48 protein-coding genes, 2 tRNA genes and 1 pseudogene (2 of these 51 cut by a window edge) are annotated in these 57,671 nt (G+C 61.2%); 38 read left to right on the forward strand and 13 right to left on the reverse strand.

Annotated features, from left to right (window positions below):
* From cpdA to YA0848_RS09400, 6 genes are all read left to right on the forward strand, one after another.
* Nucleotides 1–317, forward strand: partial view of a 3',5'-cyclic-AMP phosphodiesterase gene (cpdA, locus tag YA0848_RS09375; protein ID WP_034095582.1) — the 3' end only. 499 nt of this gene lie to the left of the window's left edge; 317 of the gene's 816 nt are visible here — the last part of the coding sequence; its start codon lies off the left edge, out of view; the stop codon is at nt 315–317.
* Between the two features lie 121 nt (nt 318–438).
* On the forward strand, nt 439–1,047 hold the full coding sequence (locus YA0848_RS09380; RefSeq protein ID WP_034095583.1) for a YqiA/YcfP family alpha/beta fold hydrolase: 609 nt from the start codon (nt 439–441) through the stop codon (nt 1,045–1,047).
* Nucleotides 1,048–1,101: 54 nt separating this feature from the next.
* Complete coding sequence (gene parE, locus YA0848_RS09385) at nt 1,102–3,006, forward strand: DNA topoisomerase IV subunit B (RefSeq protein WP_034095584.1); 1,905 nt, start codon at nt 1,102–1,104, stop codon at nt 3,004–3,006.
* A complete protein-coding gene (locus YA0848_RS09390; protein ID WP_169902931.1) occupies nt 3,006–4,001 on the forward strand; it encodes an esterase-like activity of phytase family protein in 996 nt (331 codons plus the stop codon). The genes parE and YA0848_RS09390 overlap by 1 nt, the downstream gene beginning before the upstream one ends.
* 73 nt (nt 4,002–4,074) lie before the next feature.
* Complete coding sequence (gene parC, locus YA0848_RS09395; RefSeq protein ID WP_169902928.1) at nt 4,075–6,339, forward strand: DNA topoisomerase IV subunit A; 2,265 nt, start codon at nt 4,075–4,077, stop codon at nt 6,337–6,339.
* Nucleotides 6,340–6,516: 177 nt separating this feature from the next.
* Nucleotides 6,517–7,227 carry a PqiC family protein gene (locus YA0848_RS09400; protein WP_080758669.1) on the forward strand — a complete coding sequence of 237 codons (711 nt, stop codon included), beginning with the start codon at nt 6,517–6,519 and terminating at the stop codon, nt 7,225–7,227.
* Nucleotides 7,228–7,420: 193 nt separating this feature from the next.
* On the opposite strand, the gene YA0848_RS09405 is transcribed toward YA0848_RS09400, so the two are convergent.
* Complete coding sequence (locus YA0848_RS09405; protein WP_169902925.1) at nt 7,421–8,953, reverse strand: AhpA/YtjB family protein; 1,533 nt, start codon at nt 8,951–8,953, stop codon at nt 7,421–7,423.
* A 133-nt stretch (nt 8,954–9,086) separates the two neighbouring features.
* On the opposite strand from YA0848_RS09405, the gene serB reads away from it, so the two are divergent.
* Nucleotides 9,087–10,301 carry a phosphoserine phosphatase SerB gene (gene serB / locus YA0848_RS09410; protein WP_034095589.1) on the forward strand — a complete coding sequence of 405 codons (1,215 nt, stop codon included), beginning with the start codon at nt 9,087–9,089 and terminating at the stop codon, nt 10,299–10,301.
* Between the two features lie 121 nt (nt 10,302–10,422).
* Here the strand turns inward: serB and asd are convergent, their stop codons facing one another.
* From asd to YA0848_RS09425, 3 genes are read right to left on the reverse strand one after another with little or no spacing between them, the layout of a single operon-like run.
* The gene (asd, locus tag YA0848_RS09415; RefSeq protein WP_034095590.1) at nt 10,423–11,283 is read right to left on the reverse strand and encodes an archaetidylserine decarboxylase; all 861 of its coding nucleotides are present in this window, start codon (nt 11,281–11,283) and stop codon (nt 10,423–10,425) included.
* 15 nt (nt 11,284–11,298) lie between these two features.
* Nucleotides 11,299–12,117: a rhodanese-like domain-containing protein gene (locus YA0848_RS09420; RefSeq protein ID WP_169902924.1), complete on the reverse strand. Its 819-nt coding sequence runs from the start codon at nt 12,115–12,117 to the stop codon at nt 11,299–11,301.
* A 57-nt stretch (nt 12,118–12,174) separates the two neighbouring features.
* Nucleotides 12,175–13,710, reverse strand: coding sequence for an HDOD domain-containing protein (locus tag YA0848_RS09425; protein WP_034136647.1), 1,536 nt, complete (start codon nt 13,708–13,710; stop codon nt 12,175–12,177).
* 167 nt (nt 13,711–13,877) lie between these two features.
* Between YA0848_RS09425 and motA the strand changes: the two genes are divergently transcribed.
* Nucleotides 13,878–14,729 carry a flagellar motor stator protein MotA gene (gene motA / locus YA0848_RS09430; RefSeq protein WP_034095593.1) on the forward strand — a complete coding sequence of 284 codons (852 nt, stop codon included), beginning with the start codon at nt 13,878–13,880 and terminating at the stop codon, nt 14,727–14,729.
* 3 nt (nt 14,730–14,732) lie between these two features.
* Nucleotides 14,733–15,749 carry a flagellar motor protein MotB gene (motB, locus tag YA0848_RS09435; protein ID WP_169902922.1) on the forward strand — a complete coding sequence of 339 codons (1,017 nt, stop codon included), beginning with the start codon at nt 14,733–14,735 and terminating at the stop codon, nt 15,747–15,749.
* A 66-nt stretch (nt 15,750–15,815) separates the two neighbouring features.
* Here the strand turns inward: motB and rsgA are convergent, their stop codons facing one another.
* A complete protein-coding gene (gene rsgA / locus YA0848_RS09440; protein ID WP_169902920.1) occupies nt 15,816–16,847 on the reverse strand; it encodes a small ribosomal subunit biogenesis GTPase RsgA in 1,032 nt (343 codons plus the stop codon).
* A 109-nt stretch (nt 16,848–16,956) separates the two neighbouring features.
* Here rsgA and orn point away from each other — a divergent pair, with 109 nt between their 5' ends.
* Nucleotides 16,957–17,499, forward strand: coding sequence for an oligoribonuclease (gene orn / locus YA0848_RS09445; RefSeq protein WP_034095596.1), 543 nt, complete (start codon nt 16,957–16,959; stop codon nt 17,497–17,499).
* A 175-nt stretch (nt 17,500–17,674) separates the two neighbouring features.
* Complete coding sequence (locus tag YA0848_RS09450) at nt 17,675–18,289, forward strand: trimeric intracellular cation channel family protein (protein WP_034111516.1); 615 nt, start codon at nt 17,675–17,677, stop codon at nt 18,287–18,289.
* Here the strand turns inward: YA0848_RS09450 and queG are convergent.
* The gene (gene queG, locus YA0848_RS09455) at nt 18,268–19,350 is read right to left on the reverse strand and encodes a tRNA epoxyqueuosine(34) reductase QueG (RefSeq protein WP_034111518.1); all 1,083 of its coding nucleotides are present in this window, start codon (nt 19,348–19,350) and stop codon (nt 18,268–18,270) included. The genes YA0848_RS09450 and queG overlap by 22 nt on opposite strands.
* 63 nt (nt 19,351–19,413) lie before the next feature.
* On the opposite strand from queG, the gene YA0848_RS09460 reads away from it, so the two are divergent.
* From YA0848_RS09460 to YA0848_RS36645, 13 genes and pseudogenes are all read left to right on the forward strand, one after another.
* Entirely contained in the window at nt 19,414–20,274 is an 861-nt protein-coding gene (locus YA0848_RS09460) for an NAD(P)H-hydrate dehydratase (protein WP_169902916.1), read from the forward strand.
* Nucleotides 20,262–20,732, forward strand: coding sequence for a tRNA (adenosine(37)-N6)-threonylcarbamoyltransferase complex ATPase subunit type 1 TsaE (gene tsaE, locus YA0848_RS09465; protein WP_034095600.1), 471 nt, complete (start codon nt 20,262–20,264; stop codon nt 20,730–20,732). The genes YA0848_RS09460 and tsaE overlap by 13 nt, the downstream gene beginning before the upstream one ends.
* A gap of 15 nt (nt 20,733–20,747) precedes the next feature.
* On the forward strand, nt 20,748–22,169 hold the full coding sequence (locus YA0848_RS09470; protein WP_034095601.1) for an N-acetylmuramoyl-L-alanine amidase: 1,422 nt from the start codon (nt 20,748–20,750) through the stop codon (nt 22,167–22,169).
* Nucleotides 22,169–24,082 (forward strand): DNA mismatch repair endonuclease MutL, encoded by a 1,914-nt coding sequence (gene mutL / locus YA0848_RS09475; protein ID WP_169902914.1) that lies wholly within the window; start codon nt 22,169–22,171, stop codon nt 24,080–24,082. Before YA0848_RS09470 ends, mutL begins: the two co-directional genes overlap by 1 nt.
* Nucleotides 24,082–25,053 carry a tRNA (adenosine(37)-N6)-dimethylallyltransferase MiaA gene (miaA, locus tag YA0848_RS09480; protein ID WP_034095603.1) on the forward strand — a complete coding sequence of 324 codons (972 nt, stop codon included), beginning with the start codon at nt 24,082–24,084 and terminating at the stop codon, nt 25,051–25,053. Before mutL ends, miaA begins: the two co-directional genes overlap by 1 nt.
* 92 nt (nt 25,054–25,145) lie before the next feature.
* Nucleotides 25,146–25,406, forward strand: coding sequence for an RNA chaperone Hfq (hfq, locus tag YA0848_RS09485; protein ID WP_034095604.1), 261 nt, complete (start codon nt 25,146–25,148; stop codon nt 25,404–25,406).
* 12 nt (nt 25,407–25,418) lie between these two features.
* Nucleotides 25,419–26,720: a ribosome rescue GTPase HflX gene (gene hflX / locus YA0848_RS09490; RefSeq protein ID WP_034095605.1), complete on the forward strand. Its 1,302-nt coding sequence runs from the start codon at nt 25,419–25,421 to the stop codon at nt 26,718–26,720.
* Nucleotides 26,721–26,816: 96 nt separating this feature from the next.
* Entirely contained in the window at nt 26,817–27,992 is a 1,176-nt protein-coding gene (gene hflK / locus YA0848_RS09495) for an FtsH protease activity modulator HflK (RefSeq protein WP_169902912.1), read from the forward strand.
* Nucleotides 27,992–28,858: a protease modulator HflC gene (gene hflC / locus YA0848_RS09500; RefSeq protein ID WP_034095607.1), complete on the forward strand. Its 867-nt coding sequence runs from the start codon at nt 27,992–27,994 to the stop codon at nt 28,856–28,858. Before hflK ends, hflC begins: the two co-directional genes overlap by 1 nt.
* Before the next feature lie 292 nt (nt 28,859–29,150).
* On the forward strand, nt 29,151–30,338 hold the full coding sequence (locus YA0848_RS09505; RefSeq protein WP_034095608.1) for an ATP phosphoribosyltransferase regulatory subunit: 1,188 nt from the start codon (nt 29,151–29,153) through the stop codon (nt 30,336–30,338).
* 54 nt (nt 30,339–30,392) lie between these two features.
* Nucleotides 30,393–31,682, forward strand: a complete 1,290-nt coding sequence (locus YA0848_RS09510; protein WP_034095609.1) for an adenylosuccinate synthase — start codon at nt 30,393–30,395, stop codon at nt 31,680–31,682.
* 1,115 nt (nt 31,683–32,797) lie between these two features.
* Nucleotides 32,798–32,851, forward strand: a pseudogene (locus tag YA0848_RS36640) (hypothetical protein); the annotation flags it as partial.
* Nucleotides 32,852–33,052: 201 nt separating this feature from the next.
* Nucleotides 33,053–33,757, forward strand: coding sequence for a methyl-accepting chemotaxis protein (locus YA0848_RS36645; protein ID WP_371918512.1), 705 nt, complete (start codon nt 33,053–33,055; stop codon nt 33,755–33,757).
* Between the two features lie 50 nt (nt 33,758–33,807).
* On the opposite strand, the gene YA0848_RS09520 is transcribed toward YA0848_RS36645, so the two are convergent.
* The 4 genes from YA0848_RS09520 to YA0848_RS09535 form a co-directional block, all read right to left on the reverse strand.
* Entirely contained in the window at nt 33,808–35,367 is a 1,560-nt protein-coding gene (locus YA0848_RS09520) for an ABC transporter permease (RefSeq protein ID WP_034111523.1), read from the reverse strand.
* Nucleotides 35,367–36,392 (reverse strand): extracellular solute-binding protein, encoded by a 1,026-nt coding sequence (locus YA0848_RS09525; RefSeq protein ID WP_034111524.1) that lies wholly within the window; start codon nt 36,390–36,392, stop codon nt 35,367–35,369. Before YA0848_RS09525 ends, YA0848_RS09520 begins: the two co-directional genes overlap by 1 nt.
* 144 nt (nt 36,393–36,536) lie before the next feature.
* A tRNA-Leu gene (locus YA0848_RS09530) sits at nt 36,537–36,623 on the reverse strand.
* A 176-nt stretch (nt 36,624–36,799) separates the two neighbouring features.
* Nucleotides 36,800–36,886, reverse strand: a tRNA-Leu gene (locus YA0848_RS09535).
* Between the two features lie 224 nt (nt 36,887–37,110).
* On the opposite strand from YA0848_RS09535, the gene rnr reads away from it, so the two are divergent.
* The 13 genes from rnr to YA0848_RS09600 all read left to right on the forward strand — a co-directional run bounded on the left by rnr (nt 37,111) and on the right by YA0848_RS09600 (nt 55,216).
* Nucleotides 37,111–39,738 carry a ribonuclease R gene (gene rnr / locus YA0848_RS09540; RefSeq protein WP_034095613.1) on the forward strand — a complete coding sequence of 876 codons (2,628 nt, stop codon included), beginning with the start codon at nt 37,111–37,113 and terminating at the stop codon, nt 39,736–39,738.
* A complete protein-coding gene (gene rlmB / locus YA0848_RS09545) occupies nt 39,735–40,499 on the forward strand; it encodes a 23S rRNA (guanosine(2251)-2'-O)-methyltransferase RlmB (protein ID WP_034095614.1) in 765 nt (254 codons plus the stop codon). The genes rnr and rlmB overlap by 4 nt, the downstream gene beginning before the upstream one ends.
* 193 nt (nt 40,500–40,692) lie before the next feature.
* Nucleotides 40,693–41,115 (forward strand): 30S ribosomal protein S6, encoded by a 423-nt coding sequence (gene rpsF / locus YA0848_RS09550; RefSeq protein ID WP_003236224.1) that lies wholly within the window; start codon nt 40,693–40,695, stop codon nt 41,113–41,115.
* 28 nt (nt 41,116–41,143) lie between these two features.
* Nucleotides 41,144–41,374 (forward strand): 30S ribosomal protein S18, encoded by a 231-nt coding sequence (gene rpsR / locus YA0848_RS09555; RefSeq protein ID WP_002551829.1) that lies wholly within the window; start codon nt 41,144–41,146, stop codon nt 41,372–41,374.
* A 36-nt stretch (nt 41,375–41,410) separates the two neighbouring features.
* Complete coding sequence (locus tag YA0848_RS09560; RefSeq protein WP_034095615.1) at nt 41,411–42,304, forward strand: hypothetical protein; 894 nt, start codon at nt 41,411–41,413, stop codon at nt 42,302–42,304.
* 18 nt (nt 42,305–42,322) lie between these two features.
* Entirely contained in the window at nt 42,323–42,769 is a 447-nt protein-coding gene (gene rplI, locus YA0848_RS09565; RefSeq protein ID WP_003171376.1) for a 50S ribosomal protein L9, read from the forward strand.
* Nucleotides 42,770–42,880: 111 nt separating this feature from the next.
* The gene (gene dnaB, locus YA0848_RS09570) at nt 42,881–44,278 is read left to right on the forward strand and encodes a replicative DNA helicase (RefSeq protein ID WP_034095616.1); all 1,398 of its coding nucleotides are present in this window, start codon (nt 42,881–42,883) and stop codon (nt 44,276–44,278) included.
* Nucleotides 44,279–44,375: 97 nt separating this feature from the next.
* Nucleotides 44,376–46,679 (forward strand): YgiQ family radical SAM protein, encoded by a 2,304-nt coding sequence (locus YA0848_RS09575; RefSeq protein ID WP_034111528.1) that lies wholly within the window; start codon nt 44,376–44,378, stop codon nt 46,677–46,679.
* A 208-nt stretch (nt 46,680–46,887) separates the two neighbouring features.
* Nucleotides 46,888–47,820, forward strand: coding sequence for a hypothetical protein (locus YA0848_RS09580; RefSeq protein WP_034095618.1), 933 nt, complete (start codon nt 46,888–46,890; stop codon nt 47,818–47,820).
* The gene (locus YA0848_RS09585) at nt 47,817–48,266 is read left to right on the forward strand and encodes a hypothetical protein (protein ID WP_034111530.1); all 450 of its coding nucleotides are present in this window, start codon (nt 47,817–47,819) and stop codon (nt 48,264–48,266) included. The genes YA0848_RS09580 and YA0848_RS09585 overlap by 4 nt, the downstream gene beginning before the upstream one ends.
* Nucleotides 48,267–48,454: 188 nt before the next feature.
* Nucleotides 48,455–51,745 carry a transglutaminase family protein gene (locus YA0848_RS09590; RefSeq protein ID WP_169902910.1) on the forward strand — a complete coding sequence of 1,097 codons (3,291 nt, stop codon included), beginning with the start codon at nt 48,455–48,457 and terminating at the stop codon, nt 51,743–51,745.
* Between the two features lie 94 nt (nt 51,746–51,839).
* The gene (locus YA0848_RS09595) at nt 51,840–54,326 is read left to right on the forward strand and encodes a circularly permuted type 2 ATP-grasp protein (RefSeq protein ID WP_034095621.1); all 2,487 of its coding nucleotides are present in this window, start codon (nt 51,840–51,842) and stop codon (nt 54,324–54,326) included.
* Complete coding sequence (locus tag YA0848_RS09600) at nt 54,326–55,216, forward strand: transglutaminase family protein (protein ID WP_169902906.1); 891 nt, start codon at nt 54,326–54,328, stop codon at nt 55,214–55,216. The genes YA0848_RS09595 and YA0848_RS09600 overlap by 1 nt, the downstream gene beginning before the upstream one ends.
* Before the next feature lie 46 nt (nt 55,217–55,262).
* Here the strand turns inward: YA0848_RS09600 and YA0848_RS09605 are convergent, their stop codons facing one another.
* A complete protein-coding gene (locus tag YA0848_RS09605; RefSeq protein ID WP_034095623.1) occupies nt 55,263–55,445 on the reverse strand; it encodes a hypothetical protein in 183 nt (60 codons plus the stop codon).
* 332 nt (nt 55,446–55,777) lie between these two features.
* On the opposite strand from YA0848_RS09605, the gene azu reads away from it, so the two are divergent.
* Nucleotides 55,778–56,224, forward strand: coding sequence for an azurin (gene azu / locus YA0848_RS09610; protein WP_034111536.1), 447 nt, complete (start codon nt 55,778–55,780; stop codon nt 56,222–56,224).
* 106 nt (nt 56,225–56,330) lie between these two features.
* Here azu and nadE read toward each other — a convergent pair whose 3' ends face one another.
* Nucleotides 56,331–57,158 carry an ammonia-dependent NAD(+) synthetase gene (gene nadE, locus YA0848_RS09615; RefSeq protein ID WP_034095625.1) on the reverse strand — a complete coding sequence of 276 codons (828 nt, stop codon included), beginning with the start codon at nt 57,156–57,158 and terminating at the stop codon, nt 56,331–56,333.
* Between the two features lie 3 nt (nt 57,159–57,161).
* Nucleotides 57,162–57,671 carry the end of a nicotinate phosphoribosyltransferase gene (pncB, locus tag YA0848_RS09620; protein ID WP_034095626.1) on the reverse strand. Its footprint extends 705 nt past the window's final position, so 510 of the gene's 1,215 nt are visible here — the last part of the coding sequence; its start codon lies beyond the right edge, outside the window; the stop codon is at nt 57,162–57,164.

Consider the following 57,671-nt stretch of genomic DNA (forward strand, 5'->3'; position numbering starts at 1 on the left):
GCTGCGCATGGATGGAGCCCATCGGCTTGCGCAACCCCGAGGCCCTGTTTGCCGTGCTGGACCGCTTTCCCCAGGTAAAGGCCGTGCTCTGGGGCCACGTGCACCAGGAGATCGACCGCGAGCGCAATGGCGTGCGCCTGCTGGCGTCGCCGTCCACCTGCATCCAGTTCGCGCCGGGCAGCGAGGATTTCAAGGTCAGCGAGCAGGCACCGGGCTATCGCTGGTTGCGTATGCATGCCGATGGGCGGTTGGAGACCGGGGTGGAGCGGCTTAAAGATTTCGCCTTTACCATCGATTACGGCAGCAACGGCTATTAAAGACCGTAAACACTCCTCATAACGGTGGGAGATAGCTTGCCCCCAGTTGGATCATCGGCTGCTCACGCCACCCCGATCCCTGTAAACTGCGCCTTTTTCGCGTAAGCATGGAGAGCCCGGCATGTCGGCTTCGATCCTGTATATCCACGGCTTCAACAGCGCGCCGGCGTCCAACAAGGCCAGCCAGTTGATGGGTGTGATGGACGCTCTGGGCCTGGCCGATCAGTTGCGCGTGCCGGCCCTGCATCACCATCCACGTCAGGCAATTCCTCAATTGGAACAAGCCATTGCCCAGTTGGGGCGGCCGCTGCTGGTCGGCAGCTCCCTCGGCGGCTACTATGCAACCCATCTTGCCGAGCGCCATGGCCTAAAGGCGCTGCTGGTCAACCCGGCGGTCAGCCCCCATCGGATGTTCGACGGTTACCTGGGCATCCAGAAGAACCTCTACACCGATGAAACCTGGGAACTGACCCAGGACCATGTGACGGCGCTGGCCGAGCTGGAAGTGCCGGCTCCCCAGGATGCTGCGCGTTATCAAGTGTGGTTGCAGACCGGCGATGAAACACTGGATTATCGCCTCGCCCAGCAGTATTACCGGGCCTGTGCCTTACGCATCCAGGCCGGTGGCGATCATGGTTACCAAGGGTTTGCCCGGCAACTGCCGGCGCTGCTCAGTTTTGCCGGCATTGGCGCAGATCAGTATCAATCCTTCGATTTCTCGGCACTGTAATTGCCTTGCAAACCGCAGGTTACTTTTTAATCGAACGACTCACGATGAGACCCCATGGCCACTCCCAGCGCTAGCTCTTATAACGCCGACGCCATCGAAGTCCTCTCGGGCCTCGACCCGGTGCGCAAACGCCCCGGCATGTACACCGACACCAGTCGGCCGAACCACCTTGCCCAGGAAGTCATCGACAACAGCGTCGACGAAGCCTTGGCCGGGCACGCCAAGTCGGTGCACGTCATTCTTCATGCAGACCATTCCCTGGAAGTGTCCGACGATGGTCGCGGCATGCCCGTGGACATCCACCCAGAAGAAGGCGTACCGGGCGTCGAGCTGATCCTTACCAAGCTGCACGCCGGCGGCAAGTTCTCCAACAAGAACTATCAGTTTTCCGGCGGCTTGCACGGCGTGGGGATTTCCGTGGTCAACGCCTTGTCCACCCTGGTGCGGGTCAAGGTCAAGCGCGATGGCAACGAGTACCAGATGACCTTCGCCGATGGCTACAAAGCCACCGACCTGGAAGTGATCGGCACCGTCGGCAAGCGCAACACCGGCACCAGCGTGTACTTCGCGCCGGACCCGAAATACTTCGATTCGCCGAAATTCTCCATCAGCCGCCTCAAGCACGTGCTCAAGGCCAAGGCCGTGTTGTGCCCGGGGCTGCTGGTCACCTTTGAAGACAAGGGCACCGGCGAGAAGGTCGAGTGGCATTACGAAGACGGCCTGCGTTCCTATTTGGAAGACTCGGTCAGCGACTTCGAACGCCTGCCCAACGAGCCGTTCTGCGGCAGCCTGGCGGGTAACAAGGAAGCCGTCGACTGGGCTCTGCTGTGGTTGCCCGAAGGCGGCGACAGCGTGCAGGAAAGTTACGTCAACCTGATCCCGACCGCCCAGGGCGGTACTCACGTCAACGGTCTGCGTCAGGGCTTGCTGGATGCCATGCGCGAATTCTGCGAATACCGCAGCCTGCTGCCGCGCGGCGTGAAGCTGGCGCCGGAAGACGTGTGGGAGCGCATCGCGTTCGTGCTCTCGATGAAGATGCAGGAGCCGCAGTTCTCCGGGCAAACCAAGGAACGCCTGTCGTCCCGTGAAGCGGCGGCGTTTGTCTCCGGGGTGGTCAAGGATGCCTTCAGCCTGTGGCTCAACGAGCATCCGGAACTAGGCCTTGCCCTGGCCGAGCTGGCGATCAACAACGCCGGGCGTCGCCTCAAGGCCAGCAAGAAAGTCGAGCGCAAGCGCATCACCCAAGGCCCAGCGCTGCCGGGCAAACTGGCCGATTGCGCAGGGCAGGATCCGATGCGCTCGGAACTGTTCCTGGTCGAAGGTGATTCCGCCGGCGGCTCCGCCAAACAAGCGCGGGACAAGGAATACCAGGCGATCCTGCCGTTGCGCGGCAAGATCCTTAACACCTGGGAAGTCGATGGCAGCGAAGTCCTGGCCAGCCAAGAAGTGCACAACATTGCCGTGGCGATCGGTGTCGACCCCGGCGCGGCCGACATGAGCCAGTTGCGCTATGGCAAGATCTGCATTCTCGCCGACGCCGACTCCGACGGCCTGCACATCGCCACCTTGCTCTGCGCGCTGTTCGTGCAGCACTTCCGTCCGCTGGTGGATGCCGGCCACGTCTACGTCGCCATGCCGCCGTTGTACCGGATCGACCTGGGCAAGGAGATCTTCTACGCCCTGGACGAAGCCGAGCGCGATGGCATCCTCGACCGTCTGGTAGCCGAAAAGAAACGCGGCAAGCCCCAGGTCACCCGATTCAAGGGCCTGGGCGAGATGAACCCACCGCAACTGCGTGAAACCACCATGGACCCGAACACCCGGCGCCTGGTGCAGTTGACCCTGGACGATTTCGCCGCCACCAGTGAAATGATGGACATGCTACTGGCGAAGAAGCGCGCCGGGGACCGCAAATCCTGGCTGGAATCCAAGGGCAACCTGGCCGAGGTTCTGGGCTGATGCGCACAGGCTTCGCCCTGGCGATCCTGATGTTGAGCGGGCTGGCAGCGACCACCGTCGCCGCCGCGCCCGTGGTGGAACTCAAACTCGTGTCCGAACACCCGGTGGACGGCATGCGCGGCGGCAACCTGTCGGGGCTGGCGCAGTGCGGTAACGAACTGTGGACGGTGTCCGATCGTGATGACGATCAGATCTATCGCCTGGATACCAGTGCGCCCACCTGGCAGGCCGAAGCGGTAAAGATCGAGGTGCCGCCGGTGCCGGACTCCGGCTTGCCCTGGGGGCTGCGCTCGCGTACCAAGGCTGCTTCGTTCATTCGCGGCGGTGACCTGGATTTTGAAGGCATCAGCTGTGATGGCATGGGTAATCAGTACATTGTCAGCGAAGCCCATGCCGCGGTGCTGAAGGTGCCGGTGAGCGGCGCGCCGGAATGGCTGAAAATCGCCCCCGGCATGGTGCGAGAGGCCCGCGCCAGCGGCATGTTGCTGCACTTCAATGCGTTGTTTGAAGGATTGGTGATCAACCCGGAAGGCAACCAGCTCTGGCTGGCGGCCGAGCGCGAGCGGCGCGGGCTGATCTCCATCAAGCGTGCGCAAAGCCTCTGGGATTGCGATGGCCCGTGCGTACTGCTGAGCGAGGCCGGCCAGGAAGTGCAGCCGGCCAAGTTCACCGATGCCAAGGCGGTGTCCAAGGATTTTGCCGACCTGGCGCTGTACAACGGCAAATTGTTTACCCTGGAGCGTAATGCGTTCCAGATTTGCCGGCGCGATGCGGTCACGGCCAAGGTCGAGCTGTGCTGGTCGTTCGCCGACGAAACCCTGACCCCCGAACGCCGCTACGCCCAGCCCTATGGCTTGGCCGAGGCGCTGGTCATTGACGACAGCGGGGCCTGGCTGGGCATCGACAACAATTTCGGCCCCCGGGCCGATGGTGAAAAACGCCCCATGGTCTATCGTTTCGCCGCCCCGGCCGGCGGCTGGAGCGCCCAGCCATGAATCGGCCCCTTTTTGAATCGAATCAGCGCAGCGGCAGTTCCGCTGCGCCTTACCCACTATTGATGAGGCCCGCATGAGTGACATCCTTGCAGACAGTTTAGATGGCGTAGAACGCCGGTCGCTGGCTGACTTCACCGAAAATGCCTACCTCAACTACTCCATGTACGTGATCATGGACCGTGCCTTGCCGCATATCGGCGACGGCCTGAAGCCTGTGCAACGGCGCATCATCTACGCCATGAGTGAGTTGGGCCTGGATGCCGACTCCAAGCACAAGAAGTCGGCGCGTACCGTCGGTGACGTGCTCGGTAAATTCCACCCCCACGGCGACTCGGCTTGCTACGAAGCCATGGTGCTGATGGCGCAGCCGTTCAGCTATCGCTACACACTGGTAGACGGCCAGGGTAACTGGGGTGCGCCGGACGATCCCAAGTCCTTTGCCGCCATGCGTTACACCGAAGCCCGTCTGTCGCGTTACTCCGAGGTGCTGCTCAGCGAGCTGGGCCAGGGCACGGCGGATTGGGGGCCGAACTTCGACGGCACCCTCGACGAACCCCTGGTGTTGCCGGCACGTTTGCCGAATATCCTGCTCAATGGCACCACCGGTATCGCGGTGGGCATGGCCACTGACGTGCCTCCGCACAACCTGCGCGAAGTAGCCACCGCCTGCGTGCGCCTGCTGGATGAGCCGAAGGCCACCGTGGAGCAGCTCTGCGAGCATATCCAGGGGCCGGACTACCCGACCGAAGCGGAAATCATCACGCCGCGCGCCGATTTGCAGAAGATGTACGAAACCGGCAAGGGCTCGGTGCGTATGCGCGCCGTGTACCACGTCGAGGATGGCGACATTATCGTCACCGCGCTGCCGCACCAGGTGTCCGGCGCCAAGGTGCTGGAGCAGATCGCCGCGCTGATGCAGGCCAAACCGTCGAAACTGCCGCAGGTCGCCGACTTGCGTGACGAGTCCGACCATGAAAACCCGTGCCGCATCGTGATTATCCCGACCAATAGCCGGGTCGATCATGAAGTGCTGATGCAGCACTTGTTTGCCAGCACCGATCTGGAGTCCAGCTACCGCGTCAACGTCAACATCATTGGTCTGGACGGCAAGCCGCAGTTGAAGAACCTGCGCAACCTGTTGGTGGAGTGGCTGGAGTTCCGGATACAAACTGTTCGGCGCCGCCTGCAGTTCCGTCTGGACAAGGTCGAGCGCCGTCTGCATCTGTTGGACGGTTTGTTGATCGCTTACCTCAACCTGGATGAAGTGATTCATATCATCCGCACCGCCGAGCATCCGAAGGCCGAGCTGATCGCTCGTTTCGACCTGAGCGAGATTCAGGCGGACTACATCCTGGACACCCGCCTGCGTCAGTTGGCGCGTCTGGAAGAGATGAAGTTGCGTGATGAGCAGGATGCCTTGCTCAAGGAACAAGCCAAACTGCAAGCCCTGCTGGGTAGCGAAGCCAAGCTGAAAAAGCTGGTGCGTAGCGAACTGATCAAAGACGCCGAAACTTACGGCGATGACCGCCGCTCGCCTATCGTCGAGCGCGCCGAAGCGAAAGCTCTGACAGAAACCGAGCTACTGCCCAACGAGAAAATTACCGTCGTTCTGTCGGAAAAGGGTTGGGTTCGCTCCGCCAAAGGGCATGATATTGACGCCACTGGCCTGTCGTACAAGGCCGGTGACGGGTTCAAGACCGCAGCCGCTGGGCGTTCCAACCAGTTTGCGGTGTTTATCGACTCCACCGGGCGCAGTTACTCGGTGCCGGCCCATACCTTGCCGTCGGCACGGGGGCAGGGCGAGCCGCTGACCGGGCGTCTGACACCGCCACCGGGGGCAAATTTCGAGTGTGTGCTGCTACCGGACGATGACGCGCTGTACGTGATTGCGTCCGATGCGGGATATGGCTTCGTGGTCAAGGGGGAAGACCTGCAAGCCAAGAACAAGGCGGGCAAGGCGCTGTTGAGTCTGCCCAACAACGCCAAAGTGATCCTGCCGCGGCCGGTGCAGGACCGTGAGAACAACTGGCTGGCGTCGGTCACTACCGAAGGGCGTCTGCTGGTGTTCAAGATCAGCGACCTGCCGCAGTTGGGCAAAGGTAAAGGCAACAAGATTATTGGAATCCCCGGGGAGCGGGTGGCCAGTCGCGAAGAGTACGTGACCGACATCGCCGTGATTCCGGAAGGTGCAACCCTGGTGCTCCAGGCAGGTAAGCGCACCTTGTCGCTGCGCCCTGACGACCTTGAGCACTACAAGGGCGAGCGTGGCCGCCGGGGTAATAAATTGCCTCGTGGCTTCCAGCGGGTGGATGCTTTGTTGGTTGAAACGCCCGTTTAAGGCGTTTTAGAGCCCTCGATCTACGATTTAACCCGTAGATCGACGCTTTGGCGCTGGAGTCATGGCGCATATTCACGGATGATATGGCCTCTTCAGCGCCGGCGTGGCCGAGCGTGTACAGGTTATTTTTTAGTATTACATTGTGGTTCGCCTTGTGGCAGCCACCTGGATGGGATGATGACTGCTCCACGCCTTCCTTTTATTTTTATGCTCGCTGGCCTTTTGGGGCTGGCGGGTTGCAGCACACATCAACCGGTGTCGCTGTACCAGCTGGACAGCGGAAGTCCGGCTCAGCCAGCTCAAACCGCCGGCATGGCGGTATTGCTGGGGCCGGTAATCGTCGCCGACTACCTGCAACGCGAGACCCTGCTGCAACGTCAGAACGACGGCAGCCTGCAAGGTTCCACCGATGGCCGTTGGGCGGGCAGTTTATCGTCCGACATCAACCAGCTGATGCTGCGCCAGGTGGCCGGTCAGTTGGACAGCCAACGTGTGGTCCTCGCCCCCGCGCCTGCCGGCTTTACGCCGGACGTGCAGGTGCTGCTGACAATCACTCGGTTGGACTCGGGCACTTCGCAACCGGCAATTCTCGATGCGCAGTGGCGCTTGATCGACCGCCGTGGTCAGGTGCGTGACAACCGCATCGTGCACTTGCAGGAACAGCACACCGGCAGCACCGCGTCCCAGGTCCAGGCCCAGGGCGTGCTCTTGCAGCACTTGGCGCAGCAACTGTCTGTGGCGCTCAAGCCATTGGCCAACCAGCCCCCGATTGCCGCCGAGGCCCCGCGCAAACAAGCGCCGGCCCAGGCCAAGCCGGTTGCTCCGGAAAAGCCCAAGATGCCGATGGCCACGCCGATTCGTACCGATATGGAAGTGTTCAGGTTTTGATCTGAATGCCACACAAACAAAAGGCCCGCTGATTCAGCGGGCCTTTTGTTTGTGTGCGATTTACTTGAAGTATTTAGGGATCCAAATGTGGGAGGGGGCTTGCCTCCGATAGCAGTGGGTCAGTCAGACCAGCTGTCACTGACACATCGCCATCGGGGGCAAGCCCCCTCCCACACTGATTTTGCGGTTTGCTTTAAGGCTTTGTGCGGGTCTCGTGCATCCGCGCTAACTGACGCTCCAGCATCGACGGATACGGCTCCATCAAACGTTCCACACAGCTTGCGCCTTCGGGGCTGGCAATCGGGCGGATACGGGCGCGCTGGCGAATCAGCGGGTCTTCGCTGATCTTGCGCTCCACCAGCAGCAGGTTACGGCTGTGTTGGGACAAGGCCAGCGCGTCCTGGGCGATTTCGGTGAGCAGCAGGTCGATCTGGCTCATGCCGAACAGATCGTCGCCCACTGTCAGGCCCAGTTGCAGTTGCAGGGTGATGCCACTGTCCGCCACTTCGATCTGCAGGGCATGGCCCAAGGCGCGCAGCAGCTCGCCGCAGCAGATGGCGTTGGTCAGGTAGTCTTCACCGCTGTCTTCGCTGTGGAACAGCATCAAGGTGCTGCCATCGTTGAGGGTGTGCAGTTCGCTCTGGTACAGCGAAGCGGCCTGGTCGAGGCAGTCGCGGTAGCGCTCCAGCAATTCCGTCAGGCGTGCGCGGGGCAAGCGACGCAGTTGGTCCTGGGCGCCGAGTTGTACGGCCAGTACCGCGCTGTGCTGAGGCTCGGCGTTTTTCGCCGGCACCGCTTTGGGCACGACGGCCGGGCTGCTGGCCGCGGTATCGCGCAGATCAGCGAACGGGTCTTCGTCGTCCAACTCATCCTCTTCGGCGATAAGTGCCCTGCGTGTCGCCGGCTTGAGACCCGCCACCGGCGGCTTTTCGTCGAAGCCCGGATCGCGCAGGTCGCGTACTTCGAATTCGGGTTCGTCGTCGTAATCGGTGTCGTCGAATTCGGGTTCCGGTTCAACTTCGCGAACCACCGGCTCCGGGGCGAAGCTGGCGTGGAGTTGGCGGGCAAGGTCGCCGATTTCATCCTGGCGGTCGGTGGCCGGAGTGTGTTCGTCGATATTCCGCAGCCAGATGCGCAGTTGCATCAGCGGTGTCGAGATATGCCGACCCAGGCGCAGGCTCAAGGCCAGGGCCAGGGCCAGCAGAATCGCGCTCAGGATGCCCATGCTTTGCAGGCTGATGGTCATCGGCTGTTGGAATTGCTGCATATCCAGGCTGATGCGCAACTGGCCGGCTTTCACATCTTGAAAGGTGATATTGCTTTGATACAGGCCTTCGGCCTCACCCAACAAGCCGTTCTTCGGGCGCTGGCCGGCTTCGGCCATGATCCGGTTGTCGACGCTGTAGATGGCGGCGTGAGCCACCAGCGGGTTCTTGGTGAGGTTATTGAGCAGCACGTTGAGACTGAGGATGTCGTTGGACACCAGCAGCTCGGTCGCCGAGGTGGCGGTCTGGGTGGTCAAGCTTTCGCCCAGGGCGTCGGCTTGCTCGTGCATGGCCTGTTTGAACTGCAAACCCATTACGCAGGCGTAGATCACCAGGGCCAGGGCGACCAGGATCACGTTATGGCTGGCGATGCGTAATGCGATCGGTACACGGCGGTGGCGCAGTGCCCGGAAGATCAGCAGGAAGAAGTTGTCGGTTTTTACTGGCGTGGGCCGGTTCACTTGAGCTCGGCTCTTGGTCCGTGAAGTTGACGCGCAGTATAGCGACAGGCCCATGACCGGCAAAGCGCTGGCTGTGCCCGATGGTCACTGAAAGTGGGTAGAATGCGGTTTTTTTCCAGCCTGGGGGTGCGCCTTGCGCGAAATTGTCCTGATTAACATCACTGGGGAAGACCGCCCGGGTCTTACCGCTGCCATTACCGGTGTGCTGGCCCAGGGTGGTGTGAACATTCTCGACATCGGCCAGGCCGTGATCCACGACACCCTGTCGTTCGGCATCCTGGTGGAAATTCCCAGCAACGAGCAGTCATCGTCCGTGCTCAAGGACATCCTGTTTACCGCGTACAAGCTGGATCAACAGGTACGTTTCACTCCGGTATCCGAAGCGGACTACCAGCATTGGGTGGCCGGCCAGGGCAAGAAACGCCATATCGTCACGTTGTTGACCCGCAAGGTCACCGCTGAACAACTGCAGCGCGTCAGCTCCATCACCGCGCAATACGGCTTGAATATCGACCACATCGACCGTCTGTCGGGGCGCATGCCATTGGACACGCCGGCCGACCAGGGCAAAGGCTGCATCGAGTTTTCCGTGCGTGGCGAGCCGGCTGACCCGCAGGCCCTGCGCGCGGAATTCCTCAGCGTCGCTCAGGAGTTGAATGTCGATATCGCCTTCCAGGAAGATTCGCTGTTCCGCCGCAACCGCCGCCTGGCGGTGTTCGATATGGACTCCACCTTGATCGAAGCCGAAGTCATCGACGAACTGGCCAAGGCTGCCGGTGTGGGCGATCAAGTCAGCGCCATCACTGAGCGTGCCATGGCCGGCGAGCTGGACTTCCGCGCCAGCTTCAAGGAGCGCTTGGCACTGCTCAAAGGCCTGGATGTGAGCGTGCTGGATTCCATTGGCGCTTCCCTGCGCCTGACCGAAGGCGCCGAAACCCTGTTCGCCGAACTCAAGCGCCTGGGTTACAAAACCGCGATCTTGTCCGGCGGCTTTACCTACTTCGCCAAGCAATTACAGGCCAAACTGGGCATCGATTACGTATTCGCCAACGAGTTGGAAGTGGTCGACGGCAAAGTGACCGGCGTGGCGGTCGAGCCGATTGTCGACGCGCAACGCAAGGCCGACCTGCTCAAGGAGCTGGCGCACAAGGAAGGGTTGCGTCTGGAGCAGACCATCGCGGTAGGCGACGGTGCCAACGATTTGCCGATGCTGGCGATTGCCGGGTTGGGCGTGGCGTTCCGGGCCAAGCCGCTGGTTAAACAGTCGGCCAAGCAGGCCATTTCGACCCTGGGGTTGGACGGTGTGCTGTATCTGCTGGGCTTTCGCGACCGCGACGGTCAGCTCTGACGGTCAGAAATGTAGGAGGGGGCTTGCCCCCGATAGCGGTAGATCAGTCACTTTGATGTTGACTGATACTCAGCTATCGGGGGCGAGCCCCCTCTCACATTAGATCTCTGCAAATATTGGATCAGGCTTTCGGCAGGCCGATCCCTTGACCCATCTGCACCGGCGAACCGGCCAGCAGCGCTTCTGACCACTGCACTTGATCCGGCCCGAACAGCACGATCGCGGTGGAACCCAACTTGAAACGTCCCAGCTCCGCACCTTTTTCCAGGTGGATCGGCGCGCGGGCGGCTTCGTCATAGCGGAAGGTTTTCAGCTCGCGCTTGGGGGGCGTAACCAGGCCGGCCCACACGGTTTCAATCGACGCCACGATCATTGCGCCCACCAGCACCACAGCCATCGGGCCGCGTTCGGTGTCGAACAGGCAGACCACTCGCTCGTTACGCGCAAACAGCTCCGGCACGTTTTCGGCGGTGGTCTGGTTGACCGAGAAAATCCGCCCCGGCACATAGACCATCTCGCGCAGCGTGCCGGCCAGCGGCATGTGCACGCGGTGATAGTCCTTCGGCGACAGGTAAATAGTGGCGAAATCGCCGCCCATGAAAGGCGCCGCCATGGCAGCATCGCCGCCCAGCAATTCCAATACGCTGAAGCTATGGCCTTTGGCCTGGAACACACGGCCATGCTCGATCGGGCCCAGTTGGCTGACTGCGCCGTCGGCGGGGCTCAGCACGGCGCCGGGAGTGGGGTCGAGTGGGCGCGCGCCGTCTTTCAAGGCACGGGTGAAGAACGCATTGAAGTGCTCATAAGCGGTCACGTCCTCCACCAGTGCCTGGGACATATCCACTTGATAGCGCTTGGCGAACCATGTGGTGAAGGCATTTTTGAACCAGCGCACGCGGCACTCGGCCACGCAACCGGCCAGACGCGACAGCAAATGGTGCGGCAGCAAGTACTGGCTGAGGATAAACAACTGCTTTTTCATAACTGTCCTTAAACCTTAAGTCTTTTCAACGGGCGTGTCGGGGTGATTGCCCCATTCGCCCCAGGAACCGGCATAACCTTTGACTCGCGGATAACCGAGCGCCTTGGCCACCAGGTAGGTGAAGCCAGAGCGATGGTGAGTCTGGCAATGGGTGATGATTTCTTTGTCGGGCGTCAGGCCCAGTTTTTCAAGAATCTGTGGCATGTCGCGGCGGATGCGCAGGTTGCGCGCCTTATCCATGCCGTCAGTCCATTCGAAGTTGACCGCGCCGGGGATGTGCCCGCCCTTGGCCGCGAGCACCTTCTCGCCGGAATACTCCAGCGGGCCGCGCGCGTCCCAGATGCCCAGGTCGGCGGCGCCAAGACGGCTTTGCAGGTATTCGCGGGTGGCGGTCGGGCCATCATGCAGCGTGAGGCTGACCGGGCCGCCGGCCGACGGGGGGACGTCGGTGGAGACGGGCTGGCCGTCTGCCAACCATGCCAGCAGGCCGCCGTCGAGATAGTGGTATTTCTGATGGCCGATCACGTCGAGCAACCAGATAAAACGCCCGGCCCAGCCGCCGCCTTCGTCGTCGTAGACCACGTAGGTCGCATCCGGCGTGTGGCCGAGTTCGCCAAACAGCTTTTCTAGGTCGGCCTTGTTCGGCAGCAGGCCCGGAGCCGGCGGTTGGCCCAGTTGGGTGCGTTTGGGGTCAACGAAGTGCGCGCCGGGGACATGCCCTTCGGCGTAGCGGGCGGCGCTGGTGAGGTCCACCACGATCAGGTGTTCGGCACCCAGGCGACTTTGCAGGTCGGCGGATTCGATCACCAGCGGCAAGCCAGAGAAGTCAGGCATGTGAGGTCTCCTGGGCGTAAAAGTTGGCGATAAAGGACGGCGATTGTAGCGCAAGCATCAGGCGCCGCGGTTGGTAAAGCAGTGCAGGGCCTTTTCGATGCATTGAGCGGTTTTGCCGAACGCCTGCACGGTGGTTTCCGAGAACGGACCGCCGCCCTGGTCGGCCACCATCAGCATCACGACTTTGCCGTTGCAGCTCAGGGAGCGCAGCAGCAAGTGTTCGCCATTGAACAGGCGGCGCAGGATCGGCGGCAGCAGCGCGGAGAACTGCGCGTGGTTGTCCGGTGTGAAGCGCACCTGGGCGGATTTCTCCAGCAGACGCTGGAGCATTGTGCTGTGGACCACATCCAGGCTCAGGTTGGCGGCATCCTTGGGTAGGCCGTCAACCTGATGCACGCGCAGGGTGCTTTGGGCGCGGTCGGTCATCAGCAGCATCACCCGTTGCATGCCGCTGGCGACCAGCGCCTCTTTGGCGCAGGTGGTCAGGTGCATGGCGTTGGCAAAGCGGCTCGGCTCCATCAGCAGTTCGGTGCAGCGGCTGCGCCACACGGCCAGCGCCTCGGCGGTGGGCGGCGGGGCGGGCAGTAAACCACGGTGGATCTTCTGCACATGCCACGGCCAGATCAACGACAGCGCCGGGTGCCAAAGGTCGGGCATCAGCGTGGTGCGGGCGCTGGTCACTGCCTGTTGATGGACTTGCTGCTGCACTTCGGCCAAGGGTTGTTGCAGGTACAAAGCGGTGAGGAATTGCCAACGCTGCGTGTGCGGGCAGGTCCAGGATTCTTGGGCGGACATCGCTAGGCCATTGGCCAGCAGTACGGTGTTGGCCGGCTGGTTCAGCCAGCGGCGCAAATGGGGGGCGGCGTCCAGCAATTGCTGTTGGTGCAGCGGGTCTTCGTCACGGGCGATACGCAGCGCCTTGACCAACATGCGTTGCTCATTCAGCAGCAGGGTATAACCCTGGGATACCCACATTGGCAGGTGCCAGGCTTCGGTCAGGCCGATGCACAAGTCCAGCAGGCGTACGCCGAATAACTGCTGTTCAACCACGCGCGCCGACTCACCCTTGTGGATAACCCGCAGCTCCCATTCTTCCAGCAGCTTGGGATAAACCACCGCCATCGGCCACAGCGGCGATAAAAACAGCAGGCTGCCCCAATGAATGTCTTGCCACAGTCGCGCCAATCGGCTGCCAAACAGACCGTTGGCTTGCTGCGAGGCGTGCTGACTGACCAACAATAGCTGGCGCAACGCCACGGGAATGTCTTGGTCGGGCACCGACGGCAAGCGTGCCAGCAGTTCCTCGGCGCGCTTGAGGCCCAGGCGGTTGAGTGCCACTTCGAGGTTTTCCGCCGGTTCGGCTAGGCTGCCATGGGTATGGCTGTTGGCCTCGCGCATCACGCTGAGCACCAGCGCCGGGCTGTTTTGCATCAGCTCGGCAATATCTCGCAACGAACTGCGGTTGTCGCGGATGGCTTTGCACACACGGTCGTGGCTGGTCTGTGGAACGGGCAGGCGCACCTCGTCCAGACGCTTGATCCAGTCGGGGAGGGAAGCAGGTTTTGCAGTTGGGTCGATTTTTTGTTTGGCCATGGTAGGGGCGCGATCATCACTTGCGGTCAACACGCCCAGAGCGGGCCGAACTGGCTTTTCGCCTTAACGGGCTATAGTCTGGCGCAGTTTTGCCGATAAGTAGAACAAGAGTTTTTCAGTTCCCCCAAATATGTCCATGAACCTGACGGCGCAAGTACTCATCTCCTATGGCTAAAATTATCGGCATCATCGTCGTCCTCGCGAGCGTGCTCGGCGGTTACGTCCTTTCCCACGGTAAGATCGCCGCGCTGATCCAACCTTTCGAAGTGATGATCATCGGCGGGGCGGCATTTGGTGCATTCCTGCAAGCCAACCCTGGGTACATGACCATGCACGTGGTCAAGAAGTCCCTGAGCATGTTCGGCTCGCGCTTCTCCCACACGTTCTATCTGGAAGTGCTGGGCCTGGTCTACGAGATCCTCAACAAGAGCCGCCGCGAGGGCATGATGGCCATTGAGGCCGACATCGAAGACGCCGCCGCCAGCCCGATTTTCGCCAAGTACCCGGCCGTGCTCAAAGACGAGCGCATGACCGCCTATATCTGTGATTACCTGCGCATCATGTCCTCCGGCAACATGGCCCCCCATGAGCTGGAAGGGTTGTTCGATATGGAACTGTTCAGCCTCAAAGAAGAACTGGAGCACCCGTCTCACGCGGTGACCGGCATCGCCGACGGCATGCCCGGCTTCGGTATCGTGGCGGCGGTACTCGGTATCGTGGTGACCATGGCCTCGCTGGGCGAGGGTGATCAGGCGGCCATCGGTATGCACGTAGGTGCGGCCTTGGTGGGTACCTTCTTCGGTATTCTCGCGGCTTACGGTTTCTTCGGTCCGCTGGCGACTTCCCTGGCCCACGACGCCAAGGAAGAGATCAACCTGTACGAATCGATCAAGGCCAGCCTGGTGGCGTCCGCTTCCGGCATGCCGCCTTCGCTGGCGGTGGAGTTCGGTCGCAAGGTGCTGTACCCCAAGCATCGCCCAAGCTTCGCCGAGCTGGAACAAGCGGTTCGCGGTCGCTAAGCCATGGAAAACAACCAGCCGATAATCATCAAGCGCGTCAAGCGCTTCGCTGCGGGGCACCATGGTGGTGCCTGGAAAATCGCCTTCGCCGACTTTGCGACGGCGATGATGGCGTTCTTTCTGGTGCTGTGGCTGATGTCTACCGCCACGCCTGAGCAGAAGATCGCCATCGCCGGCTACTTCAAAGACCCCATCGGTTTCTCGGAAAGCGGCACGCCCTTTGTGATCGACCTGGGCGGCTCGCCTCAACTGGCGCCTGAACGCACCATCAACCCGGAAGTGAAGACCGAGGCGCCTCAGGAGAAAATCCCGATTGAGCGCGATACGGTCGAGGCTATGGCCGAGCAGGTTGAACAGGAGCGTCTTGAGCTGTTACTGCAAGAGCTGCAGAACAAGGTTGAGGAAAATCCACAGCTGCTGAAGTTCAAGGACCAGATTTCGTTCGAAATCACGCCGGACGGCTTGCGCATCCAGATCACCGACGCCGCCAACCGGCCGATGTTCGATTCAGGCAGTGCGCGTTTGAAGCCGTACTTCGAAGACATCCTGCTGGCCATGGCCGATACCATCAAAGCGGTGCCGAACAAGATCAGCATCAGCGGCCATACCGACGCTAAGCCTTATGCGGGCCAGGGCGACTTCGGCAACTGGGAGCTTTCTGCCAACCGCGCCAACGCGGCCCGTCGTGCCCTGGTGGCCGGCAGCTACCCAGACGCGCAAGTGGCGCGAGTGGTGGGTTTTGCCTCTTCGCAACTGTTTGATGCGAAGGACCCGTTCAACCCGATCAACCGGCGCATTGACATCGTTGTGCTGACCAAAAAGGCTCAGCGTGCGATCGAAGGCGATCAACCCCCGCCGATGCCGGCTCCAGGCGCTGGCGCGCCAGGTGACGTACCGTCTGACCCGAACGCTATCCCGCCAGGGCAGGAGCCGTTGCCGGCCCATGAACTGCGGCAGAAATTGAATCTGTTCGATGACGGTGGGGTGAAAGACCCGACGGTGCCCAAAGCGGGCTCTTAAGCTGTATATGCAAAGGCCGCGATCATCGCGGCCTTTTCACATCTTCCTCGCAGGGCAAGGAACCGGTCAGTAACTGCTCTCAGGCAAGCTCGCAATGATCGACCGATAGCTGTTCATCCGCTGCTGTTGCACGCGGCCATCTTCCAGGGCCTTGAGCAGGGCACAGCCCGGTTCGCGGTCGTGCTTGCAGTCACGGAAGCGGCAGGTGCCGATCAGATCGTTGAATTCGATAAAGCCGGCTTCCACATCGCGGCGGCTGACGTGGCCGAGGCCGAATTCGCGGATACCTGGGGAGTCGATCAGCTCACCGCCGCCGGGGAAGTGAAACAGTCTCGCGGTGGTGGTGGTGTGGGTGCCCTGGCCGGACAGCTCCGACAGCGGCCCTACTCGGGTGTCGACTTCCGGCAGCAGGCTGTTGACCAGCGACGACTTGCCGACGCCGGACTGGCCTACGAACACGCTGATGCGCCCGTCCAACTGTTGTTGCAGTTGTTCCATGCCATTGCCGTGATGGGCCGAGACTTCCAGCACCGGGTAGCCTAGGGTGCGGTAGACCGCCAACAACGCATTGAGCGCCGGAGCATTCTGTTCGTCGATCAGGTCGAATTTGTTCAACAGCAGCAGTGGGCGAATGCCAGCGTGCTCGGCGGCCACCAGGTAGCGGTCGATCAGGTTGGCATGGGGCTCGGGCAGCGGCGCGAAAACAATCACGATCATGTCGACGTTGGCCGCCACCGGCTTGAGCTGGCCGCGACTGTCGGGGCGGCGCAGTTCAGTGCTGCGGGGCAACTGGGCGACGATCACGCCGATCCCCTGGTTGCCAGCACGCCAGACCACGCGGTCGCCGGTGACCAGCGCCGGCAGGTTGGCGCGCAAGTGACAACGGAACACCTGACCGGCGAGTTCGCCTTCCAGCGCCTCGACTTCGACCTGCACGCCAAAGTGCGCGATCACCAGACCCGTTTGTTCGGGGCCCAGGTCGCCGCCCTCAAGCGCTTCCACGGCGGAGGATTCACGTTTGGCGGCGCGGGCAGCGCGTTCGCCTTGAATCTTTTCGATGCGCCAGTTTTGGCGACGGTTGAGCTGGCGTTTGGCCATTGGTGTTCCGTATCGATAATGCAAAGGTTTGGGTGAAACGGTCGCGAGTCTAGCACGCCCCCGCCTGCTAAACTGCGCAGCTACGCCAAGGTGCCAAGAGAAACGAGCCATGCAAAACCCACAGAACCTGATTTGGATCGATCTGGAAATGACCGGTCTGAACCCCGACACCGACGTCATCATCGAGATGGCGACGATTGTTACCGACAGCAACCTCAATACCTTGGCCGAAGGTCCGGTGATCGCCATCCACCACAGCGATGCGGTGCTAGCCACCATGGATGAGTGGAATACCCGCACCCATGGCAATTCCGGCCTGACCCAGCGCGTGCGCGACAGTCGCATCAGCATGGCCGAGGCTGAAGCCCAGACCATCGCCTTCCTGGAGCAGTGGGTACCCAAGGGCAAGTCGCCGATCTGCGGCAACAGCATCTGCCAGGATCGTCGCTTCCTTTATACCCATATGAAAGCGCTGGAAAGCTACTTCCATTACCGCAACCTGGACGTGTCCACACTCAAGGAACTGGCTGCGCGCTGGGCGCCGGAAGTCAAAGACAGTTTCCACAAGGGCAGCACTCACCTGGCGCTGGACGATATTCGCGAATCGATTGCCGAACTGCAGCATTACCGCAAGCACTTCATCAAGGCTTGAAACGGTTTCTTACCGTGTCCGGGCTTCCTGTGGTGAGCGGGCTTGCCCCGCGCTGGGCTGCGTAGCGGCCCCACTGCTGTTGCCGCATTTTTCCCTATAGATATCGTCGCCAAGTATTTGGGGCTGCTGCGCAGCCCGGCGCGGGGCAAGCCCGCTCACTACAAGGATCGCCACCATGCTGCTGATGCTCTACCTCATTGCCATCACCGCCGAAGCCATGACCGGCGCCTTGTCCGCCGGTCGACGCGGCATGGACTGGTTTGGCGTGGTGTTGATTGCCTGCGTGACGGCGCTGGGGGGCGGTTCGGTGCGGGATGTGTTGCTTGGGCACTACCCGCTGACGTGGGTCAAGCACCCTGAGTACCTGGTGCTGACCTCGGTGGCCGCGCTGGTGACGATCTTTATCGCGCCGCTGATGCGACGCCTGCGCTCGGTATTCCTGGCCCTGGACGCCGTGGGCCTGGTGGCGTTCACCTTGATTGGCTGCATGACCGCCCTGGAAATGGGGCACGGCATGCTGGTGGCGTCGGTCAGCGGTGTGATCACCGGGGTGTTCGGTGGCATTCTGCGGGATATCTTCTGCAACGACATCCCGCTGGTCTTCCGCCGCGAGTTGTACGCCAGCGTGTCGTTCCTCGCCGCTTGGTTCTATCTGTTGTGCCTGCAGCTGGAGCTGCCCGGTGAGCAAGCCATCCTGCTGACGTTGTTCAGTGGCTTTCTATTGCGTCTGCTGGCGATCCGCTTTCACTGGGAAATGCCCAAGTTCGTCTACAACGATGATGTGCACTGACGCTCGGCATGCTGCTTGAGCGCCCATTCCACATGCTCGCGCACCAGCTCCGACGGGTACTCGCGCCGCGCTTTCAGGGCCTCCAGTACCGGAATGCTTGATGGCGCATTGCCCAGTCCTACCGCCAGGTTGCGCAGCCAGCGCTCATAACCGGCGCGGCGCAGGGGTGAGCCTTCGGTGCTGCTGAGGAATCTATCCTCGTCCCACATAAACAGTTCGGCCAGCTCTGCGTTATCCAGGTTATGCCGTGGCTGGAAATCGCCTTCGTCAGTGGGGCGAGCGAAACGATTCCACGGACAAACGATCTGACAGTCATCGCAGCCGAAGACGCGATTACCGATCAGTGGGCGCAGGTCTTCCGGGATAGCCGTTTTCAGCTCGATGGTGAGGTACGAGATACAGCGCCGGGCGTCCAGTACATACGGGCCGACGAAGGCATTGGTGGGGCAGATATCCAGGCAGGCGGTGCAGCGTCCGCAGTGCTCGGTGCTATGGGGCGGGTCGACTGGCAAGGGCAAGTCGACGAACAATTCGCTGAGGAAGAAATAACTGCCGGCCTTGCGGTTGAGTACCAGGGTGTTCTTGCCGATCCAGCCCAGGCCGGCTTGCTCGGCGATGGCTTTTTCGAGCACTGGCGCGCTGTCGACGAATGCGCGAAAGCCAAAGGGGCCGATCTGGGACTGGATGCGATCGGCCAGTTGCTGCACGCGTTTGCGGATCAGCTTGTGGTAATCGCGACCCAGGGCATAGCGCGAGATGTAGGCTTTTTCCGGCTGGGCCAGTAGATGCGCCATCTGGGTATCGCCCGGCAGGTAGTCCATGCGCAGCGACACCACGCGCAGGGTGCCGGGTACCAGTTCTTCGGGGTGGGAGCGTTTGCTGCCATGGGCGCCCATGTAATCCATCTCGCCGTGGTAGCCCGCGTCGAGCCAGCGTTGCAGGTGCTGCTCATGCTCGGCGAGGTCCAGGCCGCTGATGCCGACTTGCTGGAAACCCAGCTCGCGGCCCCAGTCTTTGATCGATTGGGCGAGGGCGGGCAGATCGGAGGTAATAGCGGGCATGAGACACGGGAAACCACAGGTTAGATGCGTATAATTCTGCCAGACATCGGAGCTTGAAGACGCATGCCGCAGACAAAACACGAAATAACCGACGTTCAGCCACTGGTGCCCGGCCATTTGCCGACACTGGCTGCGCGTTCCCCGGACGCCCATAAAGGCCAGTTCGGCCACCTGCTGGTGATCGGCGGCGACCTTGGTTTTGGCGGCGCCGCGCTGCTGAGCGCTGAAAGTGCCTTGCGCAGTGGTGCGGGCATGGTATCTCTGGCCACGCGCCTTGAGCACGTGCCCGCGGCGCTGGCCCGTTTGCCGGAAGTCATGACCCTTGGCGTCAATTCCGCCAACCAATTGATGGGCTTGTTGGAAAAGATTTCGGTGATCGTCATTGGGCCTGGCCTGGGCGCTGCCAGTTGGGGCAAAAGTCTGTTGTCTGTCGCGGCCAATGCCCGCCAGCCGCAGGTGTGGGACGCCGACGCGTTGAATCAACTGGCCGACGGCGGTGTAAGCCTGCCGGCCAACTGCGTTATCACCCCGCACCCGGGCGAAGCGGCGCGACTGTTGGGGATCTCGACAGCCGACGTTCAGGCCGACCGTCTTAAGGTGGCGCGCGCGTTGAGCCTGAAATTCAATGCCGTCGCCATTCTTAAGGGCGCAGGCAGTCTGATTGCCTGCCCGGATGGGCGCGTTTCCCGCTGCGATCAAGGCCATCCGGCCATGGCCACCGCAGGGCTGGGCGATGTATTGGCAGGCCTGGTCGGGGCCTTGCTGGCTCAGGGCATGCCCGCGTACGAGGCCAGTTGCCTGGCCGTTTGGCTGCACGCCACGGCTGGGGAACGACAGGGCACCTTGGGTCGCGGGCTCGCCGCCAGTGACCTGATCCCCACCATTCGTCAATTGCTGGAGGAACAGTCACCGTGCCTGAAGTAATTCTTTTTCTGGCCGATGAAGACGCCATGGTTGCGTTGGGCCATCGCCTTGCGCAACTGACGGCCGGCAACGGTCTGATTTTCCTGGAGGGTGACCTGGGGGCCGGCAAGACCACGCTGTCCCGTGGGATAATTCGCGGGTTGGGTCATCAGGGGGCGGTAAAAAGCCCGACGTTCACACTGGTGGAGCCCTACGAGATTGGCGCGGTGCATGCCTTTCACTTCGATCTTTATCGCCTGGTGGACCCTGAAGAATTGGAGTTCATGGGTATCCGTGATTACTTCGATGAAGATGCTTTATGCCTGATCGAATGGCCAGACAAAGGTGCAGGCTTTTTGCCAAAGCCGGACCTGACCATTACCATTACGCCGCATGAGCATGGACGTCAGCTGAAGTTGTTGCCCCAGAGCGCGCGCGCCAAGTCGTGGTGTGCCGCTTTGGCTTTGGAATTCAAATAATTGGTGGGGTTAGGTATGCGCTTTCGCGCGTTGGTTGCTGTCGTAGGGGTGTTGCTTGCGGCAATGACTGTCAATGCTCTGGCTGCTTCACAGGTAAAGAGTGTGCGCCTGTGGCGAGCGCCGGATAACACGCGACTGGTGTTCGACCTGTCTGGGCCGGTCCAGCACAGCGTCTTTACCCTGACGGCGCCTGATCGCCTGGTGATCGACATCAATGGTGCGACCCTGGCCGCGCCGCTGAAAGTCTCCACCGCCAATACCCCGATTACCGCCATGCGCTCGGCACAGCGTACGCCGACCGATCTGCGCGTGGTTATCGACCTGAAAAAAGTCGTGACGCCCAAGAGTTTCTCCCTGGCGCCGAATGCTCAGTACGGCAACCGACTGGTGGTCGACCTGTTTGACAACGCTGCCGACGCTGCGCCGCCGCCCGCGCCAACCCCGAGCGTGGCAACTGTACCGGCGGTGCCGGTCAACCCTTCGCAGCCTCAGGTCAAGCTGCCACCGCCGCCGCCAGCCCCGGCCGGCAAGCGCGACATCATCGTGGTCATCGACGCTGGCCACGGTGGTGAAGACCCGGGCGCATCCGGCTCGCGTGGTCAGCATGAAAAAGACGTGGTACTGGCCATCGCCCGCGAGTTGCAGCGCCAGGTCAACGGCATGAAAGGCTACCGTGCGGAACTGACCCGCACCGGTGACTACTTCATCCCGTTGCGCGGCCGTACCGAAATTGCGCGTAAGAAAGGCGCCGACCTGTTCGTGTCGATCCACGCCGACGCCGCGCCGTCGACGGCCGCCTTCGGTGCTTCGGTGTTCGCGTTGTCGGACCGTGGTGCCACGTCCGAGACCGCGCGCTGGCTGGCCGACAGTGAAAACCGGTCCGACCTGATCGGCGGAGCTGGCAACGTGTCCCTGGACGACAAGGACAAAATGCTCGCTGGCGTACTATTGGACCTGTCGATGACAGCTTCGCTGACCTCCAGCCTGAACGTCGGCCAGAAAGTCTTGAGCAACATCGGGCGCGTCACGTCGTTGCACAAACAGCGCGTGGAACAGGCGGGGTTCATGGTGTTGAAGTCGCCGGATATCCCGTCGATCCTGGTGGAGACTGGCTTTATCTCCAACGCCAACGAAGCGTCCAAACTGGCCAGCGCCAGTCACCAGCAGGCGTTGGCGCGTTCCATCAGCGCTGGCGTGCGCCAGTTCTTCCAGCAGAACCCGCCTCCTGGCACTTACATCGCCTGGCTGCGGGACTCCGGCAAGATCGCCCAAGGCCCGCGTGACCATCGCGTACAGCCTGGCGATACCCTGGCCATGCTGGCGGTGCGTTTCCAGGTATCGCCCGCGACCTTGCGCAATGCGAACAACCTGAAAACCGATGAGTTGAAAGTCGGCCAGGTGTTGACCATCCCTGGCACAGAATTGGCGGCACAGTAATGAGCGAATCAATCCTCACCAGCGGGTCGCGCATTGAATTGCTCAGCCCGCGCCTGGCCAACCAGATCGCAGCGGGCGAAGTGGTGGAACGGCCGGCGTCGGTGATCAAGGAGTTGCTGGAAAACAGCATCGACTCCGGTGCCAAGCGCATCGATGTGGATGTCGAGCAGGGCGGTGTGAAACTCCTGCGCGTACGTGACGACGGCAGCGGTATTTCCTCCGACGACCTGCCGCTGGCCCTGGCCCGTCACGCCACCAGCAAAATTCGCGACCTGGAAGACCTTGAACGGGTGATGAGCCTGGGCTTTCGCGGTGAGGCCCTGGCGTCCATCAGCTCCGTAGCGCGCCTGACGTTGACCTCGCGCACCCGCAGCGCCGAACAGGCCTGGCAAGTGGAAACCGAAGGGCGCGACATGGCGCCCCGAGTTCAGCCGGCGGCGCATCCGGTGGGCACCTCGGTGGAAGTGCGCGATTTGTTCTTCAACACCCCGGCGCGGCGCAAATTCCTCAAAGCCGAAAAAACCGAATTCGATCACCTGCAGGAAGTCATCAAACGCCTGGCCCTGGCGCGTTTCGATGTGGCGTTTCACCTGCGCCACAACGGCAAGACCATTCTCAGCCTGCACGAAGCCAATGATGACGCCGCCCGTGCGCGTCGAGTCGCGGCGGTGTGCGGCGCGGGCTTCCTGGAGCAGGCGCTGCCGATTGAAATCGAGCGCAACGGCTTGCGTCTTTGGGGCTGGGTGGGCTTGCCGACTTTCTCCCGCAGCCAGGCGGATTTGCAGTATTTCTTTGTGAATGGCCGCGCGGTGCGCGACAAATTGGTGGCCCACGCGGTGCGCCAGGCCTATCGCGACGTGCTGTTCAATGGGCGGCATCCGACATTTGTGCTGTTTTTCGAGGTCGACCCGTCGGTGGTGGACGTCAACGTGCACCCGACCAAACACGAAGTGCGTTTCCGCGATGGGCGCATGGTGCACGACTTCCTCTATGGCACGTTGCACCGCGCACTGGGCGATGTGCGCCCGGATGACCAACTGGCGGCGCCAATCGTAACGGCGGTGGTGCGGCCAAGTGGGCCCGAGGCCGGTGAATTCGGCCCCCAGGGGGAAATGAGCCTGGCAGGCAACCTGCTGCAATCGACGCAACCGCAGCCGGCTTACACAGCACCGAACGCAGGCTCGGGGGCGGGTTATCAATATCAATACACACCGCGTCCGCAGTCAGCAGTGCCGGTGGCCGAGGCTCAGGCCGCCTATCGCGAATTCTTTGCGCCGCTGCCGGACGCGCAGCCGAGTGCGGCTGCCTTGCCCGAAGGCGGCGGTGATATTCCGCCGCTGGGTTATGCGTTGGCGCAGCTCAAAGGTATCTACATTCTGGCGGAAAACGCCCATGGCCTGGTGCTGGTCGATATGCACGCGGCCCATGAGCGGATCATGTATGAGCGGCTGAAGGTCGCCATGGCCAGCGAAGGTCTCAGCGGCCAGCCGTTGCTGGTGCCCGAATCCCTGGCGGTCAGCCAGCGTGAGGCCGATTGCGCTGAAGAGCATCACGAGGTTTTCCAGAAGCTGGGCTTTGAGCTGCAGCGTCTGGGGCCGGAAACGCTGGCGATCCGGCAGATCCCGGCGCTGCTCAAGCAGGCCGAGGCCAACCGGCTGGTCGCCGATGTGTTGGCGGACCTGATGGAGTACGGCACCAGCGACCGTATCCAGGCCCACATCAACGAATTGCTGGGTACCATGGCCTGCCATGGTGCCGTCCGCGCCAACCGCCGCCTGGCGTTGCCGGAAATGAACGGGCTACTGCGCGACATGGAAAACACCGAGCGCAGCGGGCAGTGCAACCATGGCCGACCGACCTGGACCCAGATGGGCCTGGACGATCTGGACAAACTGTTCCTGCGCGGTCGTTGATGAGTGCCTTGCCCCCCGCAATCTTCCTGATGGGCCCCACGGCCGCCGGTAAGACCGATCTCGCTATCGAGCTGACCAAGGTGCTGCCATGCGAGTTGATCAGCGTCGACTCTGCCCTGGTTTACCGGGACATGGACATCGGCACGGCCAAGCCCTCCAAGGCGTTGCTCGCGCAGCATCCGCACCGGCTGATCGACATCATTGACCCCGCCGAGAGTTATTCGGCGGCGGATTTTCGCACCGATGCCCTGGCCGCCATGGCTGAGATCACCGCACGGGGCAATATTCCCCTGCTGGTGGGCGGCACGATGCTCTATTACAAGGCTTTGCAGGAAGGTCTGGCGGATATGCCGCCAGCGGACGCCCAGGTGCGCGCCGAGCTTGAAGACGAAGCTGCACGCCTTGGCTGGCAAGCCCTGCATGATCAGTTGGCAGCGGTAGATCCGGTGTCGGCGGCGCGCATTCATCCTAATGACCCTCAGCGCCTCACGCGCGCCCTGGAAGTCTGGCGTGTCAGCGGGCTGACCATGACCGAGCATCGGCAGCGACAATCTGCGCAAAGTGCTGATGCAGGCGCATCTGGGCAGTCACAATTGCCCTATACTGTGGCCAATCTGGCTATCGCTCCGGCAAATCGCCAGGTGCTGCATGAACGAATTGCACAAAGATTCACAATTATGTTGGAACAGGGGTTTGTGGAGGAGGTCGTAGCACTGCGTTCCAGAGGTGACCTGCATCCAGGGTTGCCTTCGATACGTGCTGTAGGCTATCGCCAAGTCTGGGATCATCTGGATGGCAAGCTGACGTCAGCCGAAATGCAGGAGCGCGGCATCATCGCCACGCGCCAATTGGCGAAACGCCAGTTCACCTGGTTGCGCAGTTGGAGCGATTTGCACTGGCTGGACAGTCTGGACAGCGACAATCTGTCACGCGCCTTGAAATACTTGGGAACGGTCTCCATATTGAGCTGAGTCCTTGCAATTGCCGTCTATCCTTGGGGGTGTGACGGTTAAAGCTTTCTATTTTCTGATTTTTATTATTGATCCTTAAAGGAGTGCGGCACATGTCAAAAGGGCATTCGCTACAAGACCCTTACTTGAATACCTTACGTAAAGAGAAAGTGGGGGTTTCCATCTATCTGGTCAACGGTATCAAGTTGCAAGGTACGATTGAGTCGTTCGACCAGTTCGTGATCCTGTTGAAAAACACCGTCAGCCAGATGGTTTACAAACACGCTATCTCGACAGTCGTCCCTGTTCGCCCGATCCGCCTGCCTAGCGCAGCGGGTGACGAACAAGCTGACGCTGAGCCAGGTAACGCCTGATAGGAGTCTCCTTTGTTCTTTGAGCGCCACGGTGGTGGTGAGCGAGTAATCCTCGTTCACTTGGATGGACAGGACCCTGAGGCGCGCGAAGATCCGCAGGAGTTTCAGGAGCTGGCAAATTCGGCCGGCGCCGAGACCGTTGCGTTTTTTAACGTGCCGCGTCATCGGCCAACCGCCAAATACCTGATCGGCAGCGGCAAGGTCGAGGAATTGCGCGACCTGGTCCACGCCGAAGAAGCCGATCTGGTGATCTTCAATCACACCCTCACGCCCAGTCAGGAACGCAACCTCGAACGTGTTTTCGAGTGTCGCGTGATTGATCGCACCGGTCTGATTCTCGATATCTTCGCCCAACGCGCCCGTACCCATGAAGGTAAGCTTCAGGTCGAATTGGCCCAGCTTGACCACATGAGTACGCGTCTGGTGCGCGGCTGGACTCACCTTGAGCGACAGGGTGGCGGTATCGGCATGCGTGGGCCGGGTGAAACCCAACTCGAAACCGACCGCCGCCTGCTGCGGGTTCGCCTGCGTCAGATCAAGGGGCGGCTGGAGAAAGTCCGCAGCCAGCGCGAGCAGTCGCGCCGTGGGCGTTCGCGTGCGGATATTCCCACCGTGTCTCTGGTGGGCTACACCAACGCCGGCAAGTCCACGCTATTCAACAACGTGACCAAGTCAGACGTGTATGCGGCCGACCAGCTGTTCGCCACCCTCGATCCTACTTTACGCCGTCTGGATCTGGCCGACCTGGGGCCGATCGTGTTGGCCGATACCGTGGGTTTTATTCGTCACTTGCCGCACAAGCTGGTCGAGGCATTTAGGTCTACGCTCGAAGAGTCGAGCAACTCCGACTTGCTGCTGCATGTAATCGATGCTGCCGAGCCGGATCGCATGTTGCAGATCGAGCAGGTGATGCTGGTGCTGGGCGAGATTGGTGCCCAGGACTTGCCGATCCTCGAGGTGTATAACAAACTCGATTTGCTTGAAGGCGTGGAGCCGCAAATCCAGCGCGATGAGAACGGCAAGCCCCAGCGGGTCTGGCTGTCGGCGCGCGATGGCAGTGGCCTGGAGCTGCTTGAACAAGCGATTGCCGAGTTGCTCGGCAGTGATTTGTTTGTCGGCACCTTGCGCTTGCCCCAGCGTTTTGCTCGACTGCGTGCACAGTTTTTCGAGCTGGGCGCGGTACAGAAAGAAGAACACGACGAAGAAGGTGTGAGCTTGCTGGCTGTTCGATTGCCGCGCTCGGAGCTGAATCGGCTGGTCAGCCGTGAAGGTGTGGTGCCGACAGAGTTCATCGAACAACACACTTTGCAATAAAAGCCTCCGAAAGCGGTTGTGCCGCAGTAGCAGGCATTCTGTAGCATTGGTCGGCGCGCCGTGGGTGCGTCTTTGCTTTATCAGATGGAGAGCGCTATGGCTTGGAATGAGCCGGGTGGCAACTCGAATAATCAGGATCCTTGGGGTGGTAAGCGCCGCAATAATGGCGACCGCAAGGGGCCACCAGATCTCGACGAGGCCTTCCGAAAGCTGCAGGAAAGCCTGAATGGGTTGTTCGGTGGTGGAAAAAAACGTGGTGGTGACGACGGCGGTCGCGCGGGCAAGGGCGGTGGCTATGGCCTGCTCGGCTTGGGCCTTGTGGTGCTGGCGGCTGTCTGGCTGTACAGCGCGGTCTACGTGGTGGACGAGCAGGAGCAGGCCGTGGTGCTGCGCTTCGGCAAGTACTACGAGACTGTTGGTCCGGGCCTGAATATCTATTTCCCGCCGATCGACAAGAAGTACATGGAGAACGTCACGCGTGAGCGTGCCTACACCAAGCAGGGCCAGATGCTGACCGAAGACGAGAATATCGTCGAAGTTCCGCTGACCGTGCAGTACAAGATCAGCAACCTGCAGGACTTCGTGCTGAACGTTGATCAGCCGGAAATCAGCCTGCAACACGCAACCGAAAGTGCACTGCGCCATGTGGTGGGCTCCACCGCCATGGATCAGGTGCTCACCGAAGGTCGTGAGCTGATGGCCAGCGAGATCAAAGAGCGCCTGCAACGGTTCCTCGATACCTACCGCACCGGTATCACCGTCACCCAGGTGAACGTACAGAGCGCAGCGGCACCGCGTGAAGTACAGGAAGCCTTCGACGACGTGATCCGTGCCCGTGAGGACGAACAGCGTTCGCGCAACCAGGCTGAAACCTACGCCAACGGCGTCGTGCCGGAAGCCCGTGGTCAAGCTCAACGCATCATCGAAGATGCCAACGGTTATCGCGACGAAGTAGTGTCTCGCGCCAAGGGTGAGGCTGATCGCTTTACCAAGCTGGTGGCCGAGTACCGCAAGGCGCCCGAGGTTACCCGCGAGCGTCTGTACCTGGACACCATGCAGGAAGTTTTCAGCAATACCAGCAAGGTTCTCGTGACCGGCAGCAAGGGTGGGCAGAACAATCTGCTGTACCTGCCGCTGGACAAGATGATCGAAGGTGGTCGTAACAGCACCAGCGCGCCGTCTACCGGTTCCACTGCCGCTGCCAATGAAGCGAGCGCTCGTGCGGCTGCTGACTTGCTGCAACAGCAAACACGTACCAGGGAGAGTCGTTGATGAGCAATAAATCGCTGACCGCCCTGATTGTGGGCGTCGTCGTGGTCATCGCTGCCTGGAACTGCTTCTACATCGTGGCTCAGACCGAGCGTGCGGTGCTGCTGCAATTCGGTCGCGTGGTCCAGGCGGATGTCCAGCCGGGTCTGCATGTGAAAGTCCCCTACGTCAACCAGGTGCGCAAGTTCGATGCACGCCTGATGACTCTGGATGCACCGACACAGCGCTTCCTGACCCTGGAAAAGAAAGCCGTGATGGTTGACGCCTACGCCAAGTGGCGCGTCAAGGACGCCGAGCGCTTCTACACCGCAACTTCCGGTCTCAAGCAGATTGCCGACGAACGTTTGTCGCGTCGTCTGGAATCGGGCCTGCGTGACCAGTTTGGTAAGCGCACCTTGCACGAGGTGGTGTCCGGTGAACGTGATGCGCTGATGGCGGATATCACGGCCTCGCTGAACAAGATGGCGGAAAAAGAACTGGGCATCGAAGTGATCGATGTTCGGGTCAAGGCCATCGACCTGCCGAAGGAAGTAAACCGCAGCGTGTTCGAGCGTATGAGCACCGAGCGTGAGCGTGAAGCGCGTGAGCATCGCGCCAAGGGTAACGAGTTGGCCGAGGGTATCCGCGCGGATGCCGATCGTCAGCGTCGTGTACTGCTGGCCGAAGCCTATCGCGAGTCTGAAGAGGCCCGTGGTGATGGCGACGCTCAAGCTGCGGCGATCTACGCCAAGGCCTACGGTCAGGACCAGGAGTTCTACGCGTTCTATCGCAGCCTGCGTGCCTACCGTGAAAGCTTCGCGAACAAAACCGACGTCATGGTGCTGGACCCAAGCAGCGATTTCTTTCGCTACCTGGAAAAAGCCAAGTAAGCGCTTGTGACTGCGTAGGGCACACTCCGTCGGGCGGGTAAAACGCCTGGCGGGGTGATCCTTTCAGAAAACGGGTGTATGATGCGGCAGCCGGGAAATTCCCGGCTTTTTTGCGTCTGCATGTTTGATTCGGCAGGCGTGACAGGTTTTTCGAGGAAAGTGCCCGACGAGGCCGCTGGCAGGCCGTTCGTCACGTCGCTCTTGCGCGTGGTTTATGCAGGCGGCGGGCATTTTCTGCTTCACTCAAGGCTCGGCCGAGGGCTGGCCGCCCGGATCAAAGGGGAATGGCGTAATGGCAACGGTAGACCGCTGGCTGCTGCCAGATGGCATCGAAGAAGTACTGCCACCGGAAGCTGCGCGCATTGAAGTAGCGCGTCGCCAGGTGTTGGATCTGTTCCAGAGCTGGGGTTATGACTTTGTCGTAACCCCTCATATCGAGTACCTCGAATCCCTGCTGACCGGCGCAGGCCAGGATCTGGATCTGCGCACCTTCAAGGTTATCGATCCGCAGTCGGGTCGGCAGATGGGATTCCGTGCCGACATCACGCCGCAGGTGGCGCGCATCGACGCACACACCCTGCGTCGCGAAGGCCCGAACCGTCTGTGCTACGCCGGCAGCGTACTGCATGCGAAGCCCCGCGCCTTGTCGTCTTCCCGTAGCCCGATCCAGCTGGGCGCCGAGCTGTACGGCGACGCCAGCCCGAGCAGCGACGTGGAAGTCATCAGTTTGATGCTGGCCATGCTGCAACTGGCTGACGTCCCGGATGTGCACATGGACCTGGGCCACGTCGGTATCTACCGCGGCTTGGCCCGTGCGGCCGGTTTGTCTGGTGAAGTGGAGCAACAGTTGTTCGATGCCTTGCAGCGCAAGGCCATCGATGAAGTCATCGCGCTGACTGAAGGTGTGCCCGCCGATCTGGCCCGCATGCTACGCGCGCTGGTGAACTTGTGTGGCGGCCGTGAAGTGCTTATGGCTGCCCGTGAACAACTGGCGAGCGCGCCGGCGGCGGTCTTGGCGGCGTTGGATGATGTGTTGGCCATTGCCGAGCAGTTGTCGGCACGTTTCCCGCAGTTGCCGCTGTATTTCGATTTGGGCGAGCTGCGCGGTTATCACTACCACACGGGTGTGGTGTTCGCGGTGTTTGTTCCGGGCGTTGGCCAGGCCATCGCCCAAGGCGGTCGTTATGACGATATCGGCGCCGACTTCGGTCGCGCGCGTCCGGCCACCGGCTTCTCCACCGATTTAAAAACCCTGGTGACCCTGGGGCGTGCTGAGGTCGAGCTGCCGTCTGGTGGCATCTGGATGCCCGACAGTACGGACGCAGCACTCTGGCAGCAGGTCTGCCAGTTGCGCAGTGAGGGTCAGCGTGTCGTCCAGGCATTGCCTGGGCAGCCATTGGCCGCCGCCCGTGAAGCGGACTGCGACCGGCAATTGATTCTGCAGAACGGGCTTTGGCAAGTATCGCCACTGGCTTCTTGAGTTTTCCTGCCGGCCATCGCCGGCACCAAGTTTGCGCGAATGAGGACAAGTGTTATGGGTAAGAATGTCGTAGTCCTGGGCACCCAATGGGGTGATGAGGGCAAAGGCAAGATCGTTGATCTGCTGACCGAACATGCTGCCGCCGTAGTGCGCTACCAAGGTGGTCACAATGCTGGCCACACCCTGGTCATTGATGGCGAAAAAACCGTTTTGCACCTGATCCCGTCGGGCGTGCTGCGCGAAGGTGTGCAGTGCCTGATCGGTAACGGCGTGGTGGTTGCACCGGACGCCCTGCTGCGGGAAATCACCAAGCTGGAAGAGAAAGGCGTACCGGTGCGCGAGCGCCTGCGTATCAGCCCGTCCTGCCCGCTGATCCTGTCGTTCCACGTCGCGCTGGACCAGGCCCGTGAAAAGGCCCGCGGCGAGCTGAAGATCGGCACCACCGGTCGTGGCATCGGCCCGGCCTACGAAGACAAGGTTGCACGTCGTGGCTTGCGTGTGGGCGACCTGCTCAACATGCCGCGCTTTGAAGACAAGCTGCGTGAACTGGTGGATTACCACAACTTCATGCTGGTCGGTTACTACAAAGAGCCGGCCATCGAGTTCGACAAGACCCTGGCCGAGTGCAAGGAATACGCTGAGCTGCTCAAGCCGTTGATGCTGGACGTGACGGCTGAGTTGCACGACCTGCGTCGCGCCGGCAAGGACATCATGTTCGAAGGTGCCCAAGGCTCGTTGCTGGACATCGACCACGGCACCTACCCGTACGTGACCAGCTCCAACACAACGGCTGGCGGCGTTGCCACCGGTTCGGGCGTGGGCCCAATGTTCCTGGATTACATCCTGGGCATCACCAAGGCGTACACCACGCGCGTCGGTTCGGGTCCATTCCCGACTGAGCTGTTCGACGAAGTAGGCGCGCACCTGGCCAAACAAGGCCATGAGTTCGGTGCAACCACCGGCCGTGCTCGCCGTTGTGGCTGGTTCGACGCCGTTATCCTGCGTCGCGCTATCGATGTGAACAGCATCTCGGGCATCTGCCTGACCAAGCTGGACGTACTCGATGGTCTGGAAACCATCAACATCTGCACCGGCTACAAAGATGCAAACGGTAACGACGTTGCGCCGACTGACGCCGACAGCTACGTAGGCCTGCAGCCTGTGTACGAAGAAGTGCCGGGTTGGACCGAGTCCACCGTGGGCGCCAAGTCCCTGGAAGAGCTGCCCGCCAACGCCCGTGCCTACATCAAACGCGTTGAAGAACTGATCGGCGCACCGATTGACATTATTTCGACGGGCCCTGACCGCAACGAAACCATCGTTCTGCGTCACCCGTTCGCTTAATAAGCTGTTGATCTAAAACGCAAAGGGCTCCTTCGGGAGCCCTTTGTCGTTTCCAGGCAATAAACGGCACGACCCTTGCTGTATTTCCTTCTTTCGCGGTGCTATCAAATTAATGGCACCCGTGGTGGAGGGAATTTCCGATGTCTGCCGTTCTTTCATTGTTACAAAGCCGATTGCTGCGCCCGGTGTTCGTTACCCTGGGTATCGCCCTTTTGGTGCAAGTGCTGGTGGCCGTCGCGCTGACGCGGAGCACCGTCACGGCGTTGGAAGCCGATCTGGGCAGCCGCCTAGGCATCGACAGTCAAAAGCTGTCGAGCGAGCTGGCGCAAGCCGGGAAGGAAGTCACTTCCAGTCTCGACAGCCTGTCCTCCAGTACGCGTCAGCGCTTGACCAGCGGTTTGTCTTCGCGTTTGCAGGCAGAGCAGAAGCAACTGCGCGCAACCCTGGAAAAAGACCTGCAAGACTCCGCCAATGATATGGCGCAGCTGCTGGCTTCGGTGGCGCCGCGGGCCATGTGGGACAGCGATGTGCCGACTTTGTCCGAGTTTGCCCGGCGCGCTCAGCGCAATCCCAACGTGTTGTTCGTGGTCTACGACGACGCGGCCGGTGAGCATTTGACGCGTTACCTGAACCGCGAAAACCCAATCAACAAAGCGCTGTTGGAAAAAGGCCAGGGTGATCGTGCCTTGGACAAAGTGCTCAATGCGGCCAAGACCGACCCGTCGGTTTACTACGTTGAGGCGTCTATCAGTCCGAATGGCGTGGAGATCGGCAAGGTGCTGATGGGGGTGTCCACCGCTTCGGTGGAAGCCGACCTGCAGGCGTTGGATAAGCGTTTCGCCGCCCTGATCGCCAGCGGCGACCAACTGGTGGGCGATAGCCTCAAGGGCGCGGCGGCTGACAGCGCGGCCGCCATGGGCGCCAGGTTGCAGTCGGCGCAGGCCACTGCCACCCAGATGACGGCTAATACCACCAATGCCGTGCAGGAAGCGGCCGGTACGTTGCGCTGGCGCATCGGCATGGGCCTGGCGTTGGTGGGGCTGGGGGTTCTGCTGCTGATTGCAGTGGTGCTCGGGCGCCGCGTGGTCAATCGCCTGAAATTGCTGATTGCGGCCATGGATGATCTGGCGGCGGGCGAGGGTGACCTCACCAAGCGCGTGCAAATCAGCAGCAAAGACGAGATCGGCGACATGGCCTCGGCGGTTAATCGCTTTGTGGATAAGTTGCAACCGATCGTGCGTGAGGCGGGCGATGTGGCCCAGCGTACCGGGGTTGAGATCGGTGCGATGACCTTGCGTAATGCCGGTGCCGATGCGGCAGCCGGTTTGCAGCGTGATGAAGTGGCCGAAAGCCTGCGTGCCCTCTCGGAAATGGCCGACGAGGCTCAGGCCGAAAGCCAGGCCATGCAGGCAGCGTTGCAGCAGGTGGTGGATATCCGCCAGGCCACGGACCAAAACTCACGCACTTCGGCAGAAGTTGGCAGCTTGATAGAGGCGTTGGCAGGGCAGGTCGAGGCAGGCGCGCAGGTTATCGAGCGTCTGGCGCAACAGAGCGAGCAGATCGAGGTGGTGTTGACGGTGATTCATGGCATTGCCGAGCAGACCAACCTGCTGGCCCTTAACGCGGCCATCGAGGCTGCGCGTGCCGGCGAGACCGGGCGCGGCTTTGCGGTGGTGGCGGATGAGGTGCGCGCCTTGGCGAGCAAGACTCAAAGCTCCACTGGGGATATCCAGGCGCATATCGTGGCCTTGCAGCAAGGTGCCCGGGAGGCGGTGGAAACCATCGGCAAGGCCGGTCGCCAAGCCAATGAGGGTTTGCTGGTGCTGCGCGATAGCGTGCGCTTGCAGCAGACGGTGCAGGCGTCGGTGGAGCAGGTGCACGCCGCGATTGGCCTGGCCACTCGTGCCGCTGAACATCAGGCTAAAGGCGCCCAAGCCGTGCGTGGACGGGTCGAGGTGATCCATGCCCAAGCCGAGCGTGCCGCTCAGGCAGTGGTGGAAACCACCGCCAGCGGCAAGGTGTTGGATGGGTTGGCTGCACAGTTGAAGGCGAGTCTGGGGCAGTTCCGGGCTTAGCGTTGCCTGCCCTATAACCTGTGGGAGGGGGCTTGCCCCCGATGACGCTTTCAGCGACTCAAATACATCCGCGTCGTGAGCAAATAGACCGGCAGCCCCGACACCACGATCAACAGCGCCGCATAAGGCGCCGCCGCCGCGAATTCCACATTTGAGGTATGCGCCCACACGGCTGTCGCCAACGTGTTCAACCCGGTCGGGCTGAGCAGCAGCGTCGCGGTCAGCTCCTTCATGGCATCGAGAAATACCAGTGCGAACGCTGCGCCCAATGCCGGAAAGATGATCGGCAGGGTCACCCGGCAAAACGCGCTGAATGACGATGCCCCCAGCGTGCGCGCGGCCTCTTCCAATTGCGGTGCCGCCTTGTTCAGCGCGGTGCGGATCGGCGCCTGGGCCAGTGGCAGGAACAGCAGCGCATACGCGATCAGCAGCAACGCCGAAGTCTGGTACAGCACCGGCACATAGTGCAGGGCGAAGTACACCAGCGTCAGCGCAATCACCAGTCCAGGCAGGGCGTGCAGCAGGTAGGGCAAGCGTTCCGCCCAGATCGCCAGTTGGCCTTTATAGCGCACCACCAGCAGTCCGACCGGCACCGCGAGCACCAGGCACAGCGCCGCACCGCCCAGCGACAGGGCCAGGGATGACAACAGCGCCTCGCTGATTTCAGCCAGCGGAAACGCCGCCGACGAACCTACCGCCAACCAATAGCCGAGCATCCCCAGGGGAATGCCGCTGCCAATGATCGCCAGCGCCAGGCAATACACCTGGCCCAGCGGCGCCCACTTGCCAAGTTTGACCGGCTCGGCATGGCGCGCGGCGCCTTGGCCGATACGCACATGTCGACCTTTGCCACGCACGCGCAGCTCCAGCCACAGCAGGGTCAGGCACATCACCAGCAGCACCGCCGAGAGCATCGCGGCATTGGCGTTGCTGAATTCCAGTTCGAATTGCTGATAGATCGCGGTGGTAAACGTCTGTAGACCGATGATCGACAGCGCACCGAACTCCACCAGCATATGCAATGCGATCAGCAGCGCCCCGGCCAGCAAGGACGGCCATAACAACGGCAGCGTGACGCGCAGGAATATGCCCCAGCGATTCAGCCCCAGGGTGCGCGCCGATTCTTCCAGTGACGGGTCGAGGTTACGCAACGTTGCCGCCACCGGCAGAAACACCAATGGGTATTTGGACAGGCTCATCACCAGAATCGCCCCGCCCAGCCCTTCGAAGTCGGCGCTCAGCGACACCCAGGTGAAACTGCTGACAAACGCCGGTACGGCAAATGGCAGGCACAGGATCACGCCCCAGATGCGCCGCCCGCGCAGGTTGCTGCGTTCCAGCAGCCACGCCAGGGATAGGCCGATCACACCGCAGGTCACCGTTACACCGATCATCAGCGCCAAGGTGTTACGCAGCAATCCGAACACGTAAGGCCGCCACAGCAGATGCACCGCTTGCGCCCAGCCCGCCTCCCAGGCCTTCAGCCCCACATAGGCCAGCGGCAACAGGCTCAAGCCAACCAGCAATAGCACCGGCATTAGCAGCCAGATCGAAGGGCGCTTGCGTCGAGGGCTGAATCCCCCGCCCAGGGCGGGGATCGAGGGGTTCATCAGTTCAGGCCAACTTCACGTTCCAGCTCCAGGGCTTCTTCGGCGTTGCCCAGGTCGGCGGGGGTGACTTTCGGCGGTTGCAGTTCGTTGAACGGCTTAAGCCCGCGATTGGACTGCATACCTTTGCGCAATGGGTATTCCGCCGAGGTGTTGGTGATCACACGCTGGCCTTCTTCGCTGGCCATGAACGCCAGCAGTTGCTGCGCTTCCTTGGGATGCTTGCTCGACTTCAGCGCCGCAGCGGAGGACACGGTGATCAGGCCGCCGGCGTCGCCATCGGTGAAGTAATGCAGTTGGGAGTCGAGGTTGGTTTTTTCTTTCTTCAAGGCAAACCAGTAGTAGTTGTTTACCAGGACCGTGGCCACTTCGCCGTTTTCCACCGCCTTCAGTGCCACCATGTTGTTGCTGTACACCTTGCCGAACGCGCGTAGGCCGGTGAGCCATTCTTCGGCGGCTTCGCGGCCGTGCAGCTTGATGATTGCCACGGCTTGTTCCTGGAACGCGCCGCTGGTGGGGACGAAGCCGACTTTGCCTTGCCACTCGGGGCCGGCGAAATCCAGCACCGACTTGGGCAGGTCTTTCTCGGCGATCAACTTGGGGTTGAACGCCACGACGCGGGTGCGTGCGGTTACGCCCATCCAGTCGCCATTGCTGCCCACGTAGTCCTTGGGCAAGACGTCCAGAGTGCTGGCGTCGATCTTGGCCAGCAGGCCTTGCTCGCCGAGCTTGTTCAGCGGTGGGGATTCTTCGGTGTAGATCACGTCCGCGGGAGAGCGCTCGCCCTCTTCCACGACCTGGCTGGCCAACTGGTTGCTGCTGCCTTTGCGCACATTGACGTGGATGCCGGTCTTGGCTTCGAAGGCTTTGGCGAGTTCGTCGCCGACTTCTTTGTGTTGGCCGTTGTACAGGGTCAGGGAGACCTTGTCGGCGGAATAGGCGGTGGGGGAGAGCAGAGTCAGGCCGAGTAGAGTGATGGTCAGGCCACGCAGAAGGGATGTCTTGGGACGGGTATCGCGGATCATCATCCGGGGTTTTCCTCACTTGAGTGCAACAAATCATTGCAAGGATAAACGATAAAACTTCTCAAGTGCGGGTGAGGGGACAATTGCGGGAAAAGTTTTCAAACCCCGGAAACGAAAAAACCCGCTTTCGCGGGTTTGATCTGAATATGGTGCCCAGGAGAAGACTCGAACTTCCACGACCGTAAGGTCACCAGCACCTGAAGCTGGCGTGTCTACCAATTTCACCACCTGGGCATTCTCAGCAGCGTTACCGCCGTTGATGGGGCGAACTATACGGTGGGCTTTTTGATCTGTAAACCCCTGATTCAAAAATATAAATCAAGTTTTTCGTTAAAAATCAAAGGCCTGTAACGCAAAAACCCGCTTTCGCGGGTTCTTGTGGAACTCAAGGTTAACCTCAAGTTTTGAAATGGTGCCCAGAAGAAGACTCGAACTTCCACGGCCTTGCGGCCACCAGCACCTGAAGCTGGCGTGTCTACCAATTTCACCATCTGGGCAGTATCTTCAACGTTGCCGTCGTCGATGGCGCGCACTATACGGAGCGCTTTTTGAGCTGTAAACCCCCGCCATGAAAAAAGCCTGGAAAATTTCGCCAGTGGTCGTGCAAGGTGCCCGACGAGGGCTTTAAAGGGCGTTTAAACGCTTGTTGATGCCTGAAATTTCCCGTTTCAATACGCGTATGCCAAACTAACCCGCATATAGACAAGGTGAAAACTCTCTAATGGCCGATTGGCAGTCCCTCGATCCCGAGGCCGCTCGTGAAGCGGAAAAATATGAAAACCCTATTCCTAGCCGCGAACTGATCCTGGCGCATCTCGCCGATCGGGGTTCGCCTGCTAGCCGCGAGCAGTTGGTTGAAGAATTCGGTCTGACCACCGAAGACCAGCTCGAAGCCCTGCGCCGCCGCCTGCGCGCCATGGAGCGCGACGCTCAACTGATCTACACCCGCCGTGGCACCTACGCACCTGTGGACAAGCTCGACCTGATCCTCGGTCGCATCGCTGGCCACCGTGACGGCTTCGGCTTCCTGATCCCGGACGACGGCAGCGATGACCTGTTCATGAGCCCTGCGCAAATGCGTCTGGTGTTCGACGGCGACCGTGCCTTGGCACGCGTTTCCGGCCTGGACCGTCGCGGTCGTCGCGAAGGTGTGATTGTCGAAGTGGTATCCCGTGGTCACGAAACCATTGTCGGCCGGTACTTCGAAGAGGGCGGTATTGGTTTTGTCGTTCCGGACAACCCCAAGGTGCAGCAGGAAGTGCTGATCACCCCAGGCCGCAACGCCAACGCCAAGGTCGGTCAGTTCGTTGAGGTGAAAATCACCCACTGGCCAACCCCGCGCTTCCAGCCTCAGGGCGATGTGATCGAAGTGGTCGGCAACTACATGGCGCCAGGCATGGAAATCGATGTCGCGCTGCGTACCTACGATATTCCTCACGTCTGGCCCGAGGCCGTAGTGAAGGAAGCACGCAAGCTCAAGCCGGAAGTCGAAGAGAAGGACAAAGAGAAGCGCATCGACCTGCGCCATCTGCCGTTCGTGACTATTGACGGCGAAGATGCCCGCGACTTCGACGACGCGGTCTACTGCGAAGCCAAGCCGGGCAAGCTGCGCCTGTTCTCCGGCGGCTGGAAGTTGTACGTGGCGATCGCCGACGTTTCCAGCTACGTGAAGATCGGCTCGGCCCTGGATAACGAGGCTCAGGTGCGCGGTAACTCGGTTTACTTCCCTGAGCGCGTGATTCCGATGCTGCCTGAGGAGTTGTCCAACGGCCTGTGCTCGCTGAATCCGAAAGTCGACCGTTTGGCCATGGTGTGCGAGATGACTATCTCGAAAACTGGCGAAATGACCGACTATCAGTTCTACGAAGCCGTGATCCATTCCCAGGCCCGCCTGACCTACAACAAGGTCAGCACTATCCTGGAAACGCCGAAATCCGGCGAAGCCAAGGCACTGCGTACCGAGTATGCGGGTGTAGTGCCGCACCTCAAGCAGCTGTATGCGCTGTACAAGGTGCTGCTGGGCGCACGTCATGTGCGTGGCGCCATCGACTTTGAAACCCAGGAAACCCGGATTATTTTCGGTTCCGAGCGCAAGATTGCGGCGATCACACCCACGACCCGCAATGATGCACATAAGCTGATCGAAGAGTGCATGCTGGCGGCCAACGTGGCCACGGCTGAGTTCCTCAAGAAGCATGAGATCCCTGCGCTGTACCGTGTGCATGACGGCCCACCGCCGGAGCGTCTGGAGAAACTACGCGCTTTCCTCGGCGAGCTTGGCCTGTCCCTGCATAAAGGCAAGGAAGGCCCGACGCCGAAGGATTATCAGGCACTGCTGGCGAGCATTAAGGATCGTCCGGATTACCATGTGATCCAGACCGTGATGCTGCGCTCCCTGAGCCAGGCGGTGTACAGCGCCGACAACCAAGGCCACTTCGGCCTGAATTACGAGGCGTACACCCACTTCACTTCGCCGATCCGTCGTTATCCGGACCTGCTCACGCACCGCGCGATCCGCAGTGTGATCCATTCCAAGATGAACACCCCGCACGTCAAGCGCGCCGGTGCCATGACCATTCCGAAGGCGCGGATCTATCCGTACGACGAAGCGGCCCTGGAACAGTTGGGCGAGCAGTGCTCCATGAGCGAGCGCCGCGCCGACGAAGCCACGCGCGATGTGGTGAACTGGCTCAAGTGTGAGTTCATGAAAGACCGCGTGGGCGAGTCCTTCCCGGGCGTGATCACTGCCGTAACCGGTTTTGGTCTGTTCGTCGAGCTGACCGATATCTACGTCGAGGGTCTGGTGCACGTCACCGCCTTGCCGGGCGACTACTACCACTTCGATCCTGTGCATCACCGTCTGGCGGGCGAGCGCACCGGTCGCAGCTTCCGTTTGGGCGATACGGTGGAAGTGCAGGTCATGCGCGTCGATCTCGACGAGCGCAAGATCGACTTCGGTATGCCTGATAAACCGGTCGAACCGACTGGCCGTAAAAAACGTGGCGGCGATACCGCTGCGCCAACCAGCAAGGGCAAAGGTACGGCTGCCAAGACGGCTGAACCTGAGCCGGCTAAAGCTGCTCGCCGTTCGTCCGCCAAAGACAAAGCTCCCGATGCCTATCGCCCAAGCGACGCGGCGGCGAAAAACGCCGAGCTGCGCAAGAGTCGCGAGTTGAAGCAGCAGTTGCTCAACGAAGCCAAAAGTGGTGGTAAAGCGGCGTCTGGGGGAAAGTCCCACGGCGCGGAAAAACCGTCGAGCAAACCGAGTAAACATCGTAAAGGCCCGCCGAAAGCGGGTTCGGCTCCCGCGAAAAGCGGCGGGTCGCGCAAACCTAAGGCCAAGTCATGAGTCTGGAAAAAATCTACGGCGTACACGCCGTAGAAGCCCTGCTGCGTCACCATCCCAAGCGAGTCAAGCAGGTATGGCTGGCGGAAGGTCGCAGCGAACCGCGCGTGCAGGCGCTGGTCGAGTTGGCCAATGAAAACCGTGTCGCCATCGGCCAGGCCGAGCGCCGTGAGATGGACGCCTGGGTCGAAGGCGTTCACCAGGGTGTGGTGGCTGATGTCAGCCCAAGCCAGGTGTGGGGCGAGGCCATGCTCGATGAGCTGCTCGACCGTACCGAGGGCTCGCCGCTGTTGCTGGTGCTGGACGGCGTGACCGATCCGCACAACCTCGGCGCCTGTCTGCGTTCAGCGGATGCTGCCGGCGCGCTGGCGGTGATTGTGCCTAAAGACAAGTCCGCCACCTTGACGCCGGTAGTACGTAAAGTCGCCTGCGGCGCGGCGGAAGTGATTCCGCTGGTGGCCGTGACCAACCTGGCGCGCACCCTGGAGAAACTCCAGCAACGCGGTTTGTGGGTCGTGGGCACGGCGGGCGAGGCCGAGGTCAGCATTTATGACCAGGACCTCACCGGCCCGACCATTCTGATCATGGGCGCCGAAGGCAAAGGCATGCGCCGCCTGACCCGCGAGCACTGCGATTACCTGGTGCATTTGCCGATGGCCGGTAGCGTCAGCAGTCTCAACGTTTCGGTCGCGACCGGCGTGTGCTTGTTTGAAGCCCAGCGTCAGCGTGGGGCCAAAAAGGCGGGCGCTTCGCGCAAGTCGTAAGCTTCAAGCTGCAAGTTAACAGCGCAGTGGTTGACCACTTGTAGCTTGCAGCTTCCCCCCTGCTCCTCTACTATTGCGCCCCTTGCCTTCCTGGCAGGCACCGATGTGCCTCCCTGCGGCAAGATCCATAAGTGTCATTCACTCCTTGTCTGACCGTTTTTGAGCGGCAGGCTACAACCCGTAAGGAGCATTCATGCGTCATTACGAAATCATCTTTTTGGTCCACCCGGATCAAAGCGAGCAAGTCGGCGGCATGGTTGAGCGTTACACCAAGCTGATCGAAGAAGACGGCGGCAAAATCCACCGTCTGGAAGATTGGGGCCGTCGTCAACTGGCCTACGCAATCAACAATGTTCACAAGGCTCACTACGTGATGCTGAACGTTGAGTGCACTGGCAAGGCCCTGGCCGAGCTGGAAGACAACTTCCGCTACAACGATGCAGTGATCCGTAACCTGGTCATCCGTCGCGAAGAAGCCGTTACCGGCCAATCCGAGATGCTCAAGGCTGAAGAAAACCGCAGTGAGCGCCGTGAGCGTCGCGACCGTCCTGAGCACGAAGGCGCTGATAGCGCTGACAGTGATGACAGCGACAACAGCGATAACGCTGACGAGTAATCCACGGACCTTTTAAGGAGCCTATCAAATGGCACGTTTCTTCCGTCGTCGTAAATTCTGCCGCTTCACCGCTGAAGACGTGAAAGAGATCGATTACAAAGATCTCAACACTCTGAAAGCCTACGTATCCGAGACCGGCAAAATCGTTCCAAGCCGTATCACCGGTACCAAAGCACGTTATCAGCGTCAGCTGGCCACCGCTATCAAGCGCGCCCGCTTCCTGGCCCTGCTGGCCTACACCGACAGCCACGGCCGCTGAGACCGGGCAGTCGACAAGTAGTAAGGGATTGAATGCATGCGCGCCTTAGCTGAGTTCATCATGCGCGGTCGTATGCAGGCCACTCTGGTAGTGGCTGGCTGTGCGGCGTTGCCGTTGCTTTATTGGTTGGGTGCTGCCGCGGGTTGCCTTGTGCTGCTGCGGCGCGGTTTGAAGGACGCCGTTGGCGTTCTTGCCCTGGGTTTGTTGCCGGCCTTGATCTGGTGGCTGCAAATGGGTGATCCAAGGGTACTTCTGGTACTGCTGGGGTCATCGAGCCTTGCGTTGGTTTTGCGCGCAAGCGAGTCCTGGGTCCGCACGCTGCTGGTCAGCGTGGCATTGGGGTTGGTGTACTCAGTGATGCTTGGCGCGGCTTTCCGCCCGCAAATCGAGGCGCTGGCGCAGGAAATCGTCAAGATCCTGCCGCTGGCCCTCGGGGATCTCTACCAGCAATTGTCGGTAGATGAGCGAGCGCGGTTTGCGTCACTGATTGCCCCGGTCCTGACCGGCCTGATTGCGGCATTGTTGCAGGTCGTCAGCGTGCTGAGCCTGATTCTTGGGCGTTATTGGCAGGCGTTGTTGTACAACCCGGGTGGTTTTGGTCGCGAGTTTCGCAGTATCAGAATCCCCGCGGGACCGGCGATGTTGCTGCTGGCGTGCATGGTTGTCGGACCGAACTTCGGTCCACAGATGGCCTTGTTGGCGCCGATTTGCAGTGTACCGCTGGTGTTTGCCGGGCTGGCCCTGATCCATGGGCTCGCCGCGCAGAAGCGCCTGGCCAAGTTTTGGCTGGTGGGGTTGTACGTGACGCTGTTGCTGTTCATGCAGCTGATCTATCCGTTACTCGTGGTTCTGGCCATTGTCGACGGCCTGATTGATTTTCGCGGTCGTCTGGCGCCGAAAGACGCCGATAACGCGAACGGTGAAGGTTAAAAGTTAGAGGATTTTCACATGCAACTGATCCTTCTGGAAAAAGTCGCCAACCTGGGCAACCTGGGCGACAAAGTGAACGTTAAGGCCGGCTACGGTCGTAACTACCTGCTGCCATACGGCAAAGCCACCGCTGCAACCGCTGCCAACCTGGCTGCGTTTGAAGAGCGTCGCGCTGAGCTGGAAAAAGCCGCAGCAGACAAAAAAGCATCGGCCGAAACTCGCGCTGCCCAACTGGCGGAGCTGGAAGTGACTATCACTGCCACCGCCGGTGACGAAGGCAAGCTGTTCGGTTCGATCGGCACCCACGACATCGCTGATGCACTGACCGCCTCCGGCGTTGAAGTGCAGAAGAGCGAAGTTCGTCTGCCGAACGGCACCATCCGCAACGTAGGCGAATTCGACGTAGCCGTGCACCTGCACGCCGAAGTTGAAGCCACCGTACGCGTTGTTGTGGTAGCTGCTTAAGGCTGTACCTAACTGACTGGCACCTCGCGTGTCAGCCAGTTAACATCGGGCACGATCCTGTTTACAGGTCGTGCCTTTTGTTTTTCTACACACCCCAAATTCCAAGTGGCCATGAACGATATTTCCGCTCCTGAGCAATACGATCTGCAAACCGCTGCCCTGAAGGTGCCGCCGCATTCCATCGAGGCCGAACAGGCCGTGCTCGGTGGCTTGATGCTGGACAACAACGCCTGGGAACGCGTGCTGGATCAAGTCTCGGACGGGGACTTCTATCGTCATGACCATCGCCTGATTTTCCGCGCCATCGCCAAGCTGGCCGACCAGAACTCCCCGATCGACGTGGTGACCCTGGCCGAGCAGCTCGATAAAGAAGGCCAGACCTCCCAGGTCGGCGGCCTCGGTTACCTGGGCGAGTTGGCGAAAAACACGCCGTCCGTCGCCAACATCAAGGCCTATGCCCAGATCGTGCGTCAGCGCGCCACGCTGCGTCAGTTGATCGGCATCAGCACTGAAATCGCCGACAGTGCCTTCAACCCCGAAGGCCGCACCGCTGAAGAAATCCTCGATGAAGCCGAGCGCCAGATCTTCCAGATCGCCGAAGCCCGGCCGAAAACCGGCGGCCCGGTAGGCGTCAACGAGCTGTTAACCAAGGCCATTGACCGGATCGACACCTTGTTCAACACCGACGCCGCCATCACCGGCATTTCCACCGGCTACACCGACCTCGACGAGAAGACCAGCGGCCTGCAACCGGCCGACTTGATCATCGTGGCCGGCCGTCCGTCGATGGGTAAAACCACCTTCGCGATGAACCTGGTGGAAAACGCCGTGTTGCGCAGCGACAAGACCGTTCTGGTGTACTCCCTAGAGATGCCAGGCGAATCGCTGATCATGCGTATGCTGTCGTCCCTGGGCCGCATCGACCAGACCAAAGTGCGTTCCGGTCAGTTGGAAGACGACGACTGGCCGCGCCTAACCTCGGCGGTCAACCTGCTCAACGACCGCAAGTTGTTTATCGATGACACGGCGGGCATCAGCCCTTCGGAGATGCGTGCGCGTACCCGTCGTTTGGTGCGTGAGCACGGCGACATCGCCTTGATCATGATCGACTACCTGCAGCTGATGCAGATCCCGGGCTCCAGCGGCGATAACCGCACCAACGAAATTTCCGAGATCTCCCGTTCCTTGAAAGCCTTGGCCAAGGAATTCAACTGCCCGGTGGTGGCACTGTCCCAGCTCAACCGTTCCTTGGAACAGCGCCCCAATAAACGCCCGGTGAACTCCGACTTGCGGGAATCGGGTGCGATCGAGCAGGACGCCGACGTGATCATGTTCGTATACCGCGACGAGGTGTATCACCCGGAGACCGAGCATAAAGGCATCGCCGAGATCATCATCGGCAAGCAGCGGAACGGGCCGATCGGCTTTATCCGCCTGGCGTTTATCGGTAAGTACACGCGCTTCGAAAACCTGGCGCCGGGCAGCTACAACTTCGACGACGACGAATAAAGCCTTCTGCTCAATTCCGACCATTACCGTCGGAATTGGTCATATTTTGTGCTATATTCCGCGCCCGCGATTTTTCATCTCAACACCGGTCACCGTCATGCAAACAGCCAAGCCGTTATTTGACTATCCCAAGTACTGGGCCGAATGTTTCGGCCCTGCGCCATTCCTGCCGATGAGCAGGGAGGAGATGGATCAGCTTGGCTGGGATTCCTGCGACATCATCATCGTCACCGGTGATGCGTACGTTGACCATCCGTCGTTCGGCATGGCGATCATCGGCCGGCTGCTGGAGTCCCAGGGCTTCCGCGTCGGGATCATTGCCCAACCGAACTGGCAGTCCAAAGACGACTTCATGAAGCTCGGCGAGCCGAACCTGTTCTTCGGCGTCGCGGCCGGCAACATGGACTCCATGATCAACCGTTACACCGCCGACAAGAAAATCCGCTCCGACGACGCCTACACCCCTGGCGGCATGGCCGGCAAACGCCCGGACCGCGCCAGCCTGGTGTACAGCCAGCGTTGCAAGGAAGCCTACAAGAATGTGCCGATCGTGCTCGGCGGCATCGAAGCTTCCCTGCGCCGCATCGCCCACTACGACTACTGGCAGGATCGCGTGCGCAACTCGATCCTGATCGACGCCACCGCCGATATCCTGCTGTACGGTAACGCCGAGCGGGCCATCGTCGAGGTGGCCCAGCGCCTGTCCTGGGGCCACAAGATCGAAGACATCACCGATGTGCGCGGCACCGCGTTTATCCGCCGTGACACGCCTGCGGGCTGGTACGAAGTGGACTCCACCCGCATCGACCGTCCGGGCAAGATCGATAAGATCATCAACCCGTATGTGAACACCCAGGACACCCAGGCCTGCGCCATCGAGCAGGAGAAAGGCCCGGTCGACGACCCGGAAGAAGCCAAGGTCGTGCAGATCCTCGCCAGCCCCAAGATGACCCGCGACAAAACCGTGATCCGCCTGCCGTCGGTGGAAAAAGTGCGCAATGACGCGGTGCTCTATGCCCACGCCAACCGCGTGCTGCACCTGGAAACCAACCCGGGCAACGCCCGCGCCCTGGTGCAAAAGCACGGTGAAGTGGACGTGTGGTTCAACCCGCCGCCCATCCCGATGACCACCGAAGAAATGGACTACGTGTTCGGCATGCCTTACGCACGCGTCCCGCACCCGGCGTACGGCAAGGAGAAGATCCCGGCCTACGACATGATCCGCTTCTCGGTGAACATCATGCGTGGCTGCTTCGGCGGCTGCACCTTCTGCTCGATCACCGAGCACGAAGGCCGCATCATCCAGAACCGTTCCGAAGAGTCGATCATTCGCGAGATCGAAGAGATCCGTGACAAAGTCCCAGGCTTCACCGGGGTGATCTCCGACCTCGGCGGCCCGACCGCGAACATGTACCGTATCGCCTGCAAGAGCCCGGAAATCGAATCCGCGTGCCGCAAGCCATCGTGCGTGTTCCCTGGCATCTGCCCGAACCTGAACACCGACCATTCGTCGTTGATTCAGCTGTACCGCAGCGCCCGTGCATTGCCGGGAGTGAAGAAGATCCTGATCGCCTCCGGTCTGCGCTACGACCTCGCCGTGGAGTCGCCGGAATACGTGAAAGAGTTGGTGACTCACCACGTCGGTGGTTACCTGAAGATCGCCCCGGAACATACCGAGGAAGGTCCGCTCAACCAGATGATGAAACCGGGCATCGGCAGCTATGACAAGTTCAAGCGCATGTTCGAGAAGTACACCAAGGAAGCGGGCAAGGAACAGTACCTGATCCCGTACTTCATCGCCGCTCACCCCGGTACCACCGATGAAGACATGATGAACCTGGCGCTGTGGCTCAAGGGCAACGGTTTCCGCGCCGACCAGGTGCAGGCGTTCTACCCGTCGCCGATGGCCACCGCCACCGCGATGTATCACTCGGGCAAGAACCCGCTGCGCAAGGTCACTTACAAGAGTGACGCAGTAACTATCGTCAAGAGCGAGGAGCAGCGCCGTCTGCACAAGGCTTTCCTGCGCTACCACGACCCGAAAGGCTGGCCGATGCTGCGCGAAGCGCTGACCCGCATGGGCCGCGCCGACCTGATCGGGCCGGGCAAGGACCAACTGATCCCGCTGCATCAGCCGAGCACCGACAGCTACCAGAGCGCCCGTCGCAAGAACTCGACGCCGGCCGGTAGCCACAAGGTCGCCAAGCAGACCACCACCAAGATCCTCACCCAGCACACCGGCCTGCCACCCCGTGGCAGCGACGGCAGCAACCCGTGGGACAAGCGTGAACAAGCCAAGGCCGCAGCCCAGGCGCGTAACAAGCAGGCGGCTAAGGAGCGTAGCGATGCGGCCAAGGGCAAGGGCGGCAAGCCAACCCGCAAGCCGGTGGTGCCGCGTTGATCGTCGCTTGAAAATGCAAAACGCCAGCCTTGTGCTGGCGTTTTGCTTTCTGGTCGGGGGTGAGGCTGTTTGGTAAGGTGGCGCCCATTGAAGCGCTATCGGGGGCAAGCCCTCTCCCACGCTTGACCGCATTCACGCTCCAATTGTGGGAGGGGGCTTGCCCCCGATAGCGTCAGTCCAGTCTCCACCCTTCAAGGAAGAACTCCTCATGGGCAACCCTCTGGCCGGCATCGGTATGGACTCCAACCGCTCCCAGTTCATGGCGCGCCAGCGCATCGAAAGTCAGATCAATTTGCCGCGCTTATTCGCCGCCATTGACGCCGACCCCGGCATCGTCGGCGCAGGCGTGGTGTATATCGACGCCGACTTCAACGTCGTCACCCTGCGCGAATTCAAGCCCATTTGCAGTATCAAGCCCAAGCGCATCATTTTGCGTGAAGCGCAGAAGTACATTTCGCCTGCCCAGTTTGTGGAGCAGGTGAAGACCGACCCCCGTGAAGGTCGCCTGCAGAAGGAGGCGTTTGATATGGGGCTTTCCTGCGGCGCGGCGGTGATTGGCTGGATTGTGGTGTTCAGCGGCAGTGTCGCTGTACCGTTCACCGCTGGCGCCAGTGCTTTTGTGGTGGGCATTGGCGTCACGGCGGCATTGGCCAGCAGCGCGCAATGCGGTTTTGGCGTGGCGCGTACTTACAACGAAGTGCTTGACCCTGAAGCCAACGACCGCATGGACGACGCGGAATGGTATGGCGCCGTTTCCCCAGTTCTCGATGCCGCCTCGCTGGTGGGCATCGGCACGGGCGCCTTGACCACGTTCCGGCTGCTCAAGGCCAAAAAAGCTGCCGCATTAGGCAAGAGTTGGTACGAGTTGCTCAAAGGTCTGACGCGCCAGGAGCGTAAGAAGTTGACCAAGGAGTTGCTCAGCCTGAGAGACCCGAGCCTGACCCCCAAATTGATCAAATTGCAGCAGCGTGCCGGCAAACTGACCAAAAGCTACAGCTCGACGCAAATCCGTCATGCCACGCTGACGCAAATCAAGGATGCATTGGGGGGCCTGTTGGGGATCTGGGGCAGCTATCGAACCGGCCATGTGGGCACGGCTGAAACCATTGCGATCGGTCTGTTCGAGGATTTGACGGAATGAAGGGCTTTCCCGACATGGGCAGCTTCCTGGCGCGCTATTTTCCCGTATTCATGGGTACCGTGTTCATGGCGATCTTTTCTGGCTCGGCCGCAGTGTCCATGGCGGGCGTGACGTACCTGCGCGGAGTTGATCCCGCGCTCAAGTCCAGCTATTCAGGGGCTGCGATCCTGGTATTGGTGGCGGTGCTAGTGTTTGGCAACGTGATGATCGCTCGAGGCTATCCCTGGGCGACCAGGCTGGTGGCAGGCTACCTGGTGTGCTGCCTGTTGTTCGTCGTGCCGATGATTCAATACGACCTTCACTTGCTGGTATACGGCTCGGCGTTGTTGTTTCCGTTGCTGGGGTTGCTATTGCTCAACAGCAAGCGCCACCGCGAAATGCGCCACAGACTCCTCGAAATACGTCGTCTGCGCCATGCCGTCGTTGCGCAGCGAAAAGCCCGTTGATTGGCTGGATTTGCTCTTCATTCGCCTACTCGCGTCACAAATAGGTGCAACGCTTGCACTATTGCCCTCTACGAAGGCGCCGTTTTGGTGCTGTACTGCACCGGGTCTTACGATAACGCGCAATGACCGCTGCTCTGGCATAAGTCTTGCGCGCTATGTGCCCATGCCCTGGCTCGCAGGAGGCCGCCGTGTCGATTCATGTCGCGTTGCACCACGTTACGCATTACCGCTACGACCGTGCTGTCGAACTCGGCCCGCAAATTGTGCGCTTGCGCCCGGCGGCCCACAGCCGTACGCGGATTTTGTCCTATGCGCTGAAAGTGCTGCCCGAGCAGCACTTCATCAATTGGCAACAAGACCCCCAGGGCAATTACCTGGCGCGCCTGGTGTTTCCGGAAAAAACCGCCGAACTGCGCATTGAAGTCGATCTGGTCGCCGAGATGGCGGTGTTCAACCCGTTCGACTTTTTTCTTGAGCCCTACGCCGAAAACATTCCCTTCAATTACGCCGCCGACGAGCAGCGCGAGCTGGCGCCGTACTTGGAAACCCTGCCACTGACGCCGAAGTTCGCCGCTTACCTGGCTGGTATCGACCGCACGCCGCTGCCGGCGGTGGACTTTCTGGTGGGCCTCAATCAGCGCCTGGCGGCGGACATCGGCTATCTGATCCGCATGGAACCCGGTGTGCAGACCCCGGAATTCACCTTGGAAAACGCCTCGGGTTCGTGCCGCGACTCGGCCTGGCTGCTGGTGCAACTGTTGCGCAACCTGGGGCTGGCGGCGCGGTTTGTGTCGGGTTATCTGATCCAGCTCACCGCCGACGTCAAAGCCCTGGACGGGCCGTCCGGCACCGATGTGGATTTCACTGACCTGCACGCCTGGTGTGAGGTGTACTTGCCTGGTGCCGGCTGGATCGGCCTGGATGCCACCTCCGGCCTGTTCGCGGGGGAAGGGCATATCCCGTTGGCCTGTAGCCCCGATCCTTCCTCTGCCGCACCGATCAGTGGGCTGGTGGAGCCTTGCGAGTGCGAGTTTGCCCACGAAATGTCGGTGGAGCGGATCTGGGAGGCACCGCGTGTCACCAAGCCCTACACCGAAGAGCAGTGGCGCGCGATCCATGCCCTGGGCCGGCAGATCGACGGCGACCTGCTCAAGCACGACGTGCGCCTGACCATGGGCGGCGAACCGACCTTCGTGTCCATCGACGACCCCGACGGCGCCGAGTGGAACACCGCCGCGCTCGGGCCGGACAAGCGGCGCCTGTCTGCCCAGTTGTTCCAGCGCATGCGCCAGCACTACGCGCCCCAGGGCCTGGTGCACTTCGGCCAAGGCAAGTGGTACCCCGGCGAACAACTGCCGCGCTGGTCGCTCAATTGCTATTGGCGTCGCGACGGCGTGCCGATCTGGCACAACAGCGCACTGATCGCCGACGAGCAGCGGGACTACGGCGCCAATGACGAGTTGGCTGGGCGCTTCCTGGCCAGCGTCGCCGAGCGCCTCAAATTGCCCGCGCGTTTCGTGTTCCCGGCCTTCGAGGATCATTTTTATTACCTGTGGCGCGAAGGTGCGCTGCCGCGGAACGTCACGGCGCAAGACCCGCGACTCAGCGACGAACTGGAACGCGAGCGCCTGCGCAAAGTGTTCAGCCAGGGTTTGGATAAAGTCATCGGCCATGTGCTGCCGCTGGCGCGCACGGCGGCCAATGACCGCTGGCAGAGCGGGCGCTGGTACCTGCGCGACACCCATTGCCGGCTGGTGCCGGGAGACTCACCCCTTGGCTACCGCCTGCCATTGGCGTCGCAGCCCTGGGTAACGGCGGCGGAGTATCCGTTCGTGCACCCCACAGACCCTAACCAGGATCTGCCGGAGCTGCCGGATAACGCGCAACTGCACCATCACGCCGAGCCGGCTCCCAACGACGAACGCGTGCCGCAGGTGGACGAGTCCGCCGATTGGCTGACCCGCACCGCGCTGTGCGCCGAGGCTCGCGAAGGGCGGCTGTACGTGTTTATGCCGCCGCTGGAGCGCGTGGAAGATTATCTGGAACTGGTCGCCGCCATCGAAACCAGCGCAGAAGAACTGCATTGCCCGCTGCTGCTGGAAGGCTACGAGCCACCGGCCGATACGCGGCTGAGCAACTTCCGGGTCACGCCGGACCCGGGTGTGATCGAGGTCAACGTGCAACCGTCCGCCACTTGGGACGAGTTGGTAGAGCGCACCGAGTTTCTCTACGAAGAGGCGCGACAAACCCGACTGACCACGGAAAAATTCATGATCGACGGGCGCCACACCGGCACCGGCGGCGGCAACCACTTCGTACTCGGCGGCGCCACGCCCAAGGATTCGCCGTTCTTGCGCCGCCCGGATCTGCTGCGCAGCCTGATCAGTTACTGGCATAACCACCCGTCGTTGTCCTACCTGTTTTCCGGGCTGTTTATCGGCCCCACGTCCCAGGCGCCGCGGGTGGACGAAGCGCGCAACGATGCGCTGTACGAGCTGGAGATCGCCTTCGCGCAAATGCCCGAACCCGATGAGGAATGCCCGCCGTGGCAGGTCGACCGCCTGCTGCGCAACCTGCTGATCGACGTCACGGGCAATACCCACCGCGCCGAGTTCTGTATCGACAAACTCTACTCCCCCGACGGCGCCACCGGCCGTCTGGGCCTGTTGGAACTGCGTGCCTTTGAAATGCCGCCCCATGCGCGCATGAGCCTGACCCAACAGTTGCTGCTGCGCGCCTTGGTCGCGCGGTTCTGGCGTGAACCCTACGCCCCGGCCAAGCTGGCGCGCTGGGGCACCGAGCTGCATGACCGTTTCCTGCTGCCGCACTTTATCGAGCAGGACTTTGCCGACGTTATCGTCGAACTCAATGCCGCCGGGTATCCGCTGCGGGCCGAATGGTTTGCCGCGCACTTGGAGTTTCGTTTTCCCAAGGTCGGCGACTATGCCGTCAGCGGTATCGAGCTGGAATTGCGTCAGGCCCTGGAACCCTGGCATGTGCTGGGCGAAGAGGGCGCGGCGGGCGGCACGGTGCGGTATGTGGATTCGTCCCTGGAGCGCCTGCAAGTGAAGCTCACAGGCCTGCCGCCACAACGTTATCTGCTGACCTGCAACGGCATCCCGGTGCCGCTGCAACCCACTGGTCGTGTCGGTGAGTTCGTCGCGGGTGTGCGCTACCGCGCCTGGCAACCGGCCAACTGCCTGCAACCGACCATCCCGGTGCATGCGCCGCTGGTGTTCGACCTGCTCGACACCTGGATGCAGCGCTCGCTGGGCGGCTGCCAGTACCATGTTGCGCATCCGGGCGGGCGCAATTACGACAGCTTGCCGGTGAATGCCAACGAGGCGGAGAGCCGGCGCATGGCGCGGTTTTTCCGGCTCGGCCATACACCCGGAAAGCTCCCCGTACCGACCATCGTGATCAACGATGAATTACCGATGACCCTGGATCTACGACGCTTTGCCAATAAGAATGACTGACTGCGATTGAAGGTGGGAGGGCCCAGCTCCCGCCCACCGTTGATTGCAATGAATCTGAGTTAACCTGAGCCCCTTTGCCTCTGCCGAGCGTTCCATGTCCGACTTGCTCGACCGTTACCCGCTGACCGCGGGCACTTATCATGAATTGCTGGACGACAGCGGCGTAGTGCGTGCCCATTGGCGACGCCTGCTCGATCACCTGCAGCGCAGCACCCCGGCGCAGCTGGCCCAGCGCCAGGCGCTGTTGACCCGGCAGATCCAGGAAAACGGCGTGACCTACAACGTCTACGCCGACCCTAAAGGCGCCGACCGCCCATGGGAATTGGACCTGTTGCCCCATGTGCTGGCCTTTGACGAGTGGCAGCATCTGGCGGCCGGCATCGCCCAGCGTGCGCGCTTGCTCAACGCGGTGCTGGCCGATCTGTATGGCCCGCAGCGCTTGATCAAGGAAGGTCTGCTGCCGGCGGAACTGGTGTTCGGGCATAACAACTTCCTATGGCCGTGCCAGGGCATCCAGCCGCCCGATGGCACGTTTTTGCACCTGTATGCGGTTGACCTGGCGCGCACCCCGGATGGCCGCTGGTGGGTCACCGCCGACCGCACCCAGGCGCCGTCGGGTGCCGGCTACGCCTTGGAAAACCGCACCATCGTGTCCCGTGCCTTCCCGGACCTGTACCGCGACTTGCAGGTGCAGCACCTCACCGGTTTTTTCCGCACACTGCAGGAAACCTTAGCGCGCCAGGCCCCCGGCGATGATCAGACGCCGCTGATCGTGCTGCTCACCCCCGGGCGTTTCAACGAAAGCTACTTCGAACACCTCTACCTCGCCCGTCAGCTCGGTTATCCGCTGGTGGAGGGGGGCGATCTCACTGTGCGCGACAGCCGCGTGTTCCTCAAAACCCTCAGTGGCCTGCGCCGCGTGAATGCGATCATGCGCCGCCTGGACGACGACTTTTGCGACCCGCTGGAGCTGCGCACCGACTCAGCCCTCGGCGTGCCCGGCCTGCTCGATGCGGTGCGCCAGGGCAATGTGCTGGTGGCCAATGCCCTGGGCAGCGGCGTGCTGGAGTCTCCGGGTTTGCTGGGCTTTCTGCCGAAAATCAACCAGTTTTTGTTTGGCGAAGAACTGATCCTGCCGTCCATCGCCACTTGGTGGTGCGGCGAGGCGCCAGTGCTTGCCGAAGCCTTGGAAAAGCTGCCGGAGTTGCTGATCAAACCGGCATTTGCGTCGCAGAGTTTTACCCCCGTGTTTGGCCGCGATCTGGATGATGCGCAGCGCCAGGCCCTGACCGAACGCATGCGCGCGCGCCCTTACGCGTACGTGGCCCAGGAGCTGGCGCAACTGTCCCAGGCGCCGGTGTGGCACACCGAAGAGGATCACCTGCAACACCGTGCCATCGGCATGCGCGTTTACGCCGTGGCCAGTGACGACGGCTATCGCGTGCTGCCAGGCGGCCTGACGCGCGTCGCCGCCGAAGCCGATGCCGAGGTGGTGTCGATGCAGCGCGGTGGCGCGAGCAAAGACACCTGGGTGCTCGGCGAGCGGGCGCCCGGCGGCGAACAGTGGCGCGCACAACGTTCCATCGGCGCCCATGATCTGGTGCGCCGCGACCCGTATCTGCCCTCGCGGGTGGTGGAAAACCTGTTCTGGTTCGGCCGGTATTGCGAGCGCTGCGATGACAGCGCGCGCTGGCTGCGGATCGTGCTGGCGCGCTATGTCGACGGCGACGACCCGCTGGCGTTGCAGGCGGCGGTGGAACTGGGCGAGAACTTGCGCTTGTTGCCGGAGGAGGGCGACCTGCCCGAGCGTCTGCTGGCCGCGTTGCTCGGTGACGACTGGCCGTCGAGCCTGCGCGCCAACCTGCAACGCTTGCAGTGGGCGGCGTCCCAGGTGCGCGGCAAGTTGTCCCGGGAAAACTGGCAGGCCCTGGTGGAGCTGCAGCGCGAAGCCTTGGAGTTGGAGCGCGAAACGGCGGACTTCGGCGAGTTACTGGACTTTCTCAACCGCCTGGTGATGTCCCTCGCGGCGCTGTCCGGGTTCGCCCTGGACGACATGACTCGCGATGAAGGCTGGCGCTTCTTGATGATGGGGCGGCGCATCGAGCGCCTGCAGTTTCTCAGCAGCAGCCTTGCGGCGTTCCTGCGCGGCGTGGCGGTGTTCGATCAAGCGGGGCTGGAATGGTTGCTGGAATTGGGCAACAGCAGCATCACCTACCGCTCGCGCTACCTGGCGGTGCCGCAACTGATCCCGGTGCTCGACCTGTTGCTGCTGGACGAGCAGAACCCCCATGCGGTGTTGTTCCAGCTCAAACTGGTGAGCCGCACCTTGCGGCGGCTCAACGACGACTTTGGCGTGCCGCGGGAAACCGGCCTAGGGCCGTTGGTGGAGCGCCTTACGCGCTTCGACCTGAGTTGCCTGGAGAACCCGCTGTTCGGCGAGTCCGGCGTACGCGCCGCGCTGGATGGCCTGGCCGACCTGCTGCAAGCGGTGGCCGATGAGAGTGGGCAAGTGTCGGATCGCCTGGCGCTGCGCCACTTTGCCCATGTGGATGATGTGAGCCAGCAAACGGTGTCGCTGTGATGAGTGCGCGCTATCAGATTTTCCACGATACCCATTACCACTATGACAGCCCGGTGTCCCTGGCCCAGCAGTTGGCGCATCTGTGGCCGCGTGCATGTGAGTGGCAGCGCTGCAGCGCGCAACAGTTGGATATTAGTCCGTCGCCGTCTTCACGCCGCGACGAGCTGGATGTGTTCGGCAACCCCATCACGCGCCTGGCGTTCGAGCGGCCCCATGACGAGCTGTTGGTCAATGCCGGATTGACCGTGGAAGTGCTGGCGCGCCCGGCGCCGGATTTCGCCCGGTCACCCGCCTGGGATCAAACCCGCGACAGCCTGACCTACACCAGTCGCCCGATGTCGCCCGAGGCGATCGAAGCTTGCCGTTATCGCTTCGAGTCGCCCTATGTGCATTTGAAACACACCTTCGTCGATTTTTCGGAAAGCTGTTTTGCACCGGGGCGGCCATTGCTGCTGGGCGTGCAAGCGTTGATGCAGAAGATCTTCAGCGAATTCACCTTCGATGCCGAAGCCACCCAGGTCGCTACACCGCTGGTGGAGGTGCTGGAACGCCGTCGCGGCGTGTGCCAGGACTTCGCCCACCTGATGCTTGCGTGCCTACGCTCCCGTGGCCTGGCGGCGCGTTATATCAGCGGTTACCTGCTCACCCAGCCGCCACCCGGCCAGCCACGGCTGATCGGCGCCGATGCGTCCCATGCGTGGGTTTCTGTGTATTGCCCGGTGTCGGGCTGGGTGGATTTCGATCCGACAAATAACGTACAGCCGGCACTGGAGCACATCACCCTGGCCTGGGGCCGGGATTTTTCCGATGTGTCGCCGTTGCGTGGGGTGATTCTGGGGGGAGGGAGCCATGACCCGGAAGTGCGGGTGACGGTGATGCCGCTGGAGTAACGATGAATTGTGGTGAACAGGGCGGGCCCGTTCACCACAAAGAAAATTATTCAGCCGGATCTTTTGGTGTTTCGGTCTCGTCGCTCGTTTCTTCACCATCGGCATCCGGGTTCAGCGCGCCGGCTTCTTCATCGGCGGCGGCTTTCTTGCGTTGTAGCTTTTCCTCTTTCTTCTGTTCCTTGGCCAAGTCTCTCTGACGTTTGGCGAAGGAGTAATTAGGTTTGGCCATGGGCAATCCTCTAGGGTCGAAGGTGAGGGTGGGCGGCACGCGGCTGCCTCGGGTCGCCATGGTAGCAGCTTAGCAGCGCGCTTGGCCTTCACTTACCGCAGGCGTAGGCGGCCAGCAGGCCGTTGAACAGTTGGTTGAGGCGCATGGCTCGGACTCCAGTGGATGATGGAGCCGATCATAAGCAGGCTGCGGCACTTTGGCCGGTTGATTATGTCGATAGGTCTGATAGCCTAAAGTTGTATACAATTTGTTGATTCAGATCATAGGAAATCGTGCCTGTCTCAGGCACCCTTGCCGCATCATGCGTTTTTAACCCTGCCTTGGAGATTCACATGTTTGCCAAAATCGTTGCTGTTTCCCTGCTGACATTGGCCAGCGGCCAGTTGCTGGCTGCAGAGTGCAAGATTACCGTCGACTCCACTGACCAGATGTCCTTCAACACCAAGGAAATCACGATCGACAAGAGCTGCAAAAAATTCACCGTCGAATTGACTCACTCCGGCAGCCTGCCAAAAAACGTCATGGGCCATAACTGGGTGCTGACCAGCGCCGCTGACATGCAGCCGGTCGCGACCGATGGCATGGCCGCCGGTATCGAAAAGAACTACCTGAAAGAAGACGACGCCCGCATCATCGCCCACACCAAGATCATCGGTGCCGGCGAGAAAGATTCCGTGACCTTCGACGTGTCGAAGCTGGCGGCGGGTACTGATTACGCATTCTTCTGCTCGTTCCCAGGCCACATCTCGATGATGAAAGGCACTGTGGTCGTCAAGTAAGCGCGCGTAATCGTTCATCGGGGGCAAGCCCCCTCCCACCTTGGATTGTGAATACAGTCAACTGTGGGAGGGGGCTTGCCCCCGATGACGTTCTGCCTGGTTCAACTCACGGCGCAAACGGCATGACTCGCTTGTGCTCAGTCTTGCGATACGTCTCGCAGATGATCCTGAACGCCTCTTCCCGCACCGGCTCGCCATGCAGGAACGCATCGATCTCGGCGTAAGTCACCCCATGTGACGCCTCATCCGGCTTACCCGGCGACAAGTCTTCCAGGTCGGCGGTCGGCACCTTCTCCACCAGGGATTCCGGCGCACCAAAGTGCCGCGCAATCGCACGTACCTGGTTCTTTACCAGCCCGCTCAACGGCGCCAAGTCGCAGGCCCCGTCGCCGAACTTGGTGAAAAAGCCCATCACCGCTTCCGCCGCATGGTCGGTACCAATCACCAGGCCGCCAGCCGCCCCGGCGATGGTGTACTGCGCCACCATGCGCATCCGCGCTTTGGTGTTGCCCAACACGAAATCGCGGGACACCGCCGCCTTGCCTTCAAACACCGCCACTTCATTGGCCAGGGCTTTGACCGCCGGGCCGATATTGACGGTGTGGCGTTCGTCCGGGTCGATAAAGTCCACCGACGCCTGGGCGTCGATTTCATCGAACTGGGTTTCATAGGGCAGGCGCACGGCGATGAAGCGGTAGGCCTCGTCGCCGGTGCTGGCGCGTAGTTCCTGCATCGCCCGTTGAGCCAGCAGGCCGGCGGTCAGGGAATCGACGCCGCCACTGATGCCCAGCACGAGGGCCTTGAGCCCGGAGTTGCGCAGGCAGTCCTGAATAAACTTCACGCGCCGCGCCACTTCGGCTTCAAGCGCGGCCTGGTCATTGAATGGCGCTTGGACCTTGAGCTGCTGCGCAATCTCACGCTGTACGGCTTGCATGGTTCACTCCTTGCTGGATAGGGCAGGTACTTTGAAAACGTGACGCAAATAGGCGACGAAATTCGGGTCGGTGCATTGGGTCTTGCCCGGCTCATCGGAAATCTTCGCCACCGGCTGGCCATTGCAGGCGGTCATTTTAAGCACAATGCTCATGGGCTCCACCCCTGGAATGTCACAGGTCAGGTTGGTGCCGATACCGAAGCTCACATTAATGCGGCCCCGCAATGCGCGGAAAATCTCCAGGGCCTTGGGCAGCGACAGGCTGTCGGAAAACACCAGGGTCTTGCTCATCGGCTCGATACCCAGCTTGTGATAGTGAGTGATGGCTTTTTCCGCCCACTGCACCGGGTCGCCGGAGTCATGGCGCAGGCCGTCGAAGAGTTTGGCGAAGTACAGATCGAAGTCGCCGAGGAACGCGTCGGTGGTGATGCAGTCGGTCAGGGCGATACCCAGCAGGCCGCGGTATTCGCGAACCCAGCAATCGAGCGCGGCGATCTGGCTGTCGATCAGGCG

It is taken from the genome of Pseudomonas sp. S4_EA_1b, from assembly GCF_016307435.1.
GTDB lineage: Bacteria > Pseudomonadota > Gammaproteobacteria > Pseudomonadales > Pseudomonadaceae > Aquipseudomonas > Aquipseudomonas rhodesiae.

Coding starts and splice junctions, on each gene's coding strand:
- YA0848_RS09505 (WP_034095608.1), top strand. CDS start 29,151: ATGGCAACGGTAGACCGCTGGCTGCTGCCAGATGGCATCGAAGAAGTA.
- YA0848_RS09400 (WP_080758669.1), top strand. CDS start 6,517: ATGACTGCTCCACGCCTTCCTTTTATTTTTATGCTCGCTGGCCTTTTG.
- rpsF (WP_003236224.1), top strand. CDS start 40,693: ATGCGTCATTACGAAATCATCTTTTTGGTCCACCCGGATCAAAGCGAG.
- YA0848_RS09585 (WP_034111530.1), top strand. CDS start 47,817: ATGAAGGGCTTTCCCGACATGGGCAGCTTCCTGGCGCGCTATTTTCCC.
- YA0848_RS09525 (WP_034111524.1), bottom strand. CDS start 36,392: ATGATGATCCGCGATACCCGTCCCAAGACATCCCTTCTGCGTGGCCTG.
- rpsR (WP_002551829.1), top strand. CDS start 41,144: ATGGCACGTTTCTTCCGTCGTCGTAAATTCTGCCGCTTCACCGCTGAA.
- YA0848_RS09560 (WP_034095615.1), top strand. CDS start 41,411: ATGCGCGCCTTAGCTGAGTTCATCATGCGCGGTCGTATGCAGGCCACT.
- motA (WP_034095593.1), top strand. CDS start 13,878: ATGGCTAAAATTATCGGCATCATCGTCGTCCTCGCGAGCGTGCTCGGC.
- rlmB (WP_034095614.1), top strand. CDS start 39,735: ATGAGTCTGGAAAAAATCTACGGCGTACACGCCGTAGAAGCCCTGCTG.
- hflC (WP_034095607.1), top strand. CDS start 27,992: ATGAGCAATAAATCGCTGACCGCCCTGATTGTGGGCGTCGTCGTGGTC.
- YA0848_RS09580 (WP_034095618.1), top strand. CDS start 46,888: ATGGGCAACCCTCTGGCCGGCATCGGTATGGACTCCAACCGCTCCCAG.
- miaA (WP_034095603.1), top strand. CDS start 24,082: ATGAGTGCCTTGCCCCCCGCAATCTTCCTGATGGGCCCCACGGCCGCC.
- motB (WP_169902922.1), top strand. CDS start 14,733: ATGGAAAACAACCAGCCGATAATCATCAAGCGCGTCAAGCGCTTCGCT.
- rnr (WP_034095613.1), top strand. CDS start 37,111: ATGGCCGATTGGCAGTCCCTCGATCCCGAGGCCGCTCGTGAAGCGGAA.
- YA0848_RS09600 (WP_169902906.1), top strand. CDS start 54,326: ATGAGTGCGCGCTATCAGATTTTCCACGATACCCATTACCACTATGAC.
- YA0848_RS09605 (WP_034095623.1), bottom strand. CDS start 55,445: ATGGCCAAACCTAATTACTCCTTCGCCAAACGTCAGAGAGACTTGGCC.
- hfq (WP_034095604.1), top strand. CDS start 25,146: ATGTCAAAAGGGCATTCGCTACAAGACCCTTACTTGAATACCTTACGT.
- rsgA (WP_169902920.1), bottom strand. CDS start 16,847: ATGGCCAAACGCCAGCTCAACCGTCGCCAAAACTGGCGCATCGAAAAG.
- asd (WP_034095590.1), bottom strand. CDS start 11,283: ATGAAAAAGCAGTTGTTTATCCTCAGCCAGTACTTGCTGCCGCACCAT.
- YA0848_RS09595 (WP_034095621.1), top strand. CDS start 51,840: ATGTCCGACTTGCTCGACCGTTACCCGCTGACCGCGGGCACTTATCAT.
- parE (WP_034095584.1), top strand. CDS start 1,102: ATGGCCACTCCCAGCGCTAGCTCTTATAACGCCGACGCCATCGAAGTC.
- YA0848_RS09380 (WP_034095583.1), top strand. CDS start 439: ATGTCGGCTTCGATCCTGTATATCCACGGCTTCAACAGCGCGCCGGCG.
- YA0848_RS09510 (WP_034095609.1), top strand. CDS start 30,393: ATGGGTAAGAATGTCGTAGTCCTGGGCACCCAATGGGGTGATGAGGGC.
- queG (WP_034111518.1), bottom strand. CDS start 19,350: ATGCCCGCTATTACCTCCGATCTGCCCGCCCTCGCCCAATCGATCAAA.
- YA0848_RS09425 (WP_034136647.1), bottom strand. CDS start 13,710: ATGGCCAAACAAAAAATCGACCCAACTGCAAAACCTGCTTCCCTCCCC.
- parC (WP_169902928.1), top strand. CDS start 4,075: ATGAGTGACATCCTTGCAGACAGTTTAGATGGCGTAGAACGCCGGTCG.
- rplI (WP_003171376.1), top strand. CDS start 42,323: ATGCAACTGATCCTTCTGGAAAAAGTCGCCAACCTGGGCAACCTGGGC.
- nadE (WP_034095625.1), bottom strand. CDS start 57,158: ATGCAAGCCGTACAGCGTGAGATTGCGCAGCAGCTCAAGGTCCAAGCG.
- YA0848_RS36645 (WP_371918512.1), top strand. CDS start 33,053: ATGGCCGACGAGGCTCAGGCCGAAAGCCAGGCCATGCAGGCAGCGTTG.
- dnaB (WP_034095616.1), top strand. CDS start 42,881: ATGAACGATATTTCCGCTCCTGAGCAATACGATCTGCAAACCGCTGCC.
- YA0848_RS09390 (WP_169902931.1), top strand. CDS start 3,006: ATGCGCACAGGCTTCGCCCTGGCGATCCTGATGTTGAGCGGGCTGGCA.
- YA0848_RS09460 (WP_169902916.1), top strand. CDS start 19,414: ATGCCGCAGACAAAACACGAAATAACCGACGTTCAGCCACTGGTGCCC.
- YA0848_RS09520 (WP_034111523.1), bottom strand. CDS start 35,367: ATGAACCCCTCGATCCCCGCCCTGGGCGGGGGATTCAGCCCTCGACGC.
- YA0848_RS09575 (WP_034111528.1), top strand. CDS start 44,376: ATGCAAACAGCCAAGCCGTTATTTGACTATCCCAAGTACTGGGCCGAA.
- mutL (WP_169902914.1), top strand. CDS start 22,169: ATGAGCGAATCAATCCTCACCAGCGGGTCGCGCATTGAATTGCTCAGC.
- YA0848_RS09450 (WP_034111516.1), top strand. CDS start 17,675: ATGCTGCTGATGCTCTACCTCATTGCCATCACCGCCGAAGCCATGACC.
- azu (WP_034111536.1), top strand. CDS start 55,778: ATGTTTGCCAAAATCGTTGCTGTTTCCCTGCTGACATTGGCCAGCGGC.
- YA0848_RS09470 (WP_034095601.1), top strand. CDS start 20,748: ATGCGCTTTCGCGCGTTGGTTGCTGTCGTAGGGGTGTTGCTTGCGGCA.
- YA0848_RS09420 (WP_169902924.1), bottom strand. CDS start 12,117: ATGCCTGACTTCTCTGGCTTGCCGCTGGTGATCGAATCCGCCGACCTG.
- hflK (WP_169902912.1), top strand. CDS start 26,817: ATGGCTTGGAATGAGCCGGGTGGCAACTCGAATAATCAGGATCCTTGG.
- orn (WP_034095596.1), top strand. CDS start 16,957: ATGCAAAACCCACAGAACCTGATTTGGATCGATCTGGAAATGACCGGT.